Here is a 52,351-nt window from a genome sequence, read left to right as displayed (position 1 = left end):
CGACGGCGTCACAGCCTGACGTTCGCACCCGCAAACGGTGGCGGCACTTTCCCTGTGAAAGTGCCGCCACTTTGCGTTTCAAAGCCGCACTTTCACGTGAAAGTGCGGCTTTCGGCGTCTTCAGAGCAGCTCGGCCAGGCGGTGGCGGGGGACGTCGACCAGGCGCAGGTCCGTCAGGTCCTCGGGGACGTCCAGGGAGACGTTCGCCAGGCGGGCGTGGGCCCGGGTGAGCACCTCGTCCTGGTGCTCCACCGCGTCCGCGACCACCACCGCGTGCCGGTTGTCCGGTGTGCTGCGCAGGTACCGCAGGGTGTACTTGCCCCGGATCAGCTCCGAGAGAGACGTCTGGGACCGCTCGTCCGCCAGGTCCGGGTGTGCGTTGGGTACGAGCAGTGCCAGCCGGCGCGCGTTCGTACCCAGCAGGGTGCGCAGCAGCCACGGGCCCGGGTCGGCCGAGAGGTCCATCGCGATCGCGTCGCCTTCGGGCCCGGAGATCGACCAGTCCACCGGCCGCGACTCCAGCGCGAGCCCGCCGGAAACCGCGATCTCCTTCAGCTTCTCCAGCAGCGCCGGCTTCGTCCCGGCCGCCTCCACCGACTGCGGCCCGTGCGTGTAGATCGCCTTGCCCGCGCGGACCTTCTTGGCCTTCGCCGTCGGCTGGCAGACGTACAGGTCCGCCGCGCTGCCGATCGCCTGCGCGCCGAAGTAGCGGTTGAAGTCCGGCAGGATCGCCTCGAACGTCAGCCCGAGCGTCGCCAGCGATCGCTGCACCTGCGCGCCCAGCGCCGGGTGCCGGGGGCTGTAGCCGTACGCGAACAGCAGCCGTCCCTCGCTCGGGTTCCGCAGCGCCTGCACGCCGCGCGCCGCGAACAGGCCCATGCCTTCCGGCGTGTACGGCGGATCGCTGAACACCAGGTCGAAGCCGCCGGTGACGGCCGGCGGCAGGCCGACGCGCAGGTCCGCGTGCGCGGTGGCGATCTCGCGCCCGCCGCGGTCGTCGAGGTAGGCCAGCACGCGCTCGTCGAGGTCGACGACCGTCAGAGACGCCGCCGGGCAGACCGCTCGCACGGCCAGCGACGTCAGGTCGTGGTCGCCGAGGAACAGCAGCCGCGCCGACGTGAGGTCGTAGCGCGCGTCCAGCCACAGCGCGCGGCGCAGCACCGTCGCCGGCGTCGCCTGCACGTGGTCGAGCGCGGCGAGCGGCGGCGGCACCTCGGCCACCCACTCGGCGACCTTCGGCAGCAGCTCGTGGTTCGCGACGGCCTCGTCGAGCGGGTCGGCGTAGCGGGGTGCGCTGTACTGCAGGTAGGACGCCGCGACACCGGGGGAGATCCGCAGCCGGTCGCCGCTGCGGTCGAGGTCGTCGCCGAGCGCGGCGAGGACGTCTTCCACGCTGCGGCGCGGCGCCGTGGACAGCCGGACCAGCTCGCCGAGGTCGTGGTCACCGGTGCGCAGCAGGTCGATGACGCGGTACAGCGGGCGGACGCCGACACCGTGCGCGGCGAGGACGTCGTCGAGTGCCTTCACGGGCATTCAGCGTAGTAGCCACCCCTCGGAACACCGTGCCAACCGCCGCCGACTCGGCTACGGTCGGTTCCACCGGACATGGGGAGTGGGCAGTGACCATCGAATTCCGCGACGTGACCAAGCAGTATCCCGATGGGACGGTCGCCGTCGACAAGCTGAACCTGACGGTCGAGGACGGCACGATCACCGTGTTCGTCGGCCCGTCCGGCTGCGGGAAGACGACGTCGCTGCGGATGATCAACCGGATGGTCGAGCCGACCGGCGGGCAGGTGCTGCTGGACGGCAAGGACGTCGCCGAGGGCGACCCCGCGCTGCTGCGCCGCGGCATCGGCTACGTCATCCAGCACGCCGGCCTCTTTCCGCATAGGACGGTGCTGGACAACATCGCCACCGTGCCCCTGCTGTCGGGCTGGGACAAGGCGAAGGCGCGCAAGCGGGCGGCCGAGCTGCTCGAGACCATCGGCCTGCCGGTCGAGCTCGGCAAGCGGTACCCGGCCCAGCTTTCCGGCGGCCAGCAGCAGCGCGTCGGCGTCGCCCGCGCGCTCGCCGCGGACTCGCCGGTGCTGCTGATGGACGAGCCGTTCTCCGCCGTCGACCCGATCGTGCGCGAAGACCTGCAGAACGAGCTGCTGCGGCTGCAGTCGCAGCTGGGCAAGACCATCGTGTTCGTCACCCACGACATCGACGAGGCCGTCCGGCTCGGCGACAAGGTCGCGGTGATGCGCGTCGGCGGCAAGCTCGCCCAGTACGGCACGCCCGCCGACGTGCTGCGCCACCCGGTGGACGACTTCGTGGCGTCGTTCGTCGGCCGCGACCGCGGCTACCGCGGCCTGTCGTTCCTCTCCGCCGACGGCGTCGAGGTCAAGGAGATCGAGCTGGTCGAGATCGGCTCTCCGGTACCCGCGAGCGACGGCTGGCGGCTCGCGGTCAACGCGGACAAGCAGCCGCGCGGCTGGCTGCGGCCGAACTCCACAGTGGACGGTTCACTGTCCGAAGACGACTTGGTGGCCGGCGGCTCGCTGTGGATCCAGGGCACCCCGATCCGGGGCGCGCTGGACGCGGCGCTGTCGTCGCCGGCCAGCCTCGGCGTGGTCGTCGACGAAGACCACCGAGTGCTCGGCGGCGTCGTCGCGAGGCAAGTGCTGGACGTGATCGAGGCGACGCCCCAGGCGTCATGAGCTTCTTCGACGAACTCGGGCGCTACCTGAGCAGCGGGAACACGCGCGTCGAAATCCTCGGTGACCTGGGTGACCACGTCTACTTGGCGCTGCTCCCGCTGGTCGTCGGCATCGTGCTCGCGATCGCCGCGGGCTGGCTCGGCCACCGCTGGCGGCCTGCCCGGCAAGTGCTGATGGTGCTCGCCAACCTGCTCTACACGATCCCGTCGCTGGCGCTGTTCGTCGTCATCCCCGGCCTGATCGGGTCGAAGATCCTGGACAGCGTCAACGTCGTCGTCGCGCTGACGATCTACACCACCGCGCTGCTGGTCCGCCCGGTGCTCGACGCGCTGGACGCCGTGCCGCCGCCGGTGACCGCCGCCGCGACCGCCGTCGGGTACAAGCCGGTGCGCCGGTTCTTCGCCGTCGAGCTGCCGCTGTCCGTGCCGGTACTGGCGGCCGGCGTGCGGGTGGCGTCGGTCAGCAACATCAGCCTGGTCAGCGTCGGCGCGCTGATCGGCACCGGCGGCCTCGGCGTGCTGTTCACCGACGGCTTCCAGCGCGAGTACTTCTCGCCGATCGTCGTCGGCATCGTGCTGACGCTGCTGCTCGCGCTGGTCGTCGACCTGGTGCTGGTCTTGCTGCGCAACCTCCTGACGCCGTGGGAACGGGTGACCACCGCATGATCAGCGACCTCCTCCACTGGTTCGGCGACCCGGCGCACTGGTCGGGCCCCGACGGGGTGCCGCGGCGGCTGCTGGAGCACCTCGGGTACACGTTCCTGTCGCTGGCGATCGCGTTGGTCATCGCTGTCCCGTTGGGACTGTTCGTCGGCCACACCGGACGCGGTGGCGTCGCGTTGGTCAGTGCCGGCAACGCGATCCGCGCGCTGCCGACGCTGGGGCTCGTGACGTTCCTGTTCCTGCTCTTCACCGAAAGCGTCACCTCGACGATCATCGGGCTCGTCGTGCTGGCCGTGCCGCCGGTCCTGGCCGGCACGTACGCCGGGTTGCAGGCGACCGACCACGGCGTGGTCGACGCCGCCCAGGGCATCGGGATGACCGGCTGGCAGCGGCTGTGGAAGGTCGAGGTGCCGATCTCGCTGCCGCTCGTGCTCGGCGGTGTCCGCAACGCCGTGCTGCAGCTCGTCGCGACCGCCGCGGTGGCCGCGTACGTCGGACTCGGTGGCCTGGGCCGGTTCCTGCTCGACGGACTGGCCATTTTGGACTATTCGGAGGTCATCGCGGGCGCGCTGCTGACGACGGTGCTCGCGATCGTCCTGGATCTGCTCTTTTCGTTGCTGAACCGCGCGTTGGTGCCGCGGGGCGTCCGGCTCGCGGCGGCCGTGAAGAAGGTGGCGGCGTGAAGCGGCTGTTCGTGGTGGTGGCCTTGCTGTTGGCCGCCGGGTGCGGCAACCCGCTGGCGGGCGGCGGCGAGGGCGGCGCGTCCGGCGACATCATCATCGGCGCGTCGGACGTCGGGGAAAGCCTGCTGCTGGCCCAGATCTACGCCGGCGCGCTGCGCAATGCCGGCGCCACGAACGTGACGGTGCGGCCGCCGGTGGGGAGCCGCGAGGTCGTCGTCAAGGCGCTGCAGGACAAATCGCTGTCGGTGGTGCCGGACTACAGCGGGAACCTGTTGCGGTACTTCGACAAGGACACGACCGCGACGACGTCCCAGGACGTCTACGCGCAGCTGCGGCAGAAGATCCCGGCGGGCTTCGAGGTGCTCGACCAGGCGCCCGCCGAGGACAAGGACCTGCTGGTGGTCGGGCCGCAGCTGGCTTCCTCGGGCATCAGGACGTTCTCGGACTTGGGGCGGCGCTGCGGCGAGCTGGTGTTCGGCGGACCGGGGCAGTGGAGCAGCCGCTGGAAGGACAAGATCAAGGCGCTCTACGGCTGCGAGTTCAAGGAGATCCGCACGACGGACACGGGCGGCCCGGTGACGGTGGCGGCCCTGAAGTCGGGCGACGTCCAGGTCGCGGACCTGTTCAGCACGTCGTCGACGATCGCGGCGAACGGGTTCGTGCCGCTGGTCGACGACAAGAACATGTTCCCGGCGCAGAACATCGTGCCGCTGGTGGCGCGCGGGACGCTGTCGCCCGCCGAGGTGGCCGCGCTGAACCGGGTTTCGGCGGCGCTGACCACTTCGCAGCTGACCCAGCTGAACGTCGAGTTCACCGAGCAGAAGCGCAACCCGCTGGACATCGCCGAGGACTTCCTGGCGCGCAACAACCTGAAGTCCTAGTTCTCGGCCGCCAGCTTGATGCCGAGACCGATGAAGATGCCGCCGGTGGCGACCTCGATGCGGCGCTGGTTCTTCTTCCGCCGGACCCATCCGCCGACGCGACCGGCGAGGACGCCGACCGCGCCGTCGACGAGGAACTCGAACACGATCATGATCGCGCCGAGGACCGCGAACTGCAGCCAGACGTGGCCTTTTGCCGGATCGATGAACTGCGGCAGGAACGCGATGGTGAAGGTGACCATCTTCGGGTTGAGCAGGTTGGTGAGCAGGCCGCTGAGGTAGGCGCGGTCGCTCTTCCGCTCGACGAGCGGCTTGCGGTTCCGGATGGCCTGGACGCCGAGGTAGATGAGGTAGGCGGCGCCGGTGACGCGGACGACGGTGAAGGCGACGGGAACGGCGGCGAAGAGGGCGGCCAACCCCGCCGCGGCCACGGCGACGTGGATGGCCTCGCTGGTGGCGACCCCGGCGGTGGCGAGCAGCCCGGCCTTCGGGCCGCCGCGCATGCCGCAGCCGAGGATGAAGAGCATGTCCGGACCGGGGGTGATCATCGCGATCACGGTGGTGACGACGAACGCGACGAGGAGGTGCGGGTCGACCGGCATGGGGCCGATCCTGACACGCGCCCGGACGGGGGCGAACTGCTTTTCGGGTGGGCGCGCGACATAGCGGGGCCCGCAATGCGCCCTGGCTTCACAACACGCCCGGAGCCCTCGGCGCGCCCGCCCCGCTGGAGCAGCGCGTGCCGGGGAGCGGTGTGGGCCTCCTCGAGCGGCGGCCGCTCTGCTGGAGCAGAGCTGGCCGGGGAGCAGCGCCGCCCCGAGCAGCGCCCGCCCTCCCAGGGGGTCCGTCCCTGTTCCAGCGTATCGAGTGCACCCGACAAAGCTGCCTGGGATGAGCGCTGTGCGGCCGGGTTGTCCACATCTCGGGTGGGCTGTGGACAGAGCTCGCGGCGCGGTCAGCTCGCTGTGGCCAACGTTCTCGGCGTGGTCAGCCGGCTGTGGCCAACGTCCTCGGCGCGGTCGGCTCGCTGTGGACGACGCTGGCGGCCGCGGTCAGCCGACTGTGGCCAACGCTCGCGGCGCGGTCGGCTCGCTGTGGACAACGCCGGCGGCCGCGGTCAGCTCGCTGTGGCCAACGCTCCGGCCGCGGTCAGCTCGGCTGGAAGAACTCCAGCAGCCTCTGCGCCGCGTCCGGTGACCGCAGCAGCTGCTGCATGTCCGCCGACATCCGGGCCGCCGCGCTGGTGCGGTCGAACATCTCGCGTTCGTACTCCTTGATCGCCGCCGGGTGGTCGTCCGGGTGCGCCGCCAGTGCCAGGCCGAGCGCCGCGCCGTCGATCAGCGCCTGGTTCGCGCCTTCCCCCACCGCCGGCATCAGGTGCGCCGCGTCGCCGAGCAGTGTCACGTCCGGCCTCGATGGCCACGTCAGGCCGATCGGGAGCGTCGTCATCGACCGCCGCGCGACCGTGTCGTCGCAGGCCTCGATCAGCGCGGTGAACCGGGCGTCCCAGCCGGGGAGCAGCTCGATCAGCCGCGCCCGGGCGGCGGCCGGGTCCTCGAACGGGATTCCGCTTTTCGCGAACCAGTCCTCGGCGGTGTTGTAGAAGCTGATGCCGATGCGGACGCGGCCGTCGCCGTTGCGCTGCGCCGCCAGCGACCGGCCGCCGCCGATCACCCAGTAGGTGCCGCGGCCGACCATCGCCGCGAGGTCCGGGTGCGTGCGGTCGATGTCCGGAATGCCGACCTCGACGACGTTCTGGCCGGTGTGCTCCGGGCGGGCGTCGGTCACCAGCGGACGCACCCTGGACTGCGCGCCGTCCGCGCCGACCAGCAGGTCGTACTCCGCGCTGCTGCCGTCGGCGAACCGCACGACGCCGTCGCCCGCGGACTCGAACGCGTGCCCCCACCGGACCGTGCCGGCGGGGAGCGAGTTCAGCAGCAGGTCGCGCAGGTCGGCGCGGTCCACCTCGGGACGCAGCATGGGGGCGTCGTCCGGCGTGTCCTCCTGGAGCAGCAGGGTGCCGTCCGGCTGGAGGAGCCGCATGTCCTGGCCCTCGCCGCGCGCGATCGCGAAGAACTCGTCGAGCAGGCCGGCCTCGCGCAGCGCGCGCTGTCCGGAGTGGATGTCGAGCATGCCGCCCTGTCCGCGCGCGTCGCGCGAGGTCTCGCGTTCGTATACGACGGATTCAATGCCGTGGAGGTGCAGCACCCGGGCCAGAGCCAGGCCGCCCGGCCCGGCTCCGACGATGGCGATGGTCATGAGGTCCCCTTCGATACGCTGTATCTCTCGATACACTGTATCGCACCATGCGCTGTATGGTCTCCGGCGTGACGGTGTGGGAACGGCCGGAGCCGCCGGAGAGGCCGACGCCGGCTCCGCTGAGCCGGGAGCTGATCGTCCGCGCGGCGATCCGGCTGGCGGACGCGGACGGCTTGGCGGCGGTGTCGCTGCGGAAGGTCGCCGGCGTGCTGGACGTCGGGCCGATGCGGCTGTACGGCTACATCGACACCAAGGAAGAGCTGCTCGACCTGATGGTCGACGACGTCTACGCCGGCATCCGGCCGACCGGCGACAGCTGGCGGGAAGTGCTGCTGTCCCTGGCCGAATCGACCCGGCGGGCCGCGCACCGGCACGAGTGGTTCGCCGACCTGCTCGGCGGCCGGCCCCAGCTCGGGCCGCACGCCCTGGCCAGGGGAGAGGCCGTGCTGGCCGGCCTGAAGGGCGTCGACGTGGACGCCGTGATGCCGGTGGTCAAGGCCGTCAACGCGTACGTGGCCGGTGCGGTGCGCCGCGAGATCACCGAGCGGCGCGCCGAACGGGCCACCGGGCTGAACGAGGCCGAGTGGCAGCGCACGTACGGTCCCTACCTGGAGCGCACCTTCGCCACCGGCCGGTACCCGGCGCTGGAGAAGGTCGTCCGCGACGCCGTCCACTGGGACGTCGACGAGACCTTCCGGATCGGCCTCGGCTACCTCCTCGACGGCATCGAAGCGAGTCTTTCGCGCTGAGGGCTCAGGCGCGCAGAGCGGCCGCGACCTTGCCCGCGTCCTCGATGCCCCGCTCCGGCGGCTCCTCCGGCAGCGGGAGCAGGACGACCGAACCGCTGCCGGCCGCGTGCAGCGCGCGCACCGACGCCACGCACTGGTCGAGGTCGCCGCAGATCGCGAGCCGGTCGAGCCAGTCCGGCCGCAGGCCCGCGGCCAGTTCGTCCACTGTGGACGCCGAGTCCACCAGCGCCAGCAGCTCGCCGGCGAACGGCAAGCCCTCGACCTGCACCCGCGCCCCGGGCGTCAGGGACTCGGCCACGGTGAGCCGCGCGCGTTCGCGGTCGCCCAGTGCCAGCCAGTTGTACGTGACCACCGCGTGCGCGGTGGGTTGGCCGGCGGCGATACCCGCCAGCGCCGTCCGCACGAACTCCGGCGGCGACGGCTCGGCCAGGATCGTGCCGTCCGCCGAGGAACCAGCCACCGCCAACGACTTCGGCCGCCGCACCCCGGCCAGCACCGGCGGCACCGAAGCGGGCGGGAACACCAGCTCGACCTCGTCCAGGTTCACGTGCCGGCCGTGCATCGACACCCGCTCGCCCGCCAGCAGGCGGCGGACCGCCACCAGCGTCTCGTCGAGCGCCGCCAGCGGCGACGCCGGGTACGCGCCGATCTGGCGCATCCACGACGCGACCCCGTGGCCCAGCCCGCCGATCAGCCGTCCCGGGTGCAGCTCCGCCAGCGCGGCCAGCTCCATCGCCGCGATCGCCGGGTTGCGGGCCACCGCCGGCAGCACGCCGATGCCCACCTTGATCGTCGACGTCACCGCCAGCGCCGTCGCGACCGTGGCGATCCCGGCCGCCCAGAAGCAGTCTTCGACCAGCCAGACTTCGTCGAGACCCGCGTCCTCCGCCTGCCGCGCCAGGTCGACCAGCTTCGAAGGGTGCTGTTCACGGTTGACGCGGACGCCGACGGACGAGCTCGGTGCGTACATGCCAGGCTCCTCAGATCCGGGAGAACGCCGGCGCGTACTCGAACGCGCCGGCTTGCGTGGGTTTGTAGCCGGTGAGCGTGCGCGCCTGGAAGTGCTTGCCCCAGGCGGGATCCGGCGACGCGACCGAGAGCGTCGACGCCGTGACGAAGCCGAACCGCGAGTAGTACTCCGGGCTGCCGAGCAGGACGGCCAGGCCGTAGCCGAGCGCGTCCGCCGCGCCGAGCACCGCGTGCACCAGCGCCGAACCGACGCCGCTCGCCTGGTGCGCGGGCAGCACGCCGAGCGGGCCCAGCCCGACCGCCGACGTCGTGTCCTCGCCGACGCGGGCCCGGCTGCCGCACACGTGCCCGACGACCTCGCCGTCGCGCACGGCCACCAGCGAAAGCGCGTCGATCAGGTCGCCGTCCGCGCGCAGCTCGTCCACCAGCGGTGCTTCGACCGGGGTGACGCCGGGTTCGCGCCGGAAGGCTTCGCGGTGGATCGCGTGCACGGCGGTCCGGTCGGCGGGCGTCTCGCGGCGGATCAGCATGGTCGTCACCTTGCCGCGAACCGGCCGCGGGCGAAAGCCGATTTCGCCGCCGCACCCTAAACTCGCAAGCGAACCGGACGAGGGGAAACCATGGGGATTCGGGAACTGGTCGACCGCGTCGTCAAGCGGGAGGCCGAGGGCATCGTCGCCGTGCAGGTTCCGTCGGTGGACACCGGACCGGTGCCGGAGTTCGCGCCCGGCCAGGTCTACCTCGAAGTCCGGCTCCGGCAGATGTGGCTGACCCGCGCCCGCGAGCTGTGGCGCGAGTACCTGCCGTTCGGGACCGTCGTCACCGAGTTCGTCCACAAGGGGAACACCGTCGCGGTGCCCACCGTGCTCAGCAGCGCCGAGCTGGCCCGCCGGTTCCAGGTCACCGGGGCCGACGACGCCGTCGAGATCGCGAACGTCCGGGTCGCCGGCCCGGTCCCGTACGAAGGCGACGAAGTCAGCCTGCTGGTCGCGCTGTTCCGGGCCAAGACCACCGACTGGATCGCGCGCTCGCTGAAGGTCGTCGAGGACGTCGCCGCGGCGGTCGGTTTCGGCGGGCTGGCCGGGGCCGTGCCGCTGGCGGCGTCGCTGATCCGCGGCATCGAGTCGTTCCTCGAATCGCCGGACGTCGAACTGCGCGTCGGCGCCTACCGGTCGTGGCAGAAGGGCTTCGAGCCGCTGAACTTCGTCGTGATGCGCCGGCCGCGGACCACGACCTCGGCGGCGGAGCTGGCCTCGCTGCGCGTCGCCGACGGGCGGCTGCACCGGCTGCTCGACGACGGCGTCACCCTCGTGCCCTACACCGAGCACGACTTCATCGTGGTCGGCGTGGAGGCGAAAACCGAGCGCGACGACTACCGCAAGCTCGCCTTCTACCCGCTGTGGGAACGGACGAAGGAGCAGGTGATCGCGGGCGAGCTCGGCGCCGCGCAACGCAGCTGGCGCAAGACCGCGGGCGCGATCTTCACCGACGACCTGACGCGGCCGCAGCAGGAAGTCCTCTTCGCCGAGTACCAGCGGCTCTACGGCGAGCTGGTCGAACGCTTCTCGGACCTGGAAATGGCCGAATACCGCGGCACGACGACCGAAGCCGCGCCGGCGGAGCTCGTCGACGACCCGCTCGCCATCCTCCGGGCGGCCGGGGCGTGACCGGGCCGACGGACTCCGATCTGCGGTTGCTGGGCCTGATCCAGCACGTCCAGCGGCTGCTCGGGGAGGGACGCCATCAGGACGCCTACGGGGCCCTGATGAGCGGGCTCGAGCTCGTCGAGGACGAGTCGGCCGACCCCATGGCCGTGTTCGCGTTCCATCGGCTGCTCGGCCAGGCCGCGCGCCAGGCCCGGCAGTTCGACGACGCCCGGCGCGCCTACGCCATCGCCTTCGGCGTCGCCCGGGACCTCGGTGACCTCAACGCGGCCAGCGGCGCGCTCGAAGGGCTCGGGCTGGTGGAACTGGCCGACGACCGGCTGCCCGAGGCCGACGAGTACCTGGCCGAAGCGGTCAAGGCGGCCCAGGCGTCCGGGGACGCCGACGGCTACCGGGCCGCGCTGCAGAACCACGCGCTGGTGCTGTCCCGGCGCGGGGACGCGCGGGCGGCCGAGCGGTACGAGGAGGCACTGGCCGTCCCGGGGCAGGGACCGGCCGCCCGGGGGATCACCACCGACAACCTCGCCGAAGAGCTGCTCCGGCAGGGCCGCGTCGAGGAGGCGATCGCGAAGACCCGCGAAGCCGCGGCGATGTTCCGCGAGGCCGGCGCGGGCTACGACGAGTTCGTGGCCCTGCACAACCTCGCCCTGCGGGCCCGCGGGGTGGACCCCGAAGCCGCGACGCGAGCCTTCGTCGACGCCCACGACCTCATCCACCGCCTGCACGCCGACGTCGACGTCGAGCGCTACACGACCGGGCACGAGCAAATGGTGCGCCGGATCGAGCAGCGGACCGAGGAGAAGTTCGCCGGCGAGCACGCCGCCGACGCGGCGCTCGAGATCGGGCTCCTCGCGAAGACCGCGTCCGACGCCACCGACGAAGGGGAACGGCTGCTGGGCCGGCACCGGTACGCCGACGCCGAGCGGTTCCTCCGGCGGGCCGAGGCGGCGTGGGACCACCTCGGCGCCGTCCACTGCCTGCCGCGGGTGTGGAACAGCCTCGGCTACCTGTACATGGAGACCGGCGACCACGAAACCGCGTGGCAGTACCTGGAACGCGCGAAGCAGTACGCGAACCAGCTCGGCGACGCCCGGCGCGAGCTGACCGCCCTGATCAACCAGTGCAGCCTGAGCCGCCGGTTCGAGAACGTCCGGCCGGTCCGGGCCGTCGAGCTGCTGGCGCGGGCCCGGGCCCTGCAGGCGTTCGTCCGCGACCGGCAGGCCGAGCGGCTGACCGGCGTCGAGCTGACGGAGGCGCAGCGCGAGGAGCTCGCGAGCATCGTCGACGGCGGTGTCCTCGACGGCGTCGCCGCCGGGATCGCGGCCGAGCACGGGGCCGTCGAGCTGGAGGAGCGGTACCTGCGGCGGTTCGTCGCCGCCGGGCAGCGGATGGCCGACGACATGCCGGGACGGCTCGCGAGCCGGCGCGCCCGGCTGATGCAGTTCCTGTTCCGGCAGGGGAGGACCGACGAGGCCGCGGAGCTCGCCACACAGCTCGAAGCGGCGCTCGAAGTCACCCCGGACGTCGCGCTGGCGTTCGTCGTCAACACCGTGCTCGGCGGGCTCGCCTTCGCGGACGGGCGGTGGAGTGACGAGACACTGGATCGGCTCGAACAGGCGTGTACGGCACACGCGGAACTGCGGCGCAACGCGGTCGACGTCGGGGAGGCCGGCCGGTTCGGCGTGTACGTGGAGCCGCCGTACGCCGAGGCCGTCGAGGTCGCGATCGGCCTCGGGTACGCGGAACGCGCCTTCGACCTGGTGCAGGCCGCGAAGTCCCGATCGCTGATCGAGGCCGTCCGCGACCGGCCGCCGGTCGTCGACGGCCCGCGCGCGGCGGAGGAGGAGCAGCTCTGGCAGCGGCTCGTCGGGCTGCGCACCCGCTCGCTCGGCGCGGAGCTCTCCCCGCGTGAACGTGTCTCCCGGCTGTTCGCGGTCGACAAGGAGATCGAGGAGGTCCGCGCGCGGCTCGAAGACGTCTGGGAGCAGCTCCCGCCGGATGTCCGTTTGCACCGGCTGGCGACGCCGTCCACCTCGGCGGACGTCCGCGCGCTGCTCTCGCTGCGCGGAGCACGGACACTGCTCGAGTTCTTCATCGGTGACAGAGGCGTCTACGTCTTCACGGTGGCCGCGGGCGAGATCGAGGTCCGGCTGGTCGTCCCGGCGGCCGATCCGGACCTCGCCGGGTTCCGCGGGCTGCTGAACGACGACGACCCGCGCGGCCTCGACCGCCTGCTCGCCCAGCCGGTGTACCAGCGGCTGGCGCGGCTCGTCGCGGACGTGCGCACAGACGCGTACATCGCGCCGTACGGTGTGTTGCACCTGGCGTCGCTGCACCTCGTGCCGCGCGCGGACGGCGGTGTCGAGCCGCGCCGCGGGACGTTCGTGGTGCCCAGCGCGTCCCTGCTGCGCGCGGCGCACAGCGAGTCCTGGACGCGCCGGCAGTCGCTGGTCATCGGCGGCGACCCGCTCGGCGACCTGCCGTTCGCGCGGGCGGAGGCGGCGGGCGTCGCGGCCCGGCTCGGCGGGGAGGCACGGCACGGCGCCGACCTGACGTTCGACTGGCTCGCCGGGGTCCTCGACGGCACCGCGCGCCTGGTGCACCTGGCCTGCCACGCCGTGTTCGACGACGCCCGGCCCGAACGGTCGGGCCTGCTGCTCGCGCACCCGGACGGCGGCCCGGACCGGGTGACACTGGCGCGGCTGGCGTCGCTGGACTGGTCGGGCGCGCTCGTCGTGCTCGGCTCCTGCCAGAGCGGCAAGCACCGCGTCCGGACCGGCGACGAGCTGACGGGCATCGCGAGCACCCTGCTCGCCGCGGGCGCGACGGCGCTGGTCAGCACGTTCCGTCCGGTCCCCGACCTCGCGACCGCGTTGCTGATGCTCTGGTTCCACGACCGGCTCGCCGCCGACGGCGACTGGTCGCTGGAAGCGGTGAGCACGGCGTTGACCGACGCCCAGCGCCGCGTTGCCGCCGCCGGCGCGCGAGAGATCGTGACCTGGGTGGCCGACCGGGTGGCGCTCGGCGAGCTGGACCTCGCGCTGGCCTACACGCTGCTTTCGGTGGCGCACCGGGCGGCGGGGAACGTCGAGGAGTTCGCCGCCTGCCGGCACCGGCGTCAGCAGCTCGGGACGACGTCCGCGGCGGAAGCGGCGGCGGACATCGCCCGCCAGCGCGCCGTCGGACCGGGCTACGCGGAGCGTCCCTTCCGCGCGGCGGCGAACTGGGCGCCGTTCTCGATCACCTCGGGCGGCTGAACGACGAAGGCCTCCCCGCCGGCGAACCGGGAGGAGGCCTTCGTCGTGTTCAAGCGATCAGTCGAACGCCTTCGAGATCAGCGCCTTCTGCTCGACCTCGTGCACCTTCGACGAGCCGGCCGACGGCGCCGCCATCGGGCGCCGCGACACGACTTCCAGCTTCGAGAACAGCTCCGGGAACTTCCGCGGCAGGTTGAGCCCGAAGAACGGCCACGCGCCCTGGTTCTCCGGCTCCTCCTGGACCCACGCGACCTGCGAAGCGTTGGTGTAGCGCTCGAGCGCCGCCACCAGCTTCTTCTTCGGCAGCGGGTAGTACTGCTCGATCCGCACGATCGCGACGTCGTCCGCCTCGCGCTTCGTCCGCTCGGCCACCAGCTCCCAGTACAGCTTCCCGGAGGTCAGCAGCACCTTGCGGATCTTCGCCGGGTCCGGCGTCGTGTCGTCGATGACGGACATGAAGCGGCTTTCGCCGGTGAAGTCCGTGGTCGCCGACGTGGCGGCCTTGTTGCGCAGCATCGACTTCGGCGTGAAGACGATCAGCGGGCGCTGGATGCCGTCGAGCGCGTGGCGGCGCAGCAGGTGGAAGTAGTTCGCCGGGGTGGACGGCACCGCGACCGTCATCGAGCCCTCCGCGCACAGCGAGAGGAACCGCTCGATGCGGCCGGAGGTGTGGTCCGGGCCCTGGCCCTCGTGGCCGTGCGGCAGCAGCAGCACGACGTCCGAGCGCTGGCCCCACTTGGCCTCGCCGGAGGAGATGTACTCGTCGATGACGGTCTGCGCGCCGTTGACGAAGTCACCGAACTGCGCTTCCCACATCACCAGCGACTCGGGGTTGGCCACCGAGTAGCCGTACTCGAAGCCGACGGCCGCGTACTCCGACAGCGCCGAGTCGTAGATCATCACGCGGCCCTGGCCGTCGGCCAGGTTCTGCAGCGGCGCGTACTCCTGGCCGGTCTTGCGGTCGATGAACACCGAGTGCCGCTGGGTGAACGTGCCGCGCCGCGAGTCCTGGCCGGACAGCCGGACCAGCCGGCCTTCCATCGCCAGCGACCCGAAGGCGAGCAGCTCGCCGAAGGCCCAGTCGATGTCGCCTTCGCGCGACATCTTGTGGCGGCGCTCCATGACCGGCTTGACGCGCGGGTGCGGCGTGAAGCCCTCCGGGACGTTCACGAACGCGTCGCCGATGTGCTGCAGCGTCTCGTCGGTGATCGCCGTCGGGACCTTCGCCGGCACCTGCTGCTCCTCCTCGACGGAGGGGCTGGCCTTCGCCGGGTGCTTCTCCAGCTCGCGGACCTCGTTGAAGACGTGCTCCAGCTGGCTCGAGAAGTCGCGCAGCGCGGCCTCGGCCTCCTCGACGGAGATGTCGCCGCGGCCGATCAGCGACTCGGTGTAGGTCTTCCGCACCGAGCGCTTCGTGTCGATGATGTCGTACATCGCCGGCTGGGTCATCGACGGGTCGTCGCCCTCATTGTGCCCGCGGCGGCGGTAGCAGATGAGGTCGATGACGACGTCCTTGTGGAACGCCTGCCGGTACTCGACGGCCAGCTTGGCCACCCAGTGCGCGGCCTCCGGGTCGTCGCCGTTCACGTGGAAGATCGGCGAACCGATCATCTTGGCGACGTCGGTGGCGTACTGCGACGAGCGCGAGTGCTCCGGCGCGGTCGTGAAGCCGACCTGGTTGTTGACGATGACGTGCACGGTGCCGCCGGTGCGGTACCCGCGCAGCAGCGCCAGGTTCAGCGTCTCGGCGACGACGCCCTGGCCCGCGAAGGCCGCGTCGCCGTGCATCAGGACCGGCAGCACGGTGTAGCCCTCGCCGCCCTTGTCCAGGAGGTCCTGCTTCGCGCGGACGATGCCCTCGAGCACCGGGTCCACGGTCTCCAGGTGCGACGGGTTCGCCGTCAGCGACACCTTCGTCTCGCCGTCGCCGAACATCCGGAAGTACTTGCCCTCGGCGCCGAGGTGGTACTTCACGTCACCGGAACCGTGCGCCTGGCCGGGGTCGAGGTTGCCCTCGAACTCCTGGAAGATCTGGCTGATCGGCTTGCCGACGATGTTGGCCAGCACGTTCAGGCGGCCGCGGTGCGGCATGCCGATGACGACCTCGTCGAGCTCGTGCTCGGCGGCCTTGTCCAGCAGCGTGTCGAGCAGCGGGATGGCCGTCTCGCCGCCTTCCAGCGAGAACCGCTTCTGGCCGACGTACTTGGTCTGCAGGAACGTCTCGAACGCCTCGGCGGCGTTCAGCTTCGAGAGCACGTACTTCTGGACCGCGGGGTCCGGCTTCTCGTGCGGGATCTCGACGCGCTCCTGGATCCAGCGGCGCTCCTCGGGGTCGAGGATGTGGGTGTACTCGATGCCGACCGTGCGGCAGTAGGAGTTGCGCAGCACGCCCAGGATGTCGCGCAGCTTCATCCGCTCCTGGCCGGCGAAGCCGCCGACCGGGAACTCGCGGTCGAGGTCCCAGAGCGTCAGGCCGTGGGACAGGACGTCCAGGTCGGCGTGGCTGCGCTGGCGGTAGTTCAGCGGGTCGGTGTCGGCCATCAGGTGGCCGCGCATCCGGAACGCGTCGATCAGCTCGATCACGCGGGCGGTCTTGTCGACCGGGCCGTCCGGGATGTCGGCGACCCAGCGGATCGGCTCGTACGGCAGGCGCAGGCTGGTGAAGACGTCGTCGTAGAAGCCGTCTTCGCCGAGCAGCAGCTGGTGGATGCGCTTGAGGAACTCGCCGGACTCCGCGCCCTGGATGATGCGGTGGTCGTAGGTCGAGGTCAGCGTCATGATCTTGCTGATGCCGAGGTCGACCAGCGTCTTCTCGCTGGTGCCCTCGAACGCCGCCGGGTACTGCATGGCGCCGACGCCGATGATGGCGCCCTGGCCGGCCTGCAGGCGCGGCACCGAGTGGTTGGTGCCGATGCCGCCCGGGTTGGTCAGCGAGATCGTCGTGCCGGAGAAGTCGTCGGCCGTCAGCTTGTTGTTGCGGGCCTTCTTGACGATCTCCTCGTACGCCTGCCAGAACTGCAGGAACGACATGTCCTCGCAGCCCTTGATGGAGGCCACGACGAGCGTGCGGGAGCCGTCCTTGCCCTTCATGTCGATGGCGAGCCCGAAGTTGACGTGCTCCGGCGTGACCGCGAACGGCTTCCCGTCGATCAGCTGGTAGTGCCGGTTCATGTTCGGGTAGGCCTTCAGCGCCCGCACCATGGCGTACCCGATGAGGTGCGTGAAGGAGATCTTGCCGCCGCGCGTGCGCTTGAGGTGGTTGTTGATGACGATGCGGTTGTCCGCCATCAGCTTCGCCGGGACCGCGCGCACGCTGGTCGCCGTCGGGACGCTCAGCGAGGCGTCCATGTTCTTCGCGATGGCGGCCGCGGCGCCGCGCAGCTGCTTCGACTCCGGCTCTTCCTTCTTGGCGTCGGCCTTCGGCTCCGCCTTGGCGGCCGGCTTGGGGGCCGCCTTCGGCTCCGGCTTCGGCGCCGCCTTCGGCTCGGCCTTCGCGGGGGCGGCCTGCTTGGCCGCCGACTCGGCGTTCCGCACCGCTCCGGCCGACGGCTGGGAGGCCTGGCCGTTGGTGGCCGGCTTGGCGTCGGCCTGCTGCTGCCGGGCGTTGTCCGCCTTGGCCTGCGCGTTCTGCGTCGGCTTGAAGTCCGCGAAGAAGTCGTGCCAGGCGGCATCGACTGAGGAAGGGTCTGCGAGGAACTGGTCGTACATCTCTTCGACCAGCCACTCGTTGGGGCCGAACTGTGACGCAGGGCTGCTGCTGGACACGGCTTGGGCTCGCCTCTATCCGTCTCGATCTCGATCATGAATCCGCTGATGCGCCTACCAGGCTAACCCCCTCGGTGACCGCGATGTGATGGAACCGGCCTGTGTGAGGCGTGGCGCACTAGGGGATCGGTCACTGACTCGATCAAGATGTGCTAAGGGAACCTTAAGCGCTGGACCCGGTACAGGGTTCGCGGTCTCTTTCGTCCGGCTTCTCCCGGTGGCCGCCGGTCGTTCACCGCGGCGGGTTCCACTGGCGGGATGTGGCTGGTCGAATGTCCTTCGTTCTGGGACCAGGGCCTGGTGCGGCCGCTGGTGACGGAGTCCGGCACGGTCGTGCTGACGTGCGACTCGTGCGCGGCGGTCTGGCCGACGCCGGCGGCCTTCGAAGAGATGGAGTGGGTCGAGCCGGACGAGCCGGATTGGCTGGTGGGGGCCGGGGTCCACGTCCGGCCGGGGACGGTCAGGTGGGCATCGCGCCCGGACGTCGAGGCGGCGGGGATGGGTTCGCTGAAGTGGCGGGCGCTGCCTTAGGAGGCGTCGATCGCCTTCGCGAGGTCTGCGGGGAGTTCGTAGGGCGGCTCGTGGGGGACGAGTTTCACCGCTTTGTGGAGCTGGTCGGTGGCGAGGAGGCCGGAGATGTCGCGCATGACCGGCGTGACGTCGGTGATGGCGGTGATCCACTCGTCCACGTAGTGGTCGACGGCCTCGCCGCCGAGGCCGATCTGGATGGCCCGGAAGTTCTGCGCGGTGTGGTAGAGGTCTCGCTCGGGATCCCACTGGATGCGCACCGGGCTGGTCTTGAGCTCCTGCTTCCACGCGTCCTTGGCCTGGTCGCGCCGCGGGTGGCTCAGGGCCGCGTGCGCCAGCGCCCACTCGAAGCCGGCCCGGGTGATGTCGATCGCCAGGATGCGCTCCTGGCCCGGCTTCTTGCCGTAGCCGCAGCGATAGGCCATCCACCGGAACGACGGCTTGATCCACGTCATCCGATCGCGCTTGAACGGCTCGACGAAGGTCTGCTTCTCGAGCGCGGCGTCGGCGATCGACGGCGAGTAGGCCTGGTAGACGCGGACGGTCGTGTCGGTCTGGACGGCCCGGATCTGCCGGTCGGGGACCCGCTTCTCTTCGAACATGTCCGCCATGCTCCCAGCGCGGCGTGACCTCGGCCACGGACTTTCGGCGTTCAGCCCGGCGGCGGTTGCCGGCGAAGGCCCGGCCGCTCAGTCCGGCTGCCGGTGATGGGGTCGCCGCAGTGGCGGTTGGCCCGGGTCCCCAGGCCCAGCTCCCGCCGGCCCTGCGTCCCCCGGCCTCGCGGTCGCCCCCGCTCAGCCCAGTGCCCACAGGCGGGCGTACAGGCCCTGGGCCGCCAGCAACTCCTCGTGCGTTCCCGTCTCCGCGATGCGGCCGTGGTCCAGAACCACGATGCGGTCCGCCCGCGCCGCCGTTGCCAGGCGGTGGGCCACCACGAACGTCGTGCGGCGGCGGGCGACCGTCTCCGTTGCCCGCAGGACCGCCGCCTCCGTCGAGGGGTCCAGCGCCGCCGTTGCCTCGTCCAGCAGCAGCACGTCCGGGTCCACCAGCTCCGCCCGGGCCAGCGCCACCAGCTGGCGCTGGCCCGCCGACAGCGAGCGGCCTCGCTCGCCCACCGGCTGGAGGAAGCCCGCCGGCAGGGCCGCCACCCCGTCGAACGCCCCCACCGCGCGGACCGCCGCCTCGACCTCCGCGTCCGAGGCCGCCGGGCGGCCGTAGCGGACGTTGTCCGCCACCGTGCCCGAGAACAAGTGCGCCTCCTGGGGCACCACGCCCATCCGGCGCCGCAGGCCGGCGAGCTCGTACTCGCGGACGTCCGTGCCGTCGATCCGGACTTCGCCGCCCGTGACGTCGTAGTAGCGCGCCACCAGCTTCACCGCCGTCGACTTGCCCGCGCCCGTCGCGCCGACCAGCGCGATCGTCTCGCCGGCCGCGACGTCCAGCGAGAACTCCGCCAGCGCCGGCGCGTCCGTGCCGGCGTAGGCGAAGTCGACCTCCTTGAACGACACCTCGCCGCGCAGCCGCTCGGGCACCGCCACCGCGTTCTCCGCCGCCGGCACCGACGTCGGCGTCCGCAGCAGGTCGCCGATCCGGTTCAGGCCGACGCGCGCCTGCTGGTAGCCGTCGAACACCGACGACAGCTGCTGGATCGGCGAGAAGAACTGCTGCAGGTACAGCAGGAACGCGAGCAGCACGCCGGCCGACAGCGTCCCGGCCGAGACGCGGTTCGCGCCCGCGACCAGCACCGTCGTGGTCGCCAGGTCGGACAGCAGCGCCACCAGCGGGAAGTACGTCGCGACGTACCGCTGCGCCCGCAGCCGCGAGCGCCGGTAGTCGTCGCTGCGCGAAGCGAACGCCTCCGCGGAACGGTCTTCGCGCGTGTACGCCTGGGCGACGCGCAGCCCGCTCACGTTCTCCTGCATGTCCGCGTTGACGACGCTGACCCGTTCGCGGGCCTCGTTGTACGCCTTCGACGCCGCCCGCCGGAAGATCACCGTGGCCACCGCCAGCACCGGCACCATGGCCAGCGCGAACAGCGCCAGCCCGGCGTCGGTGACCAGCAGCGCCGCCGTGATGCCGGCCAGCGTCAGCGCGCTGACCACCGCGGTGGCCAGGCCGGTCTGCAGGAACGTCGAGAGCGCGTCGACGTCCGTCGTCATCCGGGTCATGATCTTCCCGGACAGCTCCCGCTCGTAGTAGTCGAGCCCGAGCCGCTGCAGGTGCGCGTAGCTGCGGACGCGCAGCGCGTACAGCACCGTTTCGCCGACCCGCGAGGTCAGCCGCGTCTGCGCGAACACGACCAGCCAGTCGGCCGCGATCACCAGCGCGCCGATCCCGGCGGCGAGCCACACCATCCACTCGACGCCCGGCCGCACGCCGTGGTCGACGCCGAACTGGTACAGCCCAGGCAGCGCGATCGACGCCAGCGCGTCCGCCGCCACCAGCCCGATGACCAGCGTGAGCGGCCAGCGGACCGGGCGCAGCAGCCGGGCCAGCCGGAAGCCGGGGTCGGGCGCCGTGACGTCCACATCGGACATCCGCGGCTCGTCCGCCGCGGCGGGCAGCTTGCGCACGCCTTCGATCAGCTCCGGCGTCGGCGGCACGTCGAGGCCGCCGCCCCCGCCGACGAACCCGCTGCTGTTCGGGTCGCCACTGCGTTGCCGCGCGGCGTCGGCCAGGTCGTCGACCTCGTCGCGGCTCTCGTCCCGCGGCCACAGCGCCGGCGTGATGCCGTCCTGGCCGCAGTCCAGGCCCTCGCAGCGGTGCTTCTCCTCGACGTCGTCGCCCGGACCCGCGACCAGTTCGCGGAACAGCGGGCAGCGCGCCAGCAGCTCGGCTTCGGTGCCGACGTCGACGACGCGGCCCTCGTCCAGCACCGCGATCCGGTCGGCCAGCGCCAGCGTCGAGCGCCGGTGCGCGATCAGCAGCGTCGTCCGGCTCGCCGTGACCGAGCGCAGGGTGTCGTGGATCGCCGCCTCGGTGACGGTGTCGATGGCCGACGTCGCGTCGTCCAGGACCAGGATCCGCGGGTCGGTGATCAGGGCGCGGGCCAGCCCGAGCCGCTGCCGCTGGCCGCCCGACAGCGTCAGTCCCCGCTCGCCGACCAGCGTGTCGTAGCCGTCCGGCAGGGCGCGGATGAACTCGTCGGCTTCGGCCGCGCGGGCCGCCGCGACGATCTCCTCCTCGCTCGCGTCCGGCCGGCCGTAGGCGATGTTCTCCCGGATCGACGAGGAGAACAGGAACGCCTCCTCGAACACGACACCGATCGCCTGCCGCAGCTGCCGCAGCGGCACGTCCCGGACGTCGAGGCCGCCGACCCGCACCGAACCCGCGTGCACGTCGTAGAACCGGGGCAGCAGCAGGGAAATCGTCGACTTCCCGGACCCCGCGGTGCCGACCAGCGCGAGGGTTTCGCCCGGGTTCGCGGTGACCGAGAGGCCGGCCAGCACCGGTTCGGTGCGCGTGTAGCCGAAGCGGACGTCGTCGAGTTCGACCCCGAGCGGGCCCGACGGCAGCGGCCGCGCGCCGGGGGAGTCGACGACCTCCGGCTGCGCGTCGATCAGCTCGTAGACGCGCTCGGCGCCCGCGCGGGTCAGCTGGGCCTGCACGACCAGGCCGGACAGCATCCGGGCGGGCCCGATCAGCGTCGCGAGGTAGGTCGCGAAGGCGAGGAACGTGCCGAGCGTGATCGAGCCGTTCAGCGCGAGGACGCCGCCGATGCCGAGCACGGCGACCTGGCCCGCGGCGGGCAGCGCCGCGGTCGTCGCCGTCGGCACCGCTGACAGCTTCGCCGCGCGAAGCCGCTCCGCGAACAGCTTGCGCGCGGTCCCTTCGAGCTTCGAGACCTCCCGCGCCTCCTGGCCGAAGCCCTTGACCACCCGGACGCCGGTGACGGTCTCTTCGACCTGCTGCGCGACGTCGGCCGCGCGCTGCTGCGCCGACCACGTCGCCGGGAACAGCCGCTTGCGGCTGCGGGCGATGACGACGCCGACCGCGGGCGTGACGACCAGCGCGATCAGCGTCAGCACCGGCGACATCCACAGCATCGCCGCGAACGACAGCAGCGCGAAGATCACCGAGCCGAACGAGAGCGGGACCTGCATCAGGATCCCGGTGACCAGCTGCAGGTCCGAGATCGCGCGCGAGACGACCTGGCCGGTGCGCAGCGCGTCCTGCTTGCCGCCGTCCAGCCGCGAGACGGCGTTGAAGACGCGCTGGCGCAGATCGTGCTGGACGTCGAGGGCGAGCTTCCCGCCGAAGTAGCGGCGCAGGAAGGCGGTGGCGAACGCGACCAGCTGCAGCGCCACCAGGAAGACGGCGATCCCGGGCAGCGCACCGGTCCGCCCCGCCACGGCGTCGTCGACCGCCGTGCGCACCAGCAGCGGGCTCGCGGCCTGCACGCCGACGCTGAACACGGCGGCGAGCAGCGACAGCACGACGATGGCGCGGTGCTCCCAGGCCGCGGCGGACAGCCGGCGGACCCAGCCGACGGTCTCAGCGGGTGGGAGCTCTTGACGGGAGCGGGGCGGAGCGGTGGTCACGTTGCAACACTAAGCGCCGCCACCGACAAAATATTTCCCGGAAAGCCGTGGAGGCCGTCTCGACGCCTTCGAGACGGCTCCACGGACGGGTGAACTCAGGTGATGTCGCGCTTCTGGTTGCCCGCCCAGCCCAGGCCGAAGAAGACCATCGTCCAGGCGAAGAAGATCAGCGCCGAGGCCCACCAGGAGAGTACGCCGGGCGCCGCGGCCGTGTACTGCAGCAGCAGCTGCGCGCCCGAGTTGACGTCGTCGGGCAGGTTGAGCGAGTTGAACCCGAACGCGTCCGCCGCGATCCCGCCGACGATCCCGTTCGCGGTGCCGTTCGGCAGGATCCCGCCCAGCAGGGTCGTCTGGCCCCACAACAGGATCACCAGGACGTTCTCCACGATCAGGAACCACACCAGGAACAGCACCACCGCCAGCGGCACGTTCCGCAGCACCGCGCCGAACCCGATGCCGAACAGCGTCACCAGCACCGAAGCCAGCACCGTCCCGCCGAGCGCGGCCAGCCACTGGCCCGCCGACGGCCAGCGGCCGGAGTCGACCGACGACATGACGGCGACCGCCGAGACGCCGAAGCTGACCAGACCGTAGATCGCGCCCCACCCGACGTAGGTGAGCATCTTCGCCGTCAGCGCCGAAATCCGGTTCGGCGCGGTCAGGAACGTCGTCGTGATCGTCTTGCTGCGGTACTCGCCGGCCAGCGCGAAGATGCCGAACAGCCCGGGGACGAGCTGCGCGATGTTCACGCCGTGCGCCAGCGCCAGCAGCCCCACCGGCACGCTGCCCGGGTCCAGGCCGATCAGCCGGGTGACCTGCCGGGCGTCGCTGTCGGTGCTCAGGAAGTCCGCGAAGTCGTTGGTGATCTTGCCCCACGCGAACGTCAGCCAGAACGCCACCAGCGCCAGCGGGATCAGCAGCACCCACCACGTCTTGAGTGAGAGCGTCTTGCGGAACTCCGCCTTGATCAGGTTGCCCATCACCGCTGCGGTCCTCCCCGGTACTGCTGCTGTTGCGGGCCCGACGGCGGATAGCCGGGCGGCGGCGGGCCTTGGTACTGAGGCTGCGGCGGGTGACCCGGCCCGCCGGTGTACTGACCCTGCGTCAGCTGGAAGAACATCCGCTCCAGATCGGCGTGGTCCTCCTGCATCCCGTAGACGGCGATCCCGGCCTTCGCGGCGATGTCCCCGATCTGCTGGACACTCGACCCGGCGACCGCGACCCGGCCGTCCGGCGTCGGCGAAACGGCCGTGATGCCGTTCTCCTGCAACGCTTTCACGAGGGCCGACGGGTCCGCCGGCTGCACCAGCACGCGCGACTGCTGGCTCTTGCGCAGCTGGTCGAGCGAACCGTAGTAGCGCGTGACGCCCTGGCTGATGATGACGACCTGGTCGATCAGCTGCTCGACCTCGTTGAGCAGGTGGCTCGAGACCAGGACCGTCCGGCGCTGCTCCCGCGCGTACGAGCGCAGGAAGTTGCGCAGCCACAGGATGCCTTCGGGGTCGAGGCCGTTCGTCGGCTCGTCCAGCACCAGCACCTGCGGGTCACCCAGCAGCGCCGTCGCCAGCGCCAGCCGCTGCCGCATGCCGAGCGAGAACCCGCCCGCCTTCCGGTCCGCGGCGCTGCCCAGGCCCACCAGGCCGAGCACCTCGTCCGCGCGCCGGTCCGGCACGCCGATCGCCGCCGCGTACACCCGCAGGTGGTTGCGCGCCGTGCGGCTCGGGTGGAACCCCTCGTTCTCCAGCACCGAGCCCACCACCCGAGCCGGGTTGCCCAGCTGCGAGTGCGGGCGCCCGTTGATGGTCGCCTGCCCCGCCGTCGGTGTGACCAGCCCGAGCAGCATCCGCAACGTCGTCGTCTTGCCGGCGCCGTTCGGGCCGAGGAAGCCCGTCACCGAACCCGGCTCGACCGTGAAACTGAGGTTCTGCACGGCGTTCACCGCGCCGAACTGCTTGCTCAGGTTCTGCACCACAATCCGGCCACTGCCGTCGTGCATACCGTCCCCTAACGTTCCCGCTTGATGCGGCGTCATCCTGCCCTACCGGCGCGGCCCGCGCGCACGGAACGCCGGAACCCGCGCCGAGCGACCTTCGTCACGTTCCGCGACCGCCCCGAGCCGACGTCGGCGGGCTGACCAGAGGATTTCCCGGGGCGCTCAGATCAACTTGGTAAAGAATTCGTGTGACTTGCCGACCCGGTGCAGCGAACTCCGCCGGACACCTCTAAGCTAGATATCGGCGGCCCGCTCCCAGTGACCCCCAGGCTGGTTGAGCGGGTCGCCCCTTCGTCTCTGCTTCGGGCTTCGCCCTTCGCTCGGCTCATCCCGTTTCTCCCGGGGGCCGAGCCCCCGGACCCCCACGGTGCCTTCCCCGCGGCTTTTCGGGGTGGTCTCGTGGGGCCGTGGTTGCGTTGCGGGGTCGGGTGCCTGCGTGTGGCATCGTTGCGTGGTGCGGATCTTGCTCGTGGAAGACGAACGGCGGCTTGCCGAGGCGCTGCGGGCCGGGCTCGGGGCCGAGGGCTATGCCGTCGATGTCGCCCACAACGGGCGGGATGCTCTCTGGCTCGCCGGGGAACACCCCTACTCCGCCATCGTTCTCGACATCATGCTGCCCGGCCTGAACGGCTACCGCGTCTGCCGCCGGCTGCGGGAGCAGGGCGATGCCACCCCCATCCTCATGCTCACCGCCAAGGACGGCGAGGACGACGAGATCGAAGCCCTCGACACCGGCGCCGACGACTTCCTGCCCAAGCCCTTTTCCTACGGTGTCCTGCTTTCGCGGCTGCGCGCGCTCATCCGGCGCGGGGGCGCCACCCGGGCGGGGGTCCTCAAGCTGGGTGACCTCGAACTCGACCAGGCCGGGCGGACCTGCCGGCGCGGCACCGCCGACATCACCCTCACCGGCAAGGAGTTCGCCCTCCTCGCCTACCTCATGCAACGGCCCGGGCAGGTCGTCACCAAGGCCGAACTGCTCGACAACCTCTGGGACTTCGCCGCCTCCGCGACCGCCAACCTGGTCGAGGTCCACGTCAGTGCCTTACGGCGTAAGATAGACGTCCCCTTCGGCGCCGAGACCATCCGGACCGTCCGCGGGGCCGGGTACCACGTGACGAGCGCCTGAACGAAGAAGAGCGGGCCCCTGCCGGCGAACGACAGGGACCCGCTCGGGGAGAAAGGTCAGGCGAGCACCGTCTCCAGCGCCGTGTGGGGCAGGTCGTGGGCCACCGCGACCGGGCCGTTCGTCAAGGCGCCCGCGTGGGTGTTGAGGCCCTTCGCCAGCGCCGCGTCCGCCTGGAGCGCGGCCTTCCAGCCGTGCTCGGCCAGCTGCACGGCGTACGGCAGCGTCACGTTCGTCAGGCCGTAGGTCGACGTCCGGGGGACCGCGCCCGGCATGTTCGCGACGCAGTAGAAGACGGACTCGTGCACGGTGTAGGTCGGGTCGTCGTGCGTGGTCGGGCGCGAGTCGGCGAAGCAGCCGCCCTGGTCGATCGCGATGTCGACGAGCACGCTGCCTGGCTTCATGTGAGCCACGAGCTCGTTGGAGACCAGCTTCGGCGCCTTGGCGCCGGGGACGAGCACCGCGCCGATGACCAGGTCGGCCTGCAGCACGGCTTCCTCGACCGACAGCCGGTTCGACGTCACCGTGCGGATGCGGCCGCCGAAGTCGTTGTCGATCTGGCGGAGGCGGTCGACGTTCGTGTCCAGGATCTCGACGTCCGAGCCGAGGCCCAGCGCGACGCGGGCGGCGTTCAGGCCGGCCACCCCGCCGCCGATGACGACGACGCGCGCCGGGTGCACGCCGGGGATGCCGCCGGGCAGGACACCGCGGCCGCCGCTCGGCTTCATCAGCGAGAACGCGCCGACCTGCGGGGCCAGCCGGCCGGCGACCTCGGACATCGGGGCGAGCAGCGGGAGCGCGCCGGTCGCGGTCTGCACCGTCTCGTACGCGATCGCGGTGGTGCCGGCGGCCAGCAGCGCGTCGGTCAGCGGGCGGTCGGCAGCGATGTGCAGGTAGGTGAAGAGGACCTGGTCGGCGCGCAGCCGGGGGTACTCCTCCGCGATCGGCTCCTTGACCTTGAGGACGAGCTCGCCCTCGGCCCACGTTTCGTCGGCGGTGGCGAGGATCTTCGCGCCGGCGGCGACGTACTCCTCGTCGGTGATGGACGAACCGACGCCCGCGCCGGTCTCGACGAAGACGTCGTGCCCGCGGCCGACCAGCTCGTGGACCCCGGCCGGGGTCAGCGCGACCCGGTATTCGTGCTTCTTGATTTCACGGGGAACGGCGATACGCACGGTCGGCCTCCTGGGTCGGTCTGCGTCCGGATGCAAGGCGGTGTTGCCACTCACGGTGAACCACCCGGACGGCGGTGTCATCGTGCTGGGCAGACATTTCTCCGGCGGTTTCATGGTGCCCGGAGGACAAGTGTGTTGACTTCGACCTCACTGGAGGTTGCAGCGTGGCCGCATGAGAGCTGTGTGGTTGCGGGAGTTCGGCGGGCCGGAAGCGCTGGTCCCGGGGGACGCGCCCGACCCGGTCCCCGGGCCCGGTCAGGTGCTGGTCGAAGTGGCGTTCGCGAACACCACGTTCGTCGAGACGCAGTTCCGGGCGGGTGCTCCCGGGCCGTTCCGCGCGGAGCCGCCGCTGATCCCGGGCAACGGCGTCGGCGGCGTGATCAGCGCGGTCGGCGAGGGCGTCGATCCGGGCCTGGCCGGGCAGCGGGTGGTGACGTCGACCGGCGGTTCCGGCGGATACGCCCAGCGCGTGGCGGTGGACGCTTCGGCGGTGTTCCCGGTCCCGGCCGCCCTCGACCTCGACGCGGCGGTGGCGCTGCTCGCGGACGGCCGCACCGCGACCGGCTTGGTGCATGCCACCAGCGTGCGCCCGGGCGATCGAGTCCTGGTCGAGGCGGCGGCCGGCGGCGTCGGCGGCCTGCTGGTGCAGCTGGCGAAGGCGGCGGGCGCGTTCGTGGTCGGCGCGGCGGGCGGGCCGGCGAAGGTGGCCCGCGTCGAGGGCGCGGACGCCGTCGTCGACTACCTGGCGCCGGACTGGGCCGCGCGCGCCGGCGAGGTGGACGTCGTGTTCGACGGCGTGGGCGGGGCGATCGGCACGGCGGCGTTCGGGCTGCTGCGGCCGGGCGGCCGGATGGCGGTGTACGGCCTGGCGGGCGGCTCGTGGGCGGAAGTGTCCGAAGAGGACGCCGCGGCGCACGGGGTCACGCTGGTGCGCTCGATCGGGAGCCCGGCCGACATGCGGGCGTACACGGAGTCGGCGTTGTCCGAAGCGGCCGCCGGACGGCTGGTCCCGGTGATCGGCCAGCGCTTCCCGCTGGAGAAGGCATCGGATGCCCACGCGGCGATCGAATCCCGCACCACGGTGGGCAAGACGTTGCTGGTCGCCTGAACGCCGTGAAGGGCACCCGCGAAAGCCGTGCGGGTGCCCTTCAGGAACCGAACGTCAGGCGCGGTAGGCCGACCAGGAGCTGTTCATCCGCGTGGCCTGGCCCGGGGTGAACTCGTACATGCAGCCGTCGTAGCTGTAGTCCATGAAGTTGTGCACCGGGTCCTTGCCCGTCGACGTGCAGGTGTCCTTGTTCGCCGGGCAGCCGGACGTCGCCGTCGCTTCGGCCGGGGTGTCCGACACGTAGTCGCCCGAACCGGAGCAGCCGCCCTGGAACGTGTGGTAGAGCCCCATCCAGTGCCCGACCTCGTGGGTGGCCGTGTCGCCCTCGTTGTAGTTCGTCGCCGAGCGGCCCGGGAGCGACTCGTCGAGGATGACCACGCCGTCCATCTTGGGCTGGGAGTTGTAGTTCCACGGGAACGTCGCCCAGCCGAGCAGGTCGTCGCCGAGGTTGGCGGTGTAGATGTTCAGCGCGTTCTTGCCGCCCTTGCGCAGCGCGTTCTTCATGTTGCGCTCGGCCGACGTGCCGTCGGTGATGCCGTTGTACCAGGTGGAGTTGTTCGTGTAGTCGGTGCTGACCAGCGAGAAGCTGTAGCCGCTGGAGGCGTACGCGCTGTTGAGCACCGAGATCTGCTTGGTGATCGTCGACGCCGGCAGGTTGCCCGTCGAGCCGCTCGTGATCACGTGGAAGTACACCGGGATCGACACGGCCGCCGCGGCCTTCGCCGTCAGTGCCGTGCGCTTGCCGGCGAGCTTGCTCTGCATGTCCGCCTCGACGCGGGCCGCTTCGGCCGGGGACAGGCTGTCGGCGTGACCGTCCTTGCTGCGGTCGGCCGACTGGGTCGGGGTGAAGCAGTCGCCCGACGGCGCCGCGACGGCGCTGCCGGTCGTGGTGCCCGGGACGACCAGGGCGACCAGGGAGAGCGCGGACACCGCGCCCAGCTTGACGGCCCGGCGGAACCGCTCCGAACTGCTCATGGAGACTCCTCTGCGACGACCCGGCCACCCCGGGTGCTGCGAAGAAGGTGCGTCAGCCGATCACCGGAATCCACCACCTTTCGGCTGGAAAAGACAATCGGAACGTTCGGCGCGATCCATGCGGAGTAGTGCATACGACACGCGTTGAGCCGAACGGCCTAACTCCAGCGCAGCGCCACCAGCTGGGTGATCAAGGCCAGCCGGACGTCCGGGTCGTCGAGGTCCATCGGGACGAGTTCGAGGAGCTTGCGCATCCGGTACCGCAGGGTGTTCGGGTGGATCCGCAGCTCCCGCGCCGCCGCGCGCGGGTCGCCGGGGTGCCGCAGCCACTCGTAGAGCGTCTCGACGTAGCCGGCCTTGCCCGACTCGTCGTGCGCGCGCACCGCACTCAACGGGCCGAGCTCCGCGACCTTCGCCCCGGCCGCCGCCGTCGCGCCGCGGTGCAGCGTCAACGCCGTCCAGGCCTCGTCGAACGTGATCACGCGCTCGCCGAGCAGCTCCGCGCGCAGCAGGCCCAGAGCTTCGTCGGCCTGGAGGCGCGACACGGAGAGGTCGCCGATCTCGCCGGGCGCGCCGGCCGCGGCTCGCGGGGCGCCGCCGCGCCGGGACGACGTCGTCGTCAACGCCTTGCGCAGCTCCGCCCAGCCGCCGGGGCCCGGCCGGTCGGGGACCACGGCGTAGAGCAGGCCGCCCAGCTCGGTCGCCACCGGGCGGTGGCCGATGCCCTGGGAGATCCGTTCGAGCAGGGCGAGCCGCAGGCCCTCGGCGTCACGCCCGTCGCCGCCGGTGACCTCGATGACGACCACGCGGTGCGGCTCGTCGGACAGGTCCAGCTCGGCCATCGCCTTGCGCGGGTTCGCCCGGCCTTCGAGCACGCCGCGCAGCAGCTCGGCCGACGCGCGGCGCTGCGCGTCCGTGTGCGCGCGGCGCCGCAGCAGGTGCAGCGCGACGACCGGGGCGGCGTCGGCGAAGGCGGCCGCGCGCTCGTCGGACACCGGCCCGGCGACCACCGCCCACATCGACCCGAGCAGCTCGCCGCCCATCCGGATCGGCACGATCAGCCGTGGCAGCGTGCCGTCGCGCTGGGCCGGGACGAAGATCGTCTGCCGGCCGCGGGACAGCTCGCGGAACACCCCGCGCGACCGGAACCGCGCGAGCACGTCGTCGGGGATGCGGCGGCCCATGATCGTCGCGACGCGCGCGGGGTCGGTCAGGTCCTGGCGCGCGGAGTAGGCGAGCACGCGGGAGTTGGTGTCCTCGATGGTCACCGGCGCGTCCACAACGGACGCGACGGCGTCGGCCAGCCGGAACAGGTCACCGGAGCCGGGGTCGAGGTCCTCGGACTCGTCGGCGAGCGCGTCGAGGACGGTCCGCAGCAGCCACACCAGCTGCGCCCACGACGTCGCGGCGTGCACCTGGACGAGCGCGATCCCGCTGGCCTTCGCGGCGCGCTTGACGGCCGGTTTCGCGGCGAGCGGCGGCTTCAGCAACACGGCGGCGGCGCCCTGTTCGGCGCTCTGCTTCACCAGCTGGGCGGCGTCTTCGGGGCCGGTGGTGGCGACGCCGAGCACGAGATCGCCGGCGGCGACGGCGCCACCGGGCTCGGCGATCACGACGTCGGCGACGGCGGGGGAGTCGTCGGGCACCTGGAGTGCGTGGAGCAGCGTCGGCCCCACCCGGTCGACCACGCTGCGCACCGAGACCACCGGATCATTCTGGCCGAGAAACCACTGGACGGCTCGGTAGGGTCGAAACGGTGAGCGACGCGCGGAAGATCGTCGAATCCGGCTACGACAGCTCGGCGGAGCGCTATCTCGAGTGGAGCGCGCGGATCGCGGACGACCCGCGGCTGCGCTTCCTGGCCGAGCTGACCGACCGGCTCGACGACGGCGCCGAGGTGCTCGACCTCGGCTGCGGCGCGGGTGTGCCGTGCACGAAACTGCTCGCCGAGCGCCACGACGTCCTCGGCGTCGACTTGTCCACGGCGCAGCTGGACCTCGCGCGGCGCAACGTCCCGGACGCGCGGTTCGAGAAGGCGGACATGGCCGCGGTGTCCTTTCCGGACGGCAGCTTCGACGCCGTCACGGCGTTCTACTCGGTGCTGCACGTCCCGCGCGAGGAGCAGGGCGCGCTCTTCACGCGGATCGCGCGCTGGCTGCGGCCTGGCGGCTGGTTCCTGGCCGCGCTGGGGTGCAGCGAAATGAACGGCATCGAGGACGACTGGCTGGGCACGCCCATGTTCTTCAGCAGCCACGCCCCGGACGGCAACCGGAGCCTGCTGGAGGTGGCCGGGTTCACGCTCGTCGTCGACGAAACCGTCACCATGCACGAGCCCGAAGGCCCGGCCACCTTCCATTGGGTCCTGGGCCGTCGCTAGCGTGACAGCACGGCCGTCAGCGCGCGCCACAGCTCGCCGGCGGGGTCGTCGACCGGCTCCTTCGCCCGCCACGCCACGATGCCGTCCGGACGCACGAGCGTCGCGCCGCCCGTCGAAAGGCCGTAGCGGGAAGCGATGTCGTCGAGCGCGTGGCACTCGAGGCGGACGCCGGTTTCGGCCGCGATGTCGGCCGCGGCCGGGGCCCACCGCGACCCGTCGCCCGCGCACAGCAGCACCCACGACCGTCCCAGCAGGTCCACAGTGGACGCGAGGCCGGGCGCCCGGAAGCCGGGGCGTCCGGTCGGCGCGTGGACGTCCTCGACCCGCGACCCGTCGTCCGGCTCCTCGGGCAGCACCGCCGTCGAGCGGTAGCGGAACCCGAGGATGGCGTTCAGCATGTCCTCCGGCTCGCCGATCCCGGAGACGTCGAGGTCCGGGTGCATGCGCTGCTTCATGTTGTGCAGTGACGTGTCGATGATCATCCGCGCGATCGGCTTCCGCTCGGCTTCGTAGGTGTCCAGCAGCGCCGGACCTGCTTCGCCGCGCAGCACCGCGGCGAGCTTCCACGCGATGTCCGCGCCGTCGCCGACCGCCGTGTTGCCGCCCTGGCCGCCGGTCGGCGGGGTCACCTTCGCCGCGTCGCCGACCAGGAACACCCGGCCGGCGCGGAACCGGTCGGCCAGCCGGGCCGCGACCTCCCACGAGCCGGTCCAGACGATCTCCGGCTCCAGGTCCGGCAGGTCGGTGGCCGCGCGGATCATCGAGACCAGCCGGTCGTGGGTGAAGTCCGCCGGGCTTTCGCCCTTCTCGGGGAAGTAGTCCGGCGCGAAGACGTACCGGTGCGGGACGTCGGTGTTGACCAGCCCGGCGGTGAAATCGCCGTGCTGCAGGTAGAAGAGGTCCGTCACGCCGGCCTGGACGCGGTCGCCGAGGTCGGCGTCGAACACCACGCCGAGGCAGTGGCTCAGCGCGTCGAGGCCGGTGGTCCCGATGCCGAGCCGCGCCCGGATGCCGCTGCGGCCGCCGTCGGCGGCGACGACGTAGTCCGCGCGCACCACCGTCTCCTCACCCGAGTCGCGGTGGCGCAAGGTCGCGGTGACGCCGTCGTCGTCCTGCGCCAGGTCGACGAGCTCGGTCCGGAACCGCACCCGCGCCCCCGCCTTCTCCGCGTGCGCCAGCAGGATCGGCTCGACGACGTCCTGCCCGGCCATCCCGGCCTGCATCGTCGTCGACGCCGAGACGTCGAATTCGCTCCCGTCCTCCATGAGCCGGTGCAGGACCCGGCCCGCCAGGCTGGTCGCGACGGTGATCCGCAGCCCCTGCGACGCCCGCGGGCTCACTTCGAGCACCTCGCGGTCGATTCCTGCCCAGTGGAACAGCTCCATCGTGCGCCAGTTCTGCCCGGCGGCCCGCGAGTGGACCGACGTTCCGGCGTGCCGCTCGACGGTCAGCACGTCCACTCCCTCCCTCGCCAGGAACAGCGACGCCGACAGTCCGCCCAGCCCGGCCCCCACGACCAGCACCTGCACCCGCTCCATGATGACTTCCTCCCAGTCCGTGAATCTCCCTGTGTGAATATCTTAGACACAAAGAGATTAGATTGACAAGAAGACCTGCCTCCCAGGACGTGGGAACGGTTGGGTACTCCGTTCGGCCGAAGTAGCTTCGAACCACCAGACCCCTTGAGCCGCAAGGAGAACCGATGAGCGCGGACGACACCTCGGCGTGGTCCTTCGAGACCAGGCAGATCCACGCGGGCGCCGCGCCGGATCCGGCCACGGGCGCGCGGGCGACGCCGATCTACCAGACGACGTCGTACGTCTTCCGCGACAGCCAGCACGGCGCCGACCTGTTCAGCCTCGCCGAGCCCGGCAACATCTACACGCGGATCATGAACCCGACCCAGGACGTGCTGGAGCAGCGCGTCGCCTCGCTCGAAGGCGGGGTCGCGGCGCTGGCGTTCGCGTCCGGCTCGGCGGCGACCACCGCGGCGATCCTCAACCTCGCGGGCGCGGGCGACCACTTCGTCTCGAGCCAGTCGCTCTACGGCGGCACCTACAACCTCTTCCACTACACGCTGCCGAAGCTCGGCATCGAGGTCACGTTCATCGACGACCAGGACGACCTCGAGCAGTGGCGCGCCGCGGTCCGGCCGAACACGAAGTTCTTCTTCGCCGAGACGCTCGCGAACCCGGGCAGCAACGTCCTCGACATCCGGGGCGTCGCCGACACCGCGCACGAAGCCGGCGTCCCGCTGCTGGTCGACAACACCATCCCGACGCCGTACCTGGTGCGCCCGATCGAGCACGGCGCCGACGTCGTGATCCACTCGGCCACCAAGTACCTCGGCGGCCACGGCACGACGATCGCCGGCGTCCTGGTCGACGGCGGCACGTTCGACTTCGGCAAGGATCCGGGTCGCTTCCCGGGCTTCAACGAGCCCGACCCGAGCTACCACGGCCTGAAGTACTGGGAGGCGCTCGGCCCGGGCGCGTTCGCGGCGAAGGCGCGCGTCCAGCTCCTGCGCGACACCGGCGCGGCGATCGCCCCGCTCAACAGCTTCCTGATCCTGCAGGGCATCGAGACGCTGTCGCTGCGCATCGAGCGGCACGTGCAGAACGCGCAGGCGCTCGCGGAGTGGCTCGAGCAGCGTGACGAGGTCGAGAAGGTGTACTACGCCGGACTGCCGTCGAGCCCGTACCACGCGGCGGCGCAGAAGTACCTGCCGCGCGGCGCGGGCGCGGTCCTGTCGTTCGACCTGCGCGGCGGCGTCGAAGCGGGACGCAAGTTCGTCGACGGCACCGAGCTGCACAGCCAGCTGGTGAACCTCGGCGACGTCCGCAGCCTGATCGTGCACCCGGCGTCGACCACGCACAGCCAGCTCGCGCCGCAGGAGCAGCTCGCCAGCGGCGTCACGCCGGGCCTGGTCCGGATCGCCGTCGGGCTGGAGGGGATCGAGGACCTCAAGGCCGACCTGGAGGCCGGATTCCGGGCGGCCAAGGCGGAACTGTGACCGTTACCGGTGCCTGGCGGGCCGGGGACCCGCCGGGCCGCCGGCAGTTCGTCACCGGCCCCGGCGCGCTCGCGCTGGAGGCCGGTGGCGTGCTGCCGTCCTTCACGATCGCGTACGAGACGTGGGGGACGCTGAACTCCGACGCGTCCAACGCGGTCCTCGTCGAACACGCGCTGACCGGTGACAGCCACGCGGCCGGGCCGCGGGTGCCGGGCCACCCCAGCGCGGGCTGGTGGGACGGGCTGATCGGGCCCGGGAAAGCCTTGGACACCGGCGAGTTCTTCGTCGTGGTCCCGAACGTCCTCGGCGGGTGCCAGGGCTCGACCGGACCCTCGTCGGAGTTCGACGGGAAGCCGTGGGGCAGCCGGTTCCCGGTCGTGACGGTCCGGGACCAGGTGGCCGCGGAAGCCGTCTTGGCGGACGCGCTGGGCATCGACCGCTGGGCGGCCGTCGTCGGCGGGTCGATGGGCGGGATGCGCGCGCTGGAGTGGGCGGTGACGCTGCCCGCCCGCGTGGCGTCGGTGCTGGTCCTGGCGTCGACGGCGCGGGCGTCGGCCGAGCAGATCGCCTGGGCGGCACCGCAGCTGCACGCGATCCGGTCGGACCCGCACTTCCACGGCGGCGACTACTACTCGTCGCCCGAGGGACCTTTTCGGGGGCTCGGCATCGCGCGCCGGATCGCGCACGTCACCTACCGCAGCGAGCCGGAGCTGGCCCAGCGGTTCGGCCGGACGTACCAAGGCGACGAAGATCCGTTGCGGCGCGGGCGGTTCGCCGTCGAGTCCTATTTGGACCACCACGCCGACAAGCTGGCAGGCCGGTTCGACGCGAACAGCTACCTGGTGCTGACGGAGTCGATGAACACCCACGACGTCGGCCGCGACCGCGGCGGCGTGGCGGCGGCACTGGGCCGGGTGACGGCCCGGACGGTGATCGGGGGCGTCGACAGCGACCGGCTCTACCCGCTGTACCAGTCGGCGGAGATCGCCGCGGGCATCCCCGGGGCGCCGGAGCCGTCGGTGGTGTCGTCGCCGTACGGCCACGATTCGTTCCTCATCGAGACGGGCCAGATCTCGGCGCTGGTGAAGGCGCTGCTGGGTTAGTACGTCCCCGGGCGTACGGCCACAAGCCGTCCCCGGACGGACGACCGTGCCCGCTTCGCCGCGAGATCGTGGCGCCATGCGGAAAACCTGGCTGATGTTCGCCGTCGCGATCGGGTTCGGCGGCGTGCTCGCCTACCCGTACCTGGGCCTCGACGTCGCCGACAGCCGGCTCGACGTGCGCGACGGCGTCCAGTACTCGGTCCTGGTGGCGCACATCTTCACGGCCACCGTGGCGCTCGTGCTCGGCCCGCTGCAGTTCGTGCCGAAGGTGCGCGCGCGCAAGCGGCTCCACCGGACGCTCGGCCGGGCCTACCTCCTGGCCGGGGTGGTGCCGTCGGCGGTGGCCGCGATCCCGGTCGCCGTGTGGTCCGGCCGGCCGCTCACGCAGGTCAGCCTGACGCTCGCGGCGATCCTGTGGCTGGTCACCGGCGGCCTCGCGTACCGCGCGGCCCGGCGCCGCGACTTCGCCGCCCACCGGGCTTGGATGATGCGGAACTACGCGCTGACCTTCCTCGCCGTCACCTCGCGCGTGCTCGTTCCCGTGCTCCTGCTGGCCCAGGCCCCGTTCGGCGGCGTCGACCCGGCGAGCGCGCCCACGCTGATCCCGGTCGGGCAGACGCTCGGCTGGGTCGTCAACCTGATCGTCGCCGAAGTCCTGATCCGTCAGCGGCCGGCGACACGTTCTCCCAAGCGCACCAAGCGGTTCGCGACCCGCCGCGACGCGCCCGCCGCGTAGTCACCGAGGCGTTCGGCGGCGCGGTCGGACAGCTTCGCGACCCGCCACGCGACGTCGTCCGCGCGGTCGCCCGCTTCGTCGCCGGCCGTGGTGATCCGGTCGGCGAGCCGGCCGGTGCCCGCGGCGAGCAGATCCTTGAGTGCCATGGCTTCCCCTCCGCTAGAGCATTCCGGCGCGGCGCCACAGCACCGCGCTCGGGCCGCCGATCAGGTCGTTCTCCCGCAGGAACCGGACGAGCTTCCGGGCCCCGAAGGCCAGGGTCTCGCGCCGGTGCGGGCTGGTCCTCGCGGCGTTCACCGCGACGCTCGGGTCGATCCCCGCGCGCAGGTACTGCCGCGGCCGCGAAAGCAGGCGGGACATCAGCAGCGCGCCGACCGCGACCACCACCCGGGCGAACTCCTTGCGCCACCACGGGGCCCGGGCCAGCGAGCGGACCAGGTCGTCGCGCGCGTACCGGACGTGCCGCGCCTCTTCGGTGACGTGGATGCGCATCACCGCGCGCACCACCGGCTGCACGGACTCGTCGTCGAGGTGTTCGCGTTGCAGCGCGTCGAAGATCTCTTCGCCGATCAGCGTCGCCACCCACATCGCGGGGCCGTGCAGGATCGCCGGGAGCGCCTGCGCGCTCAGCTGCAGCCAGCGGTTGTTGCGGTACGGCCGGCCGCCGACGCGCTCGATCAGCGTCGCGAACATCGTGGAGTGCCGGCATTCGTCGGCGACCTCGGTCAGCGCGTAGTGCACGTGCCGGGTCGTCGGGTCCTGGCGGTAGGACGCGCGCAGCAGCATCTGCATGAGGATCAGCTCGAACCAGATCCCGACGCTGACGGTGTTCACCAGCTCCTGCCGCGACAGCTCGATCCGCTGCGCGCGGGTCAGCGTGTCCCACAGCGGCGTGCCGTACAGGGAGACGAGTTTTTCGGGGATGAAGAACTGGTCGTCGTTCAGCGGCGCGGCCCAGTGGACGTCGACGTTCGGGTCGTAGGAAAGCCGGGCGCTCGAGCGGAGCAGCCGTTCGGCGGTGGCTTCGCGATCACCCATCCGTGCCTCCCTGTGTCGTTTAACACTAGAACGCATGAAACAATCTCCGTCAAGATGTAAAGTCAGTGCATGCGCGATCTCCTGAAACACGCCCTCGAAGCCGAACTGCCCGGCGACGAGACCGCGGAACGGATCATGGGCGCGGCGCTCACCCAGGCCGAGGACTTCGGGCTACGCCGGTTCACCGTGGACGACGTCGCGCGCCGCGTCGGCCTCTCGCGGGTGACGATCTACCGCTACTTCCCGAAGAAGGACCAGCTGCTGGGCGCGCTGATCCAGCGGGAGATGAAGCGGTTCCTGACGAAGGTCGACGCCGTCGTCGAAGCGCAGGCGACCCCGGAGGAGAAGCTCATCGAGGGGTTGAGCTTCTCCCTCGGGTACCTGCGGGGGCACCGGCTGCTCAACCGGCTGCTGCGCACCGAGCCGGAGCTGATCCTCCCGCACCTGACGGTCCAGGCGGGCGGCCTCTTCGCGGCGGCCCGGGCGCGGATCGCGGCGCACTTCCACGCGGAGATCGCCGCGGGCCGGCTCAGCCTGCCCGCCGGGGACGTCGACGGCATGGCCGAGCTGCTGATCCGGATCGTCGTGTCCCTGGTGCTGACCCAGGAGACGGTCCTGCCGGTGGACGATGACGCCCAGCGCCGCCGGCTGGCCGAGCTGTACCTGGCGCCGATCGTCCGCTCGCTGCGCCCCTGACTCAGCCCTGCCGGGTGGGCCGGATGGTGAGGTCGCCGATCTCGACGTCGTCGGGCTGCTCGATGGCGAACGCGATGGCCCGCGCCACGGCGTCGGGGCTGATGCCGAGCGTCGCCATCGCCTGCTGGGCCTGCTCGCGCTGCGCGGGGTCCTCGACGTAGTCGACGAGTTCGGTGCGCACGTACCCCGGGGAGATCGACGTCGTGCGCAGGACACCGTCGGTGGACTCCTGGCGCAGCGCTTCCAGCAGCGTGCGCACGGCGTTCTTGGTCCCCGCGTAGACGGCTTGGGTCGGGACGATCTTCAGCCCCGACGTCGAGACGGTCGTGACGAAGTGGCCGCGGCCCTGTGCGCGGAACACCGGGAGCGCGGCCGCGATGCCGTGCAGGACGCCGCGGAGGTTGACGTCGATCATCGCGTCCCAGTCGTCGACGTCGAGGTCCGAGATCGGCGCGATCCGGGCGACGCCGGCGTTGCCGACCAGGACGTCGAGCCGCCCGAAGCGGTCGACAGCCCGCGTGACGAGCCGCTCGAGATCGGCGCGCCGCGTCACGTCGACGTCCAGCACTTCCGCGCGGCCGCCGTCGTCGCGGATCTTCCGCGCGAGCGCTTCCAGCCGGTCGGTGCGCCGGGCGCCGAGCACCACCGCCGCCCCGCGGCCGGCGAGTTCCCGCGCGGTCGCCTCGCCGATCCCGCTGCTCGCGCCGGTGATCGCGACGACCTTGTCCAGTCCGTCCGTCATGAGGTCCTCCGTTAAGCTGACAACTGTCCGTTTAACCCTACCGGACACTTGTCCACTTACGCGAGGAGAGTGCCGTGGCCGGTCGTGAGCGCCGTTCGGACGCCGTCGCCAACCGCGACCGGATCGTCGAGGCCGCGCGGGCGGAACTGAGCGAGTCCAACGGCGCGGCCGACGACCTGAAGCTGCACCGGGTCGCCAAGGCCGCGGGCGTCGGGCAGGGCACGCTCTACCGGCACTTCCCGACGCGCGAGCACCTGCTGGCGGAGGTCTACCGGGCCGAGCTGACCCAGCTTGTCGAGACAGTGGCGCCTCTGCTGGCCGAGCATTCCCCGCTCGACGCGCTGGCCCGCTGGCTGGAGCGGCTGGTCGAGTACGCGCGCGTCAAACGCGGCGTGATGGCGGCGATCGAGGTGCCGGCGTGGCAGGACCTCTACTCCGGCCAGCACCACCGGCTCGACGAAGCGCTCGAAACGCTGCTGGACCGGGGAAAGTCCGCGGGGGAGATCCGCGCCGGGGTCGACGCGGCCGACGTCATCCTGCTCCTCGGCGCGCTTTCGCGGATCCCGGAAACCGAGTGGGACGAGCGGGCACCCCGGATCGTGGCGGTGATCGTCGACGGCCTTCGCGCCTAGTCGGAAACGGCTTCCGAGATCCAGGGGGCCACCGGCAGGTCGCGGTCCAGGCATTCGACCGACAGCCGGATCGTCCAGCGCAGGGCCTGCAGCACCAGGCTGTCCACCTCGTCGGGCGCCGCGTTGGCGAGGGCGATCTCGACCTGCTCCTGCGCGGCCTCGGTGTTGCCGTGGACCTCCGCCAGCAGTGTCCGGACCGCGGTCCGCACCGGCGGGTCGGCCTGGTCGATCGAGACCTCTTCGCCGTCCTCGTCGAAGACCTGGACCTTCACCGGGGCGCTGCCGCCGTCGCCGAGGGTGGAGACCATCGCGCTGCACTCGCCGAACAGCAGCAGCATCAACGCCTTCGTCTCGTCCGCGCGGGCCTGCGGTTCGACGGCCGTCGGCGCGACCTCGACGAGGGCTTCGGCGTCGTCGCCGAGGCTCAACGCCGTCAGCGCGCGCTGAGCCTTCTCGACGAGCTCCTGCTCGTTCCAGTCCGCATCCACGTGCCCCATCAAACACCAGCGACGGCGGTCGTGGGGATACCTTGATCCGGGTCGGTCATCCGACCGCGCGGAGCGCACCCAGTGCGAGCCGGGCGAGCAGTTCGGCGAGTTCCGAGTCACCGAGATGGCGGTTGTACGGCGTCGAGTTGATCAGTCCGAACACGGCGTGTGCCGCCGATCGCGCCTGCCGTTCTCCCAGTCCCGGCATGGCTTCCCGGATCGCGCTGACCCACACCTCGACGTACTGGCGCTGCAACGCGCGGACCTGCTTGCGGTCGGCGTCGGTGAGGTTCGCGAGGTTGCGCTCCTGAACGGTGATCAACGCGGGGTGGTTGAGCGCGAAGCCGACGTGGAACGCCACGAGCCCGGTCAGCGTGTCGTCCGCCGAGCCGGGCCGGTTCGCCCACCTCGTGCCGCCGTCGAGCAGGTAGCGGCTGATCGAGTTCAGCATCTCGCCGAGGATCGCGTCCTTGCTGCGGAAGTGCCGGTAGAGCGCGGGCCCGGAGATCCCGACGGCGGCGCCGATGTCGTCGATGCCCACGCCGTGGAACCCGTGGTGGGCGAACAGCTCGGCGGCCGCGGCCAGGATCTGCTCGCGCCTGCTCGCCTTTTCGCCGTTCACGAGCGGAGTGGAGTTGGCCGCCATCCGGTCATAGTAGAGCCGCAGGTTAGCGAGCGCTAACACCCCGTGGCGCTCGCCTCGCTCCGGGACGTCCGGCGGCCCGGGTCACCGGCTCGGGTGAACCTCTCCGCGTGTCGCCGATGTCCGGCCTGTCCGTCCCGCTGTTCCCGCGAAACTCCGCGTTAGCGAGCGCTAACCGTGTTCCCGTCTTCCGGCGTGGGCCGAGTGGGTTACTTACAGGTAACTAGGGGTTCCTTGTGGAGCTTCCACCTGCTGTGATTTTCAGGTCGGTTCTGTCACAAAGGAGTGGCCCATGGGGGTTCCGATCCGTCTTTCGCGACGGTTTGTCCAAAGGTTGAGCACGGCTCTCGGGGCCGTCGTCCTGTCCACTCTCGGCGTCACGGGCCTCGCCCACGCCGCCGGGACCGTCTACGCCGCGCTCGGCGACTCCTACTCCTCGGGAGTCGGGGCCGGCAGCTACGGCAGTTCCGGGAGTTGCTACCGCAGCTCCAACGCCTACGGTCAGCTGTGGGCCAACGCCCACAGCGGCACGTCGTTCACCTTTCTCGCCTGCTCGGGCGCGAAGACCGGCGACGTCATCAACCAGGTCAATTCCCTCCCCTCCAACGCGACCCTGGTCACGGTCACCGTGGGCGGCAACGACGCCGGCTTCAGCGACGTGATCCAGACCTGCACCCTCGGCAGCGACTCGGACTGCACCAACCGCGTCAACACCGCGAAGACCTACGTCAACAACACCCTGCCCCCCTTGCTGACCAACACCTACAACGCGATCAAGGCCAAGGCGCCCGGCGCACGCCTCGTCGTCCTGTCCTACCCGCGCTTCTACACCGTGCCCGGCTCCTGCTGGGTCGGGCTCAGTGACACCAAGCGGACCGCGATCAACTCCGGTGCGGACACCCTCGCCTCGGTGATCCAGTCCCGCGCGGCGTCGGCGGGTGCGACGTTCGTCGACGTCCGGCCGTCGTTCGTCGGGCACAACATCTGCTCCTCGGCGGACGACTACCTGCACAGCCTCACCTGGCCGGTGATCGAGTCGTACCACCCGACGGTGGCCGGGCAGTCGGGCGGCTACTACGCCCCGCTGCGCAACGCCATCGGCTGACGTTCCTCTCGCGGAGCGGAGGCCACCCCGGTTCGCCGGGGTGGCCTTTCCGTATTCGACGCTGCCGTGTTCCGGCCACTGGACACCCACGTTAGCGGTCGCTAACATCGGAGCGGAGGTTAACGCCCGCTAACTTCGAGGGAGCCCATGGACACGCCGGTACTGGGGACGTCTGCTGCCCCGGACAGCGAGGCCTACGCCCGCAACGCCACATCCCACGCCGAGCTGGTCGAGGACCTGCGCAAACGCTTGTCCGCCGCCCGGCTCGGCGGACCGGAGAAGTCGCGCGCGCGGCACGTCGAACGCGGCAAGCTGCTGCCGCGCGACCGCGTCGACACCCTGCTGGACCCGGGGTCGCCGTTCCTGGAACTGTCGCCGCTGGCGGCGAACGGGCTGTACGACGACGAGGCACCGTCCGCGGGCATCATCACCGGGATCGGGCGCGTGTCCGGCCGCGAGTGCGTGGTCGTCGCCAACGACGCCACCGTCAAGGGCGGCACGTACTACCCGATGACGGTGAAGAAGCACCTGCGCGCCCAGGAGGTCGCGCTGCACAACAACCTGCCGTGCGTCTACCTGGTGGACTCCGGCGGCGCGTTCCTGCCCAGGCAGGACGAGGTCTTCCCGGATCGTGAGCACTTCGGCCGGATCTTCTACAACCAGGCGACGATGTCCGCGCGCGGCATCCCGCAGATCGCCGCGGTGCTCGGGTCCTGCACCGCCGGCGGCGCGTACGTCCCGGCGATGAGCGACGAAGCCGTGATCGTCCGGAACCAGGGCACGATCTTCCTCGGCGGCCCGCCGCTGGTGAAGGCCGCGACCGGCGAGGTCGTCACGGCCGAAGAGCTCGGCGGCGGCGACGTCCACTCGCGCCAGTCCGGCGTCACCGACCACCTGGCCGACGACGACGCGCACGCGCTGCGGATCGTCCGCCAGATCGTCTCGACGCTCGGCCCGCGCGCCCCGCGCCCCTGGGACGTCCTGCCGACCGAGGAGCCGGCGGTCGACCCGGCCGAGTTGTACGGCGTGGTGCCGACCGACCCGCGCGTGCCTTACGACGTGCGCGAAGTGATCGCGCGGATCGTCGACGGCAGCCGGTTCGGCGAGTTCAAGAAGGAGTACGGGGCCACCCTGGTCACCGGCTTCGCCCGGATCCACGGCCACCCGGTGGGGATCGTCGCGAACAACGGCGTGCTGTTCGCCGAGTCCGCGATGAAGGGCGCGCACTTCATCGAGCTGTGCGACAAGCGTTCGATCCCGCTGCTGTTCCTGCAGAACATCACGGGCTTCATGGTCGGGCGCGCGTACGAGGCCGGCGGCATCGCCAAGCACGGCGCGAAGATGGTCACCGCGGTGGCCTGTGCGCGGGTGCCGAAGTTAACGGTCGTTATCGGCGGCTCGTTCGGTGCCGGCAACTACTCGATGTGCGGCCGGGCGTACTCGCCGCGGTTCCTGTGGATGTGGCCGAACGCGCGGATCTCGGTGATGGGCGGTGAGCAGGCGGCGTCGGTGCTGTCGACCGTCCGCCGCGACTCCATCGAGGCCCGCGGCGGCGAATGGTCGGCCGAGGACGAAGAGGCGTTCAAGGACCCGATCCGCGAGCAGTACGAGGCGCAGGGCAGCCCGTACTACTCGACGGCGCGGCTGTGGGACGACGGCGTGATCGACCCGGCGGACACCCGCACGGTGCTCGGGCTCGCGCTCTCGACCGCGGCCAACGCACCCCTTTCCGATGTCAACTACGGCGTCTTCCGGATGTGATGATGTTCGACTCAGTGCTGGTCGCGAACCGCGGCGAGATCGCCGTCCGGGTCATCCGCACGCTGCGGGCGCTCGGCATCCGCGCGGTCGCGGTGTACAGCGACGCGGACGCCGACGCCCGCCACGTCCGGGAAGCGGACGCGGCGATGCGCATCGGCCCGGCCGAAGCCGTGCGCAGCTACCTTTCGATCCCGGCCATCGTGGACGCCGCCGTCTCGTCGGGCGCGCAGGCCGTGCACCCGGGTTACGGCTTCCTGGCCGAGAACGCCGAGTTCGCGCGCGCCTGCGAGGCCGCCGGGCTGGTGTTCATCGGCCCGCCGGTCGCGGCGATCGACGCGATGGGCGACAAGATCCGCGCGAAGGCGACGGTGTCGAAGGCCGGCGTCCCGGTCGTGCCTGGTGCGTCCGATGTGGACATTCCCGAAGGTGGCTTCGCGGAAGCCGCCGCTCGAGTGGGGTACCCGCTGCTGCTCAAGCCGTCCGCCGGCGGTGGCGGCAAGGGCATGCGGCTGGTGCACGCGCCCGAAGAGCTGGACGCCGCGATCGAGTCCGCGCGACGCGAGGCCAAGGGTTCGTTCGGGGACGACACGCTGCTGATGGAGCGGTTCGTCACCACGCCGCGGCACATCGAGATCCAGGTGCTGGCCGACCAGCACGGCAACGTCATCCACCTCGGCGAGCGCGAGTGCAGCCTGCAGCGGCGGCACCAGAAGATCATCGAGGAAGCGCCGTCGGTGCTGCTGGACGACGCCACCCGCGAGAAGATGGGCTCGGCGGCGGCCGAAGCCGCGCGCTCGGTCGGGTACGTCGGCGCGGGCACGGTCGAGTTCATCATGTCGGCGAAGAACCCCGACGAGTTCTTCTTCATGGAGATGAACACCCGGCTGCAGGTCGAGCACCCGGTCACCGAGCTGGTCACCGGCCTCGACCTGGTCGAGTGGCAGGTCCGGGTCGCGGCCGGGGAACACCTCTCCGTCAAACAGGAAGACGTCGTCCTCAACGGACACGCCGTTGAGGCCCGCGTCTACGCCGAGGACCCGGCGCGCGGGTTCATCCCGACCGGCGGGACGGTGCTGGCGGTGCACGAGCCGGTCGGCGACGGCGTCCGCGTCGACTCGTGGATGACGCGCGGCGCGGTGATCGGCTCGAACTACGACCCGATGCTGGCCAAAGTCATCGCCTGGGGCCCGGACCGCGCGGCCGCGCTGCACCGGCTCGACCGCGCGCTGGCCGACACGGCGCTGCTGGGCGTCGGCACCAACACGGCGTTCCTGCGCGGGCTGCTGGCCGACGACGACGTCCGCGCCGGCCGGCTCGACACCGAGCTGGTCGACCGGCGGCTGTCCGAACTGGTCTCGTCGGACGTGCCCGCGGAGTTCTTCGTCGCGGCCGCGCTGGACCGGTTCCTGGAGCTGCAGCCGTCGGGGTCCGTCGTGGACCCGTGGGACGTGCCGGACGGCTGGCGGATGGGCGGCTCCGGCGGCGTGGTGTTCCGGCTGAAGTCCGGTGCCGCGCGCGCCGTGGTTCGCGTGCAGGGCACGCCGTCCGCCGCTGTCGTCCAGGTCGACGACGCCGCGCCGGTCGAGGTCTCGGCCCGGCGTGAGGGTGACGTCCTGGAGATCCGGCACGCCGGCGGGTTCGACCGGTACCGCCACGCCTGCGGTCCGGATCGGACGGTCTGGCTCGCACGCGACGGCCTGAGCTTTCCCTTCGGGGAGCAGGAGTTCGTGCTCTCGTCCCGCGGCGAGGCCGCCGGGGCCGGGCCGGTCACCAGCCCGATGCCGGGCACGGTGCTCGTCGTGAAGGTCGCCGCCGGTGACGTCGTGAAGGCCGGGACGCCGCTGCTGGTCGTCGAAGCGATGAAGATGGAGCACACGGTCACCGCGCCGATCGACGGCGTCGTCAGCGAACTCCCCGTCCGGGCCGGCCAACAGGTCGTGCTGGACGAAACCCTTGCCATAGTGAGCCCCCAAGAGGAGCAGCAGTGATCGACTTCCGCCTGGACGAGGAGTACGAGTCCCTCCGCAAGACCGTCGAGGACTTCGCGCACGCCGAGGTCGCGCCCGTGATCGGCGAGCTGTACGAGAAGGAGGAGTTCCCGTACGCCATCGTCGCGAAGATGGGGGAGATGGGCCTGTTCGGCCTGCCCTTCCCCGAGGAGTTCGGCGGCATGGGCGGCGACTACTTCGCGCTGTGCCTGGCGCTGGAGGAGCTCGCGCGGGTCGACTCGTCGGTCGCGATCACCCTGGAGGCCGGCGTTTCGCTCGGCGCGATGCCGATCTTCCGCTTCGGTTCCCAGGAGCAGAAGGAGAAGTGGCTGCCGTCGCTGTGCGAGGGCACGGCGCTGGGCGGCTTCGGCCTGACCGAGCCGGGCGGTGGCTCGGACGCGGGCGCGACCCGCACGCGCGCCACTTTGGACGGTGACGAGTGGGTCATCAACGGCAGCAAGGCGTTCATCACGAACTCGGGCACGGACATCACGCGCCTGGTCACGGTCACGGCGGTGACGGACGTGATGGAGAACGGCCGCAAGGAGATATCGGCGATCATCGTCCCGTCGGGCACGCCGGGTTTCGAGGTGGCGCCGAAGTACTCGAAGGTCGGCTGGAACTGCTCGGACACGCACGAGCTGTCCTTTTCGGACGTTCGTGTCCCGGCGGACAACCTGGTCGGCGTCCGGGGCCGCGGATACGCCCAGTTCCTGTCCATCCTGGACGAAGGCCGCGTCGCGATCGCCGCGCTGTCCGTGGGTCTGGCGCAGGGCTGCGTGGACGAAAGCCTGAAGTACGTGAAGGACCGCGTCGCGTTCGGCAAGCGGATCGGTGAGTACCAGGCGATCCAGTTCAAGATCGCGGACATGGAGGTCCGCGCGCACACCGCGCGCCTGGCGTACTACCAGGCGGCGTCGAAGATGCTGCGCGGCGAGCCGTTCAAGAAGGAGGCGTCGATCGCGAAGCTGGTGGCGTCCAACGCGGCGATGGACAACGCCCGCGACGCGACGCAGATCTTCGGCGGGTACGGGTTCATGAACGAGTTCCCGGTGAGCCGCTTCTACCGCGACGCGAAGATCCTGGAGATCGGCGAGGGCACGAGCGAGGTCCAGAAGATGCTGATCTCGCGTCACCTCGGGGTCGCCTGACGTGCCATGAGGGGCACCTTCTTCTAAGTCCGTGAAGGTGCCCCTCATGGTGTCTAGTGCGCCTGTTGCTGTTCCTGCTGCTTCTTGTCCTCTTCGGCCCAGGCGGCCTCCGCCTGCATTTGGATGTCGGTCAGGCCGCGGTCGACCTGCACGATGTCCTTGCCCGCCCAGCCCACGAAGTTCTTCGAGCTCTTGGCGTCGGAAAGCGCCTTCAGCATCGGGTAGTAGTCCGGGGCCTTGGCCTTCAGCCAGTCGTCGACGAACTTCATCTTCCGGTAGCTGTCACCGAACTTGGTCTTCAGCCAGTCCTCGTGCTTTTTGATCATCGGGAAGTCGTGTTCGCTCAGGTGCGACTGCGGGGACGGCGGCTTGGGCGCGGGCGGCGGGTCCGCGGGCTTCGGCAGCGGCCGCGAGAAGTTCGGCGTGGTGCCGTCGCCGGGAGGCCGTGTGCTCGGAGTGGCGCCACCACCGGGACCGTCGTGCGTGACCGCCGTGCCCGGCGGGGGCAGCGGCCGCGAGAAGTTCGGGGTGGTGCCATCGCCCGGCGGCCGGGTGCTGGGCGTGGCGCCGCCGGTGGTCGGCGGGCCGTTGTGGGTGATCGCGGTGCCCGGCGGCGGCATCGGCGTCATTTCGTGCCCCGCGCTCGAGGAGGAGCCCGGCTTGCCCTTGACCAGCTTCGACAGGCCGGTGAGGCGAGCCAGCGTCCGGCCGGCGTAGGCGACGACTTTGGCGAGCTTCGCCATCATCGCCGCGACCTGCACCGAGACGGTCGCGACGCACTTGGTCACGCCGACGGCGATCGACGCCCCGAAGGTGGGGATGGCGAGCGCGAGCGCGATCAGCATCGTGGAGATGATGTCGCCGAGGATCGTCGTGATGATGTCGCGCAGCAGCGAGCGGACCGCGCCGATCAGCGCCCCGGTGGTCTCGACCATGTAGCCGGCGACGTCGGCCGCCTTGGCGTTGGCGTCGATCCAGCCCTTCCGGTCGTTGATCGACTTGAGGAAGCTGTCGTAGCCCTTGCCCGACCACTGGGTGATCGTCGACTTGAGCGTCTCGTCCAGCTCGGTGCCGGTGTTGCGCAGCGACTCGCCGATCTTGTGCAGCTCGTTGGCGACCTTCGTGACTTCCGACGGGTTGCCGGCGACCTGGTCGAGCGGCCACTTCAGGAACGAGACGTGCTCGATCAGCCAGCCCAGCCCGGCCGCGATCAGCTTGGCCAGCGGGTCCATGGCGAACGCGACGGTGTCGAGCACGGCGCTGATGACGTTGATGCCGAGTTCGACACTGACGGCCGCGAGGTCGCCGCCGTGCTCGGTCTGGACCTTGCCGATCGAGTCGCCGACCTGCTTCCAGCTGTCGAAGACGCCGGCGCCCGTCGTGGAGTTCGCGGACGTGATGGGGACGGTCACTTGCCCAGCTCCGTTTCGAAGGTGCTCAAACCCTGAGCCGTGTTCGAGTCGTGGGTCGCGTACGTCTCGGCGGCCTTCTTCACATCGGCAGCGGACTTGCCGATGTCGCCGACGAGGTTGTTGATCTCCCCGGTGATCACGGCCATCGTGACCCGCGAAGGCACGGCGAGGACCTGGGCGAGCAGGATGCCGAACGCGGCGTTGTCGAACCCGTTCGCGGCCTGCATCCGGTTCGCGGCGTCCTGCACCGCCGGTTGCGTGGTGCCCGACAGGAACTGGCTGAACTTCTGCAGCTCGGCCGGGTCGACCGAGAAGCCTTCTCCGGAAACCACTGGTTTCTCCTCCTGCTACCAGGGATTGCTGTCGCCGTCGTCCTCGTCCGGCGCGGGCCGGGGGCGACGACGCGGCTGCGGCGGTTGCGGTGGCGGCGGGCGGTGCGGCGGGCGCGGGGGACGGTCGTCGGCTTCCTGCTCCGGCATGAACACGTCGCTCTTGTCCGGCGGTCCCGCGTCCGGCTCGGGAGCGGGCAGGAACTCGTCCAGCAGTTCGCGGGCGGCCGAACTGTCGCCGACCATGCCCTCGAACGCACTGGCGACCTGGGCCGAAACCTTCTGCTGCGCCTTGCCGATCAGCTGCAGCACCAGGCCGGACAAGGCCTGCGGGGGCCGTTCGTACGCGCGGGGGCCGAACCGGAGGTCCTGCAGCACGCCGCTGGGGCCGACGGTCACCGAGACCGCCCCGTCCGGCGACTGCACGCTGGCGGTGGCGGACCGGAGCGTTTCCTGTGCTGTCGCGGCTTTCGCCCGGATTTCTTCGAGTTCGACGGTGAACGCGGCCAACGGATCGCCCGGGGGCACTGACTGAGTCAATTCGTCCTCGTCGCGAGAGGGGTGGGGAACGGCGAAAGTCAATCAGCGCTCCTTGAAGCTCGGATGACGCGAACCGAGCCGACGGCTTAACGCGGTGTGGATCGCCGAAGTCGGCCCGCGCGTACGCGTGGTGCGGTAAACAAGGGCATGGACAACACCGTCATCCGATCGGGTGACTCCGGGGACGCCGAAACGCTGCTGCGCTTCTTCGACGAAGCCGTCGAATGGCTCGTCGCGCGGGGCAGCTCGAAGCAGTGGGGGACCGAGCCGTGGAGCCGCGTCCCGAAGCGCGTCGAACGCGTCACGGGCATGGCCGCGGACCCGGGCCTGCGCATCGCGGTGGTCGACGGCGAGCCGGCCGGCGCGCTCATCGTTTCCGAGGAGCACGACCCGCACGTGCCGCCGGTTGACGAGCGTGAACTGTACGTCAGGCTGCTGATCACGTCGCGGCGGTTCACCGGGCGGCACGTCGGCGGGCGGCTCATCGAGTACGCGCTCGACGAGGCGCGGCGGCGCGGCATCGACCTCGTGCGCGTCGACTGCTGGGCCGGCGGCGACGGCGCCCTGCAACGCTATTACGAGAGCCAGGGCTTCAAGCCGACTGTGCAGTTCCATGTCGACGAGTGGGTCGGGCAGGTCCTCGAGCAACGCGTGGGGTAGCGCGATCGCGGGTCAGGGGTGACACTGTTGACGCGTTGCCAACAGACGAAGGAGTCGCCATGGCCGAGGAGCTCGCGGGCAAGGTCGTCGTCATCACCGGCGGCGGGCAGGGGATCGGCGCGGCGACCGCGTCGGCGCTGTCCCGGCTGGGCGCGAAGGTGGTGATCGGCGACCTCGACCAGGTCCGGGCCGAGAAAACCGCGGGCGAGCTGGACGCCGAGGCCCTCCCGCTGGACGTCACCGACATCGCCGGCTTCACCGGGTTCCTCGACGAGGTCGAGCGCCGCCACGGCCGCATCGACGTGCTGATCAACAACGCCGGGATCATGCCGCTCGCGCTCCTCGAAGAGGAAAGCGACGCCACGACCCGGCGTCAGCTGGAGATCAACCTGCACGCCGTCATCCACGGGACGCGCGAGGCGATGAAGCGGATGCGGCCGCGGCGGTCCGGGCACATCGTCAACGTCGCTTCCTTCGCGGGCAAGGCGGGATTTCCGGGTGCGGCGACGTACTGCGCGACCAAGCACGCGGTTGTCGGGCTGTCCGAGGCGGTGCACCTGGAGCTGCACGGCAGCGGCGTGCACGTCTCGTGCGTGATGCCCGCGATCGTCCGGACGGAGCTGGCGAGCGGCCTCGGCGAAGCGAAGCTGTTCAAGTCTTCGCGGCCGGAAGATGTGGCCGACGCCATCGTATCCACGCTGCGCAAGCCTCGTTTCGAGGTCTTCGTGCCCCGCTCGGTGGGCACTATGGGCAAGCTCACCCGGCTGCTGCCGCGCCGGGCCGGCGAGGCGCTGGCCCGTGCGTTGAAGGCCGACCGGCTTTTGGCTTCAGCGGCCCATTCTCCGGCCCGCGCGGAGTACGAAGCGCGCGCCGCCGAAAGCGCGCCCGGAGCGTCCCAGGAGTAACTCGGACGGCCTAGCGACTGTCCGATTTGGACGTGGGCGGTGTTGAGTCCATGGGCCTGACCGGGCAAGATTGACCGGAAGTGCCCGGGGACGTCGCAGGAGGCTTTCGAAATGGTTTCACCGCCCGCACGATTGGCCGCGGCGGCGTCGAACGTGGTCGGCAAGGTGCTGCACGGCGGGGTCGCCGACCTGCGCCCGATGCCGCGGGTGCTGATCGACCAGGGCCCCAACCGCTCGGTGTACCGGATGACGCACAGCAGCCGCCCGGTGTCGGGTCCGCCGATCCTGCTGGTTCCGCCGCTGGCCGCGCCGGCGATCTGCTTCGACCTGCGCCGCGGCTGCAGCCTCATCGAGCACCTGGTCGAGGGCGGCCGCAACGCCTACCTCGTCGACTACGGCATGGTGGCGTTCTCCGACCGCCGCCTGGGCATCGAGCACTGGATCGACGAGGTCCTGCCGCGGGCGATCCGCAAGGTGAGCCAGGATTCGGGCGGCCAGGACGTCCACCTGGTGTCGTGGTCGCTGGGCGGGATCTTCTCGCTTCTGGTGAACGCCGACCAGCCGGACCTCCCGATCGCGTCGATCACCGCGATCGGTTCCCCGGTGGACTTCACGGCGATCCCGATCGTGGCGCCGTTCCGCCCGCTGGTCGACCTGACGAACGGCCACCTGCTGACGCCGATCTACCGCGCGTTCGGCGGCGCACCGTCCTATTTGGTCAGCCGCGTGTTCCGCGCGACGGGCATCAGCAAGGAGATCACGAAGCCGATCGCGATCCTGTCGCACCTCGACGACCGCGACTACCTCGCGCAGATCGAGGCGGTCGACCACTTCATGAGCAACATGTACGCCTACCCCGGGCGGACGTTCGGCCAGCTGTACCACCGGTTGTTCCGCACGAACGACCTGGCGGAGGGCAAGGTCGACCTGAACGGGCGGATCATTTCGCTGTCGTCGGTGCGCGTCCCGACGCTGGTGGTGGCGGGCGAGAACGACACGATCGCGCCGCGGCCGTCGGTGGAGCGGGTGGTGGAACTGCTGGACAAGGCCCCGGAGGTCCGCTTCAAGACGGCACCTGGCGGCCACCTGGGTGTCCTGACGGGCCGCAAGGCGCGCGGCACGACGTGGCGCTACCTGGACGAGTTCCTGGACGACCGGATCTCAGCCTCAGCCGACTAGGTCGATTTCGAACGGCTCGGCCGCGCTGTAGCGGACGTCGGCCCACACCGCGCCGGGCACGTCGTACCGCCGGTGCGACGTCAACCGCGGGTCGTAGCCGGGGAGCTGCGCGGGATTGTGGCCGATGCCGGTGTGGTCGGAACCCCACGCGAGGATGCCGCCCACCCACATCGGCTTCGAGGAGCCGTCCCCGCCCAGCCGGGGCCGCACGACGATCGCCGAGCCGGGGCTGCCGGCCAGGAAGACGCGCACGGTGTGCTCGCCACCGTCCGGCGGGGTAACGGTGATCCGTTCGAGGATTTCGACGCCCGCGTCGGGTCTGGTGACGGTGGGGTTGGCGGCGCGTTCGCGCATCCACGCGGTGTCGATGCCGACGGGGTCGATCTTCCGGCCGACGGGCAGGCACACGTCCTTGTGCCCGGCGTAGCGTTCGAGGCCGCGCGACATGTACCGCAGCAGCGCGGCGACGAGCTTGGGGTAGGCGTCCCGCTGGGCGTCCGTCCAGCCACCGGCGCCCGCGGATTCGGCTTCGATACCGAGGAATTCGTCGTTGACGTCGAGGAACCCGAGCCACCGCGAGGCCCCGGCGTGGTAAGCGCATCCAGCGGCGACAACGTATACGGTGCCGCTGCGCCCGAGCCCGAGGTTGCACAACGGCCCGGCGAGATCGGCCCGGCCGTTGGTGACGATGTCGAGCGAGGGGTAGTCCCCGGGAGCGGAGTCCGAGGTGGCGGTGTGGTGCCCGACAACGCCTTCGACAACGCGCATGCCGCCGTGGCCGCGGGTCTGCCATCCAGGAACTTCGACGACGGGATA

At 71.2% G+C, this 52,351-nt stretch carries 46 protein-coding genes (1 of these 46 running past the window's edge); 23 read left to right on the top strand and 23 right to left on the bottom strand.

Annotated features, from left to right (window positions below):
- Positions 1-120 precede the first annotated feature (120 nt).
- The gene (locus ABFJ78_RS36780) at positions 121-1,527 is read right to left on the bottom strand and encodes a bis-aminopropyl spermidine synthase family protein (RefSeq protein ID WP_436392008.1); all 1,407 of its coding nucleotides are present in this window, start codon (positions 1,525-1,527) and stop codon (positions 121-123) included.
- A 92-nt stretch (positions 1,528-1,619) separates the two neighbouring features.
- On the opposite strand from ABFJ78_RS36780, the gene ABFJ78_RS36775 reads away from it, so the two are divergent.
- From ABFJ78_RS36775 to ABFJ78_RS36760, 4 genes are read left to right on the top strand one after another with little or no spacing between them, the layout of a single operon-like run.
- Positions 1,620-2,705 carry an ABC transporter ATP-binding protein gene (locus tag ABFJ78_RS36775; protein WP_436392006.1) on the top strand — a complete coding sequence of 362 codons (1,086 nt, stop codon included), beginning with the start codon at positions 1,620-1,622 and terminating at the stop codon, positions 2,703-2,705.
- The gene (locus ABFJ78_RS36770; RefSeq protein WP_436392004.1) at positions 2,702-3,370 is read left to right on the top strand and encodes an ABC transporter permease; all 669 of its coding nucleotides are present in this window, start codon (positions 2,702-2,704) and stop codon (positions 3,368-3,370) included. Before ABFJ78_RS36775 ends, ABFJ78_RS36770 begins: the two co-directional genes overlap by 4 nt.
- Positions 3,367-4,050, top strand: a complete 684-nt coding sequence (locus ABFJ78_RS36765; protein WP_436392002.1) for an ABC transporter permease — start codon at positions 3,367-3,369, stop codon at positions 4,048-4,050. The genes ABFJ78_RS36770 and ABFJ78_RS36765 overlap by 4 nt, the downstream gene beginning before the upstream one ends.
- Positions 4,047-4,931 (top strand): ABC transporter substrate-binding protein, encoded by an 885-nt coding sequence (locus ABFJ78_RS36760; protein ID WP_436392000.1) that lies wholly within the window; start codon positions 4,047-4,049, stop codon positions 4,929-4,931. The genes ABFJ78_RS36765 and ABFJ78_RS36760 overlap by 4 nt, the downstream gene beginning before the upstream one ends.
- Here ABFJ78_RS36760 and ABFJ78_RS36755 read toward each other — a convergent pair.
- Together ABFJ78_RS36755 and ABFJ78_RS36750 are read right to left on the bottom strand one after the other, a co-directional pair.
- Positions 4,928-5,533, bottom strand: coding sequence for a LysE family translocator (locus tag ABFJ78_RS36755; RefSeq protein ID WP_436391998.1), 606 nt, complete (start codon positions 5,531-5,533; stop codon positions 4,928-4,930). The two genes, ABFJ78_RS36760 and ABFJ78_RS36755, sit on opposite strands and share 4 nt — an antisense overlap.
- A 547-nt stretch (positions 5,534-6,080) precedes the next feature.
- Complete coding sequence (locus ABFJ78_RS36750; protein ID WP_436391996.1) at positions 6,081-7,190, bottom strand: FAD-dependent oxidoreductase; 1,110 nt, start codon at positions 7,188-7,190, stop codon at positions 6,081-6,083.
- A 68-nt stretch (positions 7,191-7,258) separates the two neighbouring features.
- Between ABFJ78_RS36750 and ABFJ78_RS36745 the strand changes: the two genes are divergently transcribed.
- Positions 7,259-7,939, top strand: coding sequence for a TetR/AcrR family transcriptional regulator (locus ABFJ78_RS36745; RefSeq protein WP_436391994.1), 681 nt, complete (start codon positions 7,259-7,261; stop codon positions 7,937-7,939).
- A 4-nt stretch (positions 7,940-7,943) separates the two neighbouring features.
- Here ABFJ78_RS36745 and ABFJ78_RS36740 read toward each other — a convergent pair whose 3' ends face one another.
- On the bottom strand, positions 7,944-8,909 hold the full coding sequence (locus tag ABFJ78_RS36740; protein ID WP_436391992.1) for an LLM class flavin-dependent oxidoreductase: 966 nt from the start codon (positions 8,907-8,909) through the stop codon (positions 7,944-7,946).
- 10 nt (positions 8,910-8,919) lie between these two features.
- Positions 8,920-9,438, bottom strand: a complete 519-nt coding sequence (locus ABFJ78_RS36735) for a GNAT family N-acetyltransferase (RefSeq protein ID WP_436391991.1) — start codon at positions 9,436-9,438, stop codon at positions 8,920-8,922.
- Between the two features lie 90 nt (positions 9,439-9,528).
- On the opposite strand from ABFJ78_RS36735, the gene ABFJ78_RS36730 reads away from it, so the two are divergent.
- Together ABFJ78_RS36730 and ABFJ78_RS36725 are read left to right on the top strand one after the other, a co-directional pair.
- Positions 9,529-10,575 (top strand): hypothetical protein, encoded by a 1,047-nt coding sequence (locus ABFJ78_RS36730; RefSeq protein WP_436391989.1) that lies wholly within the window; start codon positions 9,529-9,531, stop codon positions 10,573-10,575.
- A complete protein-coding gene (locus ABFJ78_RS36725; protein ID WP_436391987.1) occupies positions 10,572-13,829 on the top strand; it encodes a CHAT domain-containing protein in 3,258 nt (1,085 codons plus the stop codon). The genes ABFJ78_RS36730 and ABFJ78_RS36725 overlap by 4 nt, the downstream gene beginning before the upstream one ends.
- A 57-nt stretch (positions 13,830-13,886) precedes the next feature.
- Here the strand turns inward: ABFJ78_RS36725 and ABFJ78_RS36720 are convergent, their stop codons facing one another.
- Positions 13,887-17,594: a multifunctional oxoglutarate decarboxylase/oxoglutarate dehydrogenase thiamine pyrophosphate-binding subunit/dihydrolipoyllysine-residue succinyltransferase subunit gene (locus ABFJ78_RS36720; RefSeq protein WP_436391985.1), complete on the bottom strand. Its 3,708-nt coding sequence runs from the start codon at positions 17,592-17,594 to the stop codon at positions 13,887-13,889.
- 258 nt (positions 17,595-17,852) lie between these two features.
- On the opposite strand from ABFJ78_RS36720, the gene ABFJ78_RS36715 reads away from it, so the two are divergent.
- The gene (locus tag ABFJ78_RS36715; RefSeq protein ID WP_436391983.1) at positions 17,853-18,125 is read left to right on the top strand and encodes a hypothetical protein; all 273 of its coding nucleotides are present in this window, start codon (positions 17,853-17,855) and stop codon (positions 18,123-18,125) included.
- Here the strand turns inward: ABFJ78_RS36715 and ABFJ78_RS36710 are convergent.
- The 4 genes from ABFJ78_RS36710 to ABFJ78_RS36695 all read right to left on the bottom strand — a co-directional run bounded on the left by ABFJ78_RS36710 (position 18,122) and on the right by ABFJ78_RS36695 (position 24,659).
- The gene (locus ABFJ78_RS36710) at positions 18,122-18,724 is read right to left on the bottom strand and encodes a DUF4291 domain-containing protein (RefSeq protein WP_436391981.1); all 603 of its coding nucleotides are present in this window, start codon (positions 18,722-18,724) and stop codon (positions 18,122-18,124) included. The genes ABFJ78_RS36715 and ABFJ78_RS36710 overlap by 4 nt on opposite strands.
- 192 nt (positions 18,725-18,916) lie before the next feature.
- Positions 18,917-22,663 (bottom strand): ABC transporter ATP-binding protein, encoded by a 3,747-nt coding sequence (locus ABFJ78_RS36705; RefSeq protein WP_436391979.1) that lies wholly within the window; start codon positions 22,661-22,663, stop codon positions 18,917-18,919.
- Positions 22,664-22,758: 95 nt separating this feature from the next.
- The gene (locus tag ABFJ78_RS36700; RefSeq protein ID WP_436391977.1) at positions 22,759-23,643 is read right to left on the bottom strand and encodes an ABC transporter permease; all 885 of its coding nucleotides are present in this window, start codon (positions 23,641-23,643) and stop codon (positions 22,759-22,761) included.
- Positions 23,643-24,659, bottom strand: coding sequence for an ABC transporter ATP-binding protein (locus ABFJ78_RS36695; RefSeq protein ID WP_436391975.1), 1,017 nt, complete (start codon positions 24,657-24,659; stop codon positions 23,643-23,645). The genes ABFJ78_RS36700 and ABFJ78_RS36695 overlap by 1 nt, the downstream gene beginning before the upstream one ends.
- A 451-nt stretch (positions 24,660-25,110) precedes the next feature.
- Here ABFJ78_RS36695 and ABFJ78_RS36690 point away from each other — a divergent pair, with 451 nt between their 5' ends.
- Positions 25,111-25,782, top strand: coding sequence for a response regulator transcription factor (locus ABFJ78_RS36690; RefSeq protein ID WP_436391973.1), 672 nt, complete (start codon positions 25,111-25,113; stop codon positions 25,780-25,782).
- A gap of 56 nt (positions 25,783-25,838) precedes the next feature.
- Here ABFJ78_RS36690 and ald read toward each other — a convergent pair whose 3' ends face one another.
- On the bottom strand, positions 25,839-26,954 hold the full coding sequence (gene ald, locus ABFJ78_RS36685; RefSeq protein WP_436391971.1) for an alanine dehydrogenase: 1,116 nt from the start codon (positions 26,952-26,954) through the stop codon (positions 25,839-25,841).
- Between the two features lie 172 nt (positions 26,955-27,126).
- On the opposite strand from ald, the gene ABFJ78_RS36680 reads away from it, so the two are divergent.
- On the top strand, positions 27,127-28,062 hold the full coding sequence (locus tag ABFJ78_RS36680; protein WP_436391969.1) for a zinc-binding dehydrogenase: 936 nt from the start codon (positions 27,127-27,129) through the stop codon (positions 28,060-28,062).
- A 54-nt stretch (positions 28,063-28,116) separates the two neighbouring features.
- Here the strand turns inward: ABFJ78_RS36680 and ABFJ78_RS36675 are convergent, their stop codons facing one another.
- Both ABFJ78_RS36675 and ABFJ78_RS36670 read right to left on the bottom strand, forming a co-directional pair.
- Complete coding sequence (locus tag ABFJ78_RS36675; protein ID WP_436391967.1) at positions 28,117-29,037, bottom strand: zinc metalloprotease; 921 nt, start codon at positions 29,035-29,037, stop codon at positions 28,117-28,119.
- Positions 29,038-29,195: 158 nt separating this feature from the next.
- Entirely contained in the window at positions 29,196-30,743 is a 1,548-nt protein-coding gene (locus ABFJ78_RS36670; RefSeq protein WP_436391965.1) for a PucR family transcriptional regulator, read from the bottom strand.
- Between the two features lie 50 nt (positions 30,744-30,793).
- Here ABFJ78_RS36670 and ABFJ78_RS36665 point away from each other — a divergent pair, with 50 nt between their 5' ends.
- Entirely contained in the window at positions 30,794-31,414 is a 621-nt protein-coding gene (locus ABFJ78_RS36665) for a class I SAM-dependent methyltransferase (protein ID WP_436391963.1), read from the top strand.
- Here ABFJ78_RS36665 and rdmE read toward each other — a convergent pair.
- Positions 31,411-32,952 carry an aklavinone 12-hydroxylase RdmE gene (rdmE, locus tag ABFJ78_RS36660; RefSeq protein WP_436391961.1) on the bottom strand — a complete coding sequence of 514 codons (1,542 nt, stop codon included), beginning with the start codon at positions 32,950-32,952 and terminating at the stop codon, positions 31,411-31,413. The two genes, ABFJ78_RS36665 and rdmE, sit on opposite strands and share 4 nt — an antisense overlap.
- A 164-nt stretch (positions 32,953-33,116) precedes the next feature.
- Between rdmE and ABFJ78_RS36655 the strand changes: the two genes are divergently transcribed.
- The 3 genes from ABFJ78_RS36655 to ABFJ78_RS36645 all read left to right on the top strand — a co-directional run bounded on the left by ABFJ78_RS36655 (position 33,117) and on the right by ABFJ78_RS36645 (position 36,266).
- Positions 33,117-34,427 (top strand): bifunctional o-acetylhomoserine/o-acetylserine sulfhydrylase, encoded by a 1,311-nt coding sequence (locus tag ABFJ78_RS36655; protein ID WP_436391959.1) that lies wholly within the window; start codon positions 33,117-33,119, stop codon positions 34,425-34,427.
- Positions 34,424-35,530, top strand: a complete 1,107-nt coding sequence (metX, locus tag ABFJ78_RS36650) for a homoserine O-acetyltransferase MetX (RefSeq protein ID WP_436391957.1) — start codon at positions 34,424-34,426, stop codon at positions 35,528-35,530. The genes ABFJ78_RS36655 and metX overlap by 4 nt, the downstream gene beginning before the upstream one ends.
- 76 nt (positions 35,531-35,606) lie before the next feature.
- Positions 35,607-36,266, top strand: coding sequence for a DUF2306 domain-containing protein (locus ABFJ78_RS36645; protein WP_436391956.1), 660 nt, complete (start codon positions 35,607-35,609; stop codon positions 36,264-36,266).
- Here the strand turns inward: ABFJ78_RS36645 and ABFJ78_RS36640 are convergent.
- Entirely contained in the window at positions 36,194-36,412 is a 219-nt protein-coding gene (locus tag ABFJ78_RS36640; protein ID WP_086670488.1) for a hypothetical protein, read from the bottom strand. The two genes, ABFJ78_RS36645 and ABFJ78_RS36640, sit on opposite strands and share 73 nt — an antisense overlap.
- A gap of 13 nt (positions 36,413-36,425) precedes the next feature.
- Positions 36,426-37,304, bottom strand: a complete 879-nt coding sequence (locus tag ABFJ78_RS36635) for an AurF N-oxygenase family protein (RefSeq protein ID WP_436391954.1) — start codon at positions 37,302-37,304, stop codon at positions 36,426-36,428.
- 69 nt (positions 37,305-37,373) lie between these two features.
- Here ABFJ78_RS36635 and ABFJ78_RS36630 point away from each other — a divergent pair, with 69 nt between their 5' ends.
- The gene (locus ABFJ78_RS36630; protein ID WP_372664007.1) at positions 37,374-38,000 is read left to right on the top strand and encodes a TetR/AcrR family transcriptional regulator; all 627 of its coding nucleotides are present in this window, start codon (positions 37,374-37,376) and stop codon (positions 37,998-38,000) included.
- A gap of 1 nt (position 38,001) precedes the next feature.
- Here ABFJ78_RS36630 and ABFJ78_RS36625 read toward each other — a convergent pair whose 3' ends face one another.
- The gene (locus tag ABFJ78_RS36625; protein WP_436391951.1) at positions 38,002-38,742 is read right to left on the bottom strand and encodes an SDR family oxidoreductase; all 741 of its coding nucleotides are present in this window, start codon (positions 38,740-38,742) and stop codon (positions 38,002-38,004) included.
- Positions 38,743-38,816: 74 nt separating this feature from the next.
- Between ABFJ78_RS36625 and ABFJ78_RS36620 the strand changes: the two genes are divergently transcribed.
- Complete coding sequence (locus ABFJ78_RS36620; RefSeq protein WP_436391949.1) at positions 38,817-39,374, top strand: TetR/AcrR family transcriptional regulator; 558 nt, start codon at positions 38,817-38,819, stop codon at positions 39,372-39,374.
- Here the strand turns inward: ABFJ78_RS36620 and ABFJ78_RS36615 are convergent.
- Both ABFJ78_RS36615 and ABFJ78_RS36610 read right to left on the bottom strand, forming a co-directional pair.
- On the bottom strand, positions 39,371-39,871 hold the full coding sequence (locus ABFJ78_RS36615; protein ID WP_086670478.1) for a hypothetical protein: 501 nt from the start codon (positions 39,869-39,871) through the stop codon (positions 39,371-39,373). The two genes, ABFJ78_RS36620 and ABFJ78_RS36615, sit on opposite strands and share 4 nt — an antisense overlap.
- Positions 39,872-39,917: 46 nt before the next feature.
- Positions 39,918-40,508 carry an SACE_7040 family transcriptional regulator gene (locus tag ABFJ78_RS36610; protein ID WP_436391947.1) on the bottom strand — a complete coding sequence of 197 codons (591 nt, stop codon included), beginning with the start codon at positions 40,506-40,508 and terminating at the stop codon, positions 39,918-39,920.
- A gap of 331 nt (positions 40,509-40,839) precedes the next feature.
- Between ABFJ78_RS36610 and ABFJ78_RS36605 the strand changes: the two genes are divergently transcribed.
- The 4 genes from ABFJ78_RS36605 to ABFJ78_RS36590 all read left to right on the top strand — a co-directional run bounded on the left by ABFJ78_RS36605 (position 40,840) and on the right by ABFJ78_RS36590 (position 46,510).
- Entirely contained in the window at positions 40,840-41,610 is a 771-nt protein-coding gene (locus ABFJ78_RS36605) for an SGNH/GDSL hydrolase family protein (RefSeq protein WP_436391946.1), read from the top strand.
- Between the two features lie 147 nt (positions 41,611-41,757).
- Positions 41,758-43,371, top strand: a complete 1,614-nt coding sequence (locus tag ABFJ78_RS36600; RefSeq protein WP_436391944.1) for a carboxyl transferase domain-containing protein — start codon at positions 41,758-41,760, stop codon at positions 43,369-43,371.
- A gap of 2 nt (positions 43,372-43,373) precedes the next feature.
- Positions 43,374-45,359: an acetyl-CoA carboxylase biotin carboxylase subunit gene (locus tag ABFJ78_RS36595; RefSeq protein ID WP_436391942.1), complete on the top strand. Its 1,986-nt coding sequence runs from the start codon at positions 43,374-43,376 to the stop codon at positions 45,357-45,359.
- Positions 45,356-46,510: an acyl-CoA dehydrogenase family protein gene (locus ABFJ78_RS36590; RefSeq protein WP_436391940.1), complete on the top strand. Its 1,155-nt coding sequence runs from the start codon at positions 45,356-45,358 to the stop codon at positions 46,508-46,510. The genes ABFJ78_RS36595 and ABFJ78_RS36590 overlap by 4 nt, the downstream gene beginning before the upstream one ends.
- Before the next feature lie 53 nt (positions 46,511-46,563).
- On the opposite strand, the gene ABFJ78_RS36585 is transcribed toward ABFJ78_RS36590, so the two are convergent.
- Genes ABFJ78_RS36585 through ABFJ78_RS36575 form a run of 3 tightly spaced genes read right to left on the bottom strand, consistent with a single transcriptional unit; the run spans position 46,564 to position 48,791 of the window.
- The gene (locus ABFJ78_RS36585) at positions 46,564-47,922 is read right to left on the bottom strand and encodes a hypothetical protein (RefSeq protein ID WP_436391938.1); all 1,359 of its coding nucleotides are present in this window, start codon (positions 47,920-47,922) and stop codon (positions 46,564-46,566) included.
- A complete protein-coding gene (locus tag ABFJ78_RS36580; RefSeq protein WP_372664016.1) occupies positions 47,919-48,254 on the bottom strand; it encodes a hypothetical protein in 336 nt (111 codons plus the stop codon). The genes ABFJ78_RS36585 and ABFJ78_RS36580 overlap by 4 nt, the downstream gene beginning before the upstream one ends.
- Before the next feature lie 15 nt (positions 48,255-48,269).
- On the bottom strand, positions 48,270-48,791 hold the full coding sequence (locus ABFJ78_RS36575; RefSeq protein WP_436391936.1) for a YbaB/EbfC family nucleoid-associated protein: 522 nt from the start codon (positions 48,789-48,791) through the stop codon (positions 48,270-48,272).
- A gap of 147 nt (positions 48,792-48,938) precedes the next feature.
- Between ABFJ78_RS36575 and ABFJ78_RS36570 the strand changes: the two genes are divergently transcribed.
- The 3 genes from ABFJ78_RS36570 to ABFJ78_RS36560 all read left to right on the top strand — a co-directional run bounded on the left by ABFJ78_RS36570 (position 48,939) and on the right by ABFJ78_RS36560 (position 51,535).
- Positions 48,939-49,451, top strand: a complete 513-nt coding sequence (locus ABFJ78_RS36570; protein ID WP_436391934.1) for a GNAT family N-acetyltransferase — start codon at positions 48,939-48,941, stop codon at positions 49,449-49,451.
- 59 nt (positions 49,452-49,510) lie between these two features.
- On the top strand, positions 49,511-50,356 hold the full coding sequence (locus ABFJ78_RS36565; RefSeq protein ID WP_436391932.1) for an SDR family oxidoreductase: 846 nt from the start codon (positions 49,511-49,513) through the stop codon (positions 50,354-50,356).
- A 111-nt stretch (positions 50,357-50,467) separates the two neighbouring features.
- Complete coding sequence (locus ABFJ78_RS36560; protein ID WP_436391931.1) at positions 50,468-51,535, top strand: alpha/beta fold hydrolase; 1,068 nt, start codon at positions 50,468-50,470, stop codon at positions 51,533-51,535.
- On the opposite strand, the gene ABFJ78_RS36555 is transcribed toward ABFJ78_RS36560, so the two are convergent.
- On the bottom strand, positions 51,524-52,351 hold the 3' portion of the coding sequence (locus ABFJ78_RS36555) for a peptidoglycan recognition protein family protein (protein ID WP_436391929.1). The gene runs 42 nt beyond the window's last position; 828 of the gene's 870 nt are visible here — the last part of the coding sequence; the start codon falls outside the window, past its right edge; its stop codon occupies positions 51,524-51,526. The two genes, ABFJ78_RS36560 and ABFJ78_RS36555, sit on opposite strands and share 12 nt — an antisense overlap.

It is taken from the genome of Amycolatopsis sp. MEPSY49 (assembly GCF_051337345.1).
In the GTDB taxonomy this organism is placed as follows: domain Bacteria; phylum Actinomycetota; class Actinomycetes; order Mycobacteriales; family Pseudonocardiaceae; genus Amycolatopsis.
This window is presented reverse-complemented; position numbering and strand designations above follow the sequence as displayed.

Excerpts from the sequence above, each read along its gene's own strand:
- ABFJ78_RS36740 (WP_436391992.1), bottom strand. The coding sequence starts at position 8,909 with ATGTACGCACCGAGCTCGTCCGTCGGCGTCCGCGTCAACCGTGAACAG.
- ABFJ78_RS36625 (WP_436391951.1), bottom strand. The coding sequence starts at position 38,742 with ATGACGGACGGACTGGACAAGGTCGTCGCGATCACCGGCGCGAGCAGC.
- ABFJ78_RS36595 (WP_436391942.1), top strand. The coding sequence starts at position 43,374 with ATGTTCGACTCAGTGCTGGTCGCGAACCGCGGCGAGATCGCCGTCCGG.
- ABFJ78_RS36645 (WP_436391956.1), top strand. The coding sequence starts at position 35,607 with ATGCGGAAAACCTGGCTGATGTTCGCCGTCGCGATCGGGTTCGGCGGC.
- ABFJ78_RS36570 (WP_436391934.1), top strand. The coding sequence starts at position 48,939 with ATGGACAACACCGTCATCCGATCGGGTGACTCCGGGGACGCCGAAACG.
- ABFJ78_RS36730 (WP_436391989.1), top strand. The coding sequence starts at position 9,529 with ATGGGGATTCGGGAACTGGTCGACCGCGTCGTCAAGCGGGAGGCCGAG.
- ABFJ78_RS36635 (WP_436391954.1), bottom strand. The coding sequence starts at position 37,304 with ATGGGTGATCGCGAAGCCACCGCCGAACGGCTGCTCCGCTCGAGCGCC.
- ABFJ78_RS36560 (WP_436391931.1), top strand. The coding sequence starts at position 50,468 with ATGGTTTCACCGCCCGCACGATTGGCCGCGGCGGCGTCGAACGTGGTC.
- ABFJ78_RS36755 (WP_436391998.1), bottom strand. The coding sequence starts at position 5,533 with ATGCCGGTCGACCCGCACCTCCTCGTCGCGTTCGTCGTCACCACCGTG.
- ABFJ78_RS36610 (WP_436391947.1), bottom strand. The coding sequence starts at position 40,508 with ATGGCGGCCAACTCCACTCCGCTCGTGAACGGCGAAAAGGCGAGCAGG.
- ABFJ78_RS36700 (WP_436391977.1), bottom strand. The coding sequence starts at position 23,643 with ATGGGCAACCTGATCAAGGCGGAGTTCCGCAAGACGCTCTCACTCAAG.
- rdmE (WP_436391961.1), bottom strand. The coding sequence starts at position 32,952 with ATGGAGCGGGTGCAGGTGCTGGTCGTGGGGGCCGGGCTGGGCGGACTG.
- ABFJ78_RS36765 (WP_436392002.1), top strand. The coding sequence starts at position 3,367 with ATGATCAGCGACCTCCTCCACTGGTTCGGCGACCCGGCGCACTGGTCG.
- ABFJ78_RS36675 (WP_436391967.1), bottom strand. The coding sequence starts at position 29,037 with ATGAGCAGTTCGGAGCGGTTCCGCCGGGCCGTCAAGCTGGGCGCGGTG.
- ABFJ78_RS36640 (WP_086670488.1), bottom strand. The coding sequence starts at position 36,412 with ATGGCACTCAAGGATCTGCTCGCCGCGGGCACCGGCCGGCTCGCCGAC.
- ABFJ78_RS36695 (WP_436391975.1), bottom strand. The coding sequence starts at position 24,659 with ATGCACGACGGCAGTGGCCGGATTGTGGTGCAGAACCTGAGCAAGCAG.
- ABFJ78_RS36735 (WP_436391991.1), bottom strand. The coding sequence starts at position 9,438 with ATGCTGATCCGCCGCGAGACGCCCGCCGACCGGACCGCCGTGCACGCG.
- ABFJ78_RS36715 (WP_436391983.1), top strand. The coding sequence starts at position 17,853 with ATGTGGCTGGTCGAATGTCCTTCGTTCTGGGACCAGGGCCTGGTGCGG.
- ABFJ78_RS36600 (WP_436391944.1), top strand. The coding sequence starts at position 41,758 with ATGGACACGCCGGTACTGGGGACGTCTGCTGCCCCGGACAGCGAGGCC.
- ABFJ78_RS36565 (WP_436391932.1), top strand. The coding sequence starts at position 49,511 with ATGGCCGAGGAGCTCGCGGGCAAGGTCGTCGTCATCACCGGCGGCGGG.
- ABFJ78_RS36750 (WP_436391996.1), bottom strand. The coding sequence starts at position 7,190 with ATGACCATCGCCATCGTCGGAGCCGGGCCGGGCGGCCTGGCTCTGGCC.
- ABFJ78_RS36615 (WP_086670478.1), bottom strand. The coding sequence starts at position 39,871 with ATGGGGCACGTGGATGCGGACTGGAACGAGCAGGAGCTCGTCGAGAAG.
- ABFJ78_RS36655 (WP_436391959.1), top strand. The coding sequence starts at position 33,117 with ATGAGCGCGGACGACACCTCGGCGTGGTCCTTCGAGACCAGGCAGATC.
- ABFJ78_RS36680 (WP_436391969.1), top strand. The coding sequence starts at position 27,127 with ATGAGAGCTGTGTGGTTGCGGGAGTTCGGCGGGCCGGAAGCGCTGGTC.
- ABFJ78_RS36630 (WP_372664007.1), top strand. The coding sequence starts at position 37,374 with ATGCGCGATCTCCTGAAACACGCCCTCGAAGCCGAACTGCCCGGCGAC.
- ABFJ78_RS36770 (WP_436392004.1), top strand. The coding sequence starts at position 2,702 with ATGAGCTTCTTCGACGAACTCGGGCGCTACCTGAGCAGCGGGAACACG.
- ABFJ78_RS36710 (WP_436391981.1), bottom strand. The coding sequence starts at position 18,724 with ATGTTCGAAGAGAAGCGGGTCCCCGACCGGCAGATCCGGGCCGTCCAG.